61 protein-coding genes and 1 pseudogene (2 of these 62 cut by a window edge) are annotated in these 57671 nt (G+C 40.8%); 43 read left to right on the forward strand and 19 right to left on the reverse strand.

Translation table 11 applies throughout. The features are described from left to right. The 3 genes from M2369_RS16440 to M2369_RS16450 form a co-directional block, all read left to right on the forward strand. Window positions 1-195: the end of a hypothetical protein gene (locus M2369_RS16440; RefSeq protein ID WP_024720260.1), read on the forward strand. It extends 375 nt beyond the left edge of the window; 195 of the gene's 570 nt are visible here — the last part of the coding sequence; the start codon falls outside the window, past its left edge; the stop codon is at window positions 193-195. 31 nt (window positions 196-226) lie between these two features. Further along, entirely contained in the window at window positions 227-1501 is a 1275-nt protein-coding gene (locus tag M2369_RS16445) for a hypothetical protein (protein ID WP_041506588.1), read from the forward strand. Window positions 1502-1869: 368 nt separating this feature from the next. Continuing rightward, complete coding sequence (locus M2369_RS16450) at window positions 1870-2151, forward strand: hypothetical protein (RefSeq protein ID WP_017366847.1); 282 nt, start codon at window positions 1870-1872, stop codon at window positions 2149-2151. A 56-nt stretch (window positions 2152-2207) separates the two neighbouring features. Here M2369_RS16450 and M2369_RS16455 read toward each other — a convergent pair whose 3' ends face one another. Beyond that, entirely contained in the window at window positions 2208-3716 is a 1509-nt protein-coding gene (locus M2369_RS16455) for a helix-turn-helix domain-containing protein (RefSeq protein ID WP_259255039.1), read from the reverse strand. Between the two features lie 700 nt (window positions 3717-4416). Here M2369_RS16455 and M2369_RS16460 point away from each other — a divergent pair. From M2369_RS16460 to M2369_RS16475, 4 genes are all read left to right on the forward strand, one after another. Continuing rightward, on the forward strand, window positions 4417-10569 hold the full coding sequence (locus M2369_RS16460; RefSeq protein ID WP_259255040.1) for a SpaA isopeptide-forming pilin-related protein: 6153 nt from the start codon (window positions 4417-4419) through the stop codon (window positions 10567-10569). A gap of 21 nt (window positions 10570-10590) precedes the next feature. Beyond that, a complete protein-coding gene (locus M2369_RS16465) occupies window positions 10591-11193 on the forward strand; it encodes a class D sortase (RefSeq protein ID WP_041506702.1) in 603 nt (200 codons plus the stop codon). Continuing rightward, on the forward strand, window positions 11186-11512 hold the full coding sequence (locus M2369_RS16470) for a hypothetical protein (protein ID WP_024720266.1): 327 nt from the start codon (window positions 11186-11188) through the stop codon (window positions 11510-11512). Before M2369_RS16465 ends, M2369_RS16470 begins: the two co-directional genes overlap by 8 nt. Before the next feature lie 315 nt (window positions 11513-11827). After that, window positions 11828-12640 (forward strand): leucine-rich repeat domain-containing protein, encoded by an 813-nt coding sequence (locus M2369_RS16475; protein WP_047946535.1) that lies wholly within the window; start codon window positions 11828-11830, stop codon window positions 12638-12640. 40 nt (window positions 12641-12680) lie between these two features. Here the strand turns inward: M2369_RS16475 and M2369_RS16480 are convergent, their stop codons facing one another. The 3 genes from M2369_RS16480 to M2369_RS16490 form a co-directional block, all read right to left on the reverse strand. Further along, complete coding sequence (locus M2369_RS16480; protein WP_041506583.1) at window positions 12681-12995, reverse strand: DMT family transporter; 315 nt, start codon at window positions 12993-12995, stop codon at window positions 12681-12683. Beyond that, on the reverse strand, window positions 12996-13340 hold the full coding sequence (locus M2369_RS16485) for a DMT family transporter (protein WP_003217798.1): 345 nt from the start codon (window positions 13338-13340) through the stop codon (window positions 12996-12998). An 80-nt stretch (window positions 13341-13420) separates the two neighbouring features. Next, window positions 13421-13999 (reverse strand): TetR/AcrR family transcriptional regulator, encoded by a 579-nt coding sequence (locus M2369_RS16490; protein ID WP_039167986.1) that lies wholly within the window; start codon window positions 13997-13999, stop codon window positions 13421-13423. 174 nt (window positions 14000-14173) lie between these two features. Between M2369_RS16490 and M2369_RS16495 the strand changes: the two genes are divergently transcribed. The 7 genes from M2369_RS16495 (at window position 14174) to M2369_RS16525 (ending at window position 21601) form a co-directional block, all read left to right on the forward strand. After that, window positions 14174-14722 (forward strand): VanZ family protein, encoded by a 549-nt coding sequence (locus M2369_RS16495; protein WP_041506582.1) that lies wholly within the window; start codon window positions 14174-14176, stop codon window positions 14720-14722. Continuing rightward, window positions 14719-15183, forward strand: a complete 465-nt coding sequence (locus M2369_RS16500) for a DUF6884 domain-containing protein (RefSeq protein WP_024720270.1) — start codon at window positions 14719-14721, stop codon at window positions 15181-15183. Before M2369_RS16495 ends, M2369_RS16500 begins: the two co-directional genes overlap by 4 nt. Before the next feature lie 150 nt (window positions 15184-15333). Further along, window positions 15334-15963, forward strand: coding sequence for a rhamnogalacturonan acetylesterase (locus M2369_RS16505; RefSeq protein ID WP_039167979.1), 630 nt, complete (start codon window positions 15334-15336; stop codon window positions 15961-15963). Window positions 15964-16114: 151 nt separating this feature from the next. After that, complete coding sequence (locus tag M2369_RS16510; RefSeq protein ID WP_125590540.1) at window positions 16115-17155, forward strand: NAD(P)/FAD-dependent oxidoreductase; 1041 nt, start codon at window positions 16115-16117, stop codon at window positions 17153-17155. Between the two features lie 75 nt (window positions 17156-17230). Further along, complete coding sequence (locus M2369_RS16515; protein WP_178929590.1) at window positions 17231-18835, forward strand: helix-turn-helix domain-containing protein; 1605 nt, start codon at window positions 17231-17233, stop codon at window positions 18833-18835. 111 nt (window positions 18836-18946) lie between these two features. Continuing rightward, window positions 18947-19873 (forward strand): ABC transporter substrate-binding protein, encoded by a 927-nt coding sequence (locus tag M2369_RS16520; RefSeq protein ID WP_259255060.1) that lies wholly within the window; start codon window positions 18947-18949, stop codon window positions 19871-19873. Window positions 19874-19885: 12 nt separating this feature from the next. Further along, entirely contained in the window at window positions 19886-21601 is a 1716-nt protein-coding gene (locus M2369_RS16525; RefSeq protein WP_041090731.1) for an ABC transporter ATP-binding protein, read from the forward strand. Between the two features lie 55 nt (window positions 21602-21656). Here the strand turns inward: M2369_RS16525 and M2369_RS16530 are convergent, their stop codons facing one another. Next, window positions 21657-21983, reverse strand: coding sequence for a YnfA family protein (locus tag M2369_RS16530; RefSeq protein ID WP_017358827.1), 327 nt, complete (start codon window positions 21981-21983; stop codon window positions 21657-21659). A gap of 354 nt (window positions 21984-22337) precedes the next feature. Here M2369_RS16530 and M2369_RS16535 point away from each other — a divergent pair, with 354 nt between their 5' ends. The 6 genes from M2369_RS16535 (at window position 22338) to M2369_RS16560 (ending at window position 26191) form a co-directional block, all read left to right on the forward strand. Further along, complete coding sequence (locus M2369_RS16535; RefSeq protein WP_017358828.1) at window positions 22338-22904, forward strand: RNA polymerase sigma factor; 567 nt, start codon at window positions 22338-22340, stop codon at window positions 22902-22904. After that, entirely contained in the window at window positions 22901-23659 is a 759-nt protein-coding gene (locus M2369_RS16540; protein ID WP_041506580.1) for an anti-sigma factor, read from the forward strand. The genes M2369_RS16535 and M2369_RS16540 overlap by 4 nt, the downstream gene beginning before the upstream one ends. A 99-nt stretch (window positions 23660-23758) precedes the next feature. Next, window positions 23759-24256, forward strand: a complete 498-nt coding sequence (locus M2369_RS16545) for a hypothetical protein (protein WP_041506579.1) — start codon at window positions 23759-23761, stop codon at window positions 24254-24256. Window positions 24257-24345: 89 nt separating this feature from the next. Next, window positions 24346-25353 carry a zinc-binding alcohol dehydrogenase family protein gene (locus M2369_RS16550; RefSeq protein WP_024720279.1) on the forward strand — a complete coding sequence of 336 codons (1008 nt, stop codon included), beginning with the start codon at window positions 24346-24348 and terminating at the stop codon, window positions 25351-25353. Window positions 25354-25366: 13 nt separating this feature from the next. Beyond that, window positions 25367-25894 (forward strand): YfiT family bacillithiol transferase, encoded by a 528-nt coding sequence (locus tag M2369_RS16555; protein ID WP_041506578.1) that lies wholly within the window; start codon window positions 25367-25369, stop codon window positions 25892-25894. Between the two features lie 12 nt (window positions 25895-25906). Then, window positions 25907-26191, forward strand: a complete 285-nt coding sequence (locus M2369_RS16560; protein ID WP_041506577.1) for a hypothetical protein — start codon at window positions 25907-25909, stop codon at window positions 26189-26191. 17 nt (window positions 26192-26208) lie between these two features. Here M2369_RS16560 and M2369_RS16565 read toward each other — a convergent pair whose 3' ends face one another. Then, window positions 26209-26688, reverse strand: a complete 480-nt coding sequence (locus M2369_RS16565; protein ID WP_008341672.1) for a MarR family transcriptional regulator — start codon at window positions 26686-26688, stop codon at window positions 26209-26211. 168 nt (window positions 26689-26856) lie between these two features. Here M2369_RS16565 and mprF point away from each other — a divergent pair, with 168 nt between their 5' ends. The 3 genes from mprF to M2369_RS16580 all read left to right on the forward strand — a co-directional run bounded on the left by mprF (window position 26857) and on the right by M2369_RS16580 (window position 30875). Beyond that, window positions 26857-29427, forward strand: coding sequence for a bifunctional lysylphosphatidylglycerol flippase/synthetase MprF (gene mprF / locus M2369_RS16570; RefSeq protein WP_017366868.1), 2571 nt, complete (start codon window positions 26857-26859; stop codon window positions 29425-29427). A gap of 93 nt (window positions 29428-29520) precedes the next feature. After that, window positions 29521-30069: a thioredoxin family protein gene (locus tag M2369_RS16575; RefSeq protein WP_008341670.1), complete on the forward strand. Its 549-nt coding sequence runs from the start codon at window positions 29521-29523 to the stop codon at window positions 30067-30069. Window positions 30070-30407: 338 nt separating this feature from the next. After that, window positions 30408-30875, forward strand: coding sequence for a thiol-disulfide oxidoreductase DCC family protein (locus M2369_RS16580; protein ID WP_007496690.1), 468 nt, complete (start codon window positions 30408-30410; stop codon window positions 30873-30875). Between the two features lie 35 nt (window positions 30876-30910). On the opposite strand, the gene M2369_RS16585 is transcribed toward M2369_RS16580, so the two are convergent. Continuing rightward, window positions 30911-32167, reverse strand: coding sequence for a transcriptional regulator (locus M2369_RS16585; RefSeq protein WP_008341668.1), 1257 nt, complete (start codon window positions 32165-32167; stop codon window positions 30911-30913). A 270-nt stretch (window positions 32168-32437) separates the two neighbouring features. Here M2369_RS16585 and M2369_RS16590 point away from each other — a divergent pair, with 270 nt between their 5' ends. Then, window positions 32438-33025 carry a nitroreductase family protein gene (locus M2369_RS16590; protein WP_024720283.1) on the forward strand — a complete coding sequence of 196 codons (588 nt, stop codon included), beginning with the start codon at window positions 32438-32440 and terminating at the stop codon, window positions 33023-33025. Window positions 33026-33060: 35 nt separating this feature from the next. Here M2369_RS16590 and M2369_RS16595 read toward each other — a convergent pair whose 3' ends face one another. The 3 genes from M2369_RS16595 to M2369_RS16605 all read right to left on the reverse strand — a co-directional run bounded on the left by M2369_RS16595 (window position 33061) and on the right by M2369_RS16605 (window position 34337). After that, complete coding sequence (locus M2369_RS16595) at window positions 33061-33216, reverse strand: YfhD family protein (RefSeq protein WP_008341997.1); 156 nt, start codon at window positions 33214-33216, stop codon at window positions 33061-33063. Window positions 33217-33277: 61 nt separating this feature from the next. Further along, on the reverse strand, window positions 33278-33388 hold the full coding sequence (locus M2369_RS16600; protein WP_017358836.1) for a YfhE family protein: 111 nt from the start codon (window positions 33386-33388) through the stop codon (window positions 33278-33280). Window positions 33389-33440: 52 nt separating this feature from the next. Continuing rightward, on the reverse strand, window positions 33441-34337 hold the full coding sequence (locus M2369_RS16605) for a TIGR01777 family oxidoreductase (RefSeq protein WP_259255064.1): 897 nt from the start codon (window positions 34335-34337) through the stop codon (window positions 33441-33443). Between the two features lie 95 nt (window positions 34338-34432). Between M2369_RS16605 and recX the strand changes: the two genes are divergently transcribed. Both recX and M2369_RS16615 read left to right on the forward strand, forming a co-directional pair. Next, complete coding sequence (recX, locus tag M2369_RS16610) at window positions 34433-35224, forward strand: recombination regulator RecX (RefSeq protein ID WP_017358838.1); 792 nt, start codon at window positions 34433-34435, stop codon at window positions 35222-35224. 3 nt (window positions 35225-35227) lie between these two features. Further along, complete coding sequence (locus M2369_RS16615; RefSeq protein WP_041090747.1) at window positions 35228-35542, forward strand: YfhH family protein; 315 nt, start codon at window positions 35228-35230, stop codon at window positions 35540-35542. Window positions 35543-35768: 226 nt separating this feature from the next. On the opposite strand, the gene M2369_RS16620 is transcribed toward M2369_RS16615, so the two are convergent. Then, window positions 35769-35942 (reverse strand): YpzG family protein, encoded by a 174-nt coding sequence (locus tag M2369_RS16620; protein WP_003217811.1) that lies wholly within the window; start codon window positions 35940-35942, stop codon window positions 35769-35771. Between the two features lie 25 nt (window positions 35943-35967). Further along, window positions 35968-36117: a small, acid-soluble spore protein K gene (locus M2369_RS16625; protein ID WP_003217849.1), complete on the reverse strand. Its 150-nt coding sequence runs from the start codon at window positions 36115-36117 to the stop codon at window positions 35968-35970. 116 nt (window positions 36118-36233) lie between these two features. On the opposite strand from M2369_RS16625, the gene M2369_RS16630 reads away from it, so the two are divergent. The 4 genes from M2369_RS16630 to M2369_RS16645 all read left to right on the forward strand — a co-directional run bounded on the left by M2369_RS16630 (window position 36234) and on the right by M2369_RS16645 (window position 41008). After that, window positions 36234-36506, forward strand: a complete 273-nt coding sequence (locus M2369_RS16630) for a YfhJ family protein (protein ID WP_017366871.1) — start codon at window positions 36234-36236, stop codon at window positions 36504-36506. Window positions 36507-36807: 301 nt separating this feature from the next. Continuing rightward, window positions 36808-37791: a glycosyltransferase family 2 protein gene (locus M2369_RS16635; RefSeq protein ID WP_008341983.1), complete on the forward strand. Its 984-nt coding sequence runs from the start codon at window positions 36808-36810 to the stop codon at window positions 37789-37791. An 87-nt stretch (window positions 37792-37878) separates the two neighbouring features. Beyond that, the gene (locus tag M2369_RS16640; protein WP_259255071.1) at window positions 37879-40473 is read left to right on the forward strand and encodes a YfhO family protein; all 2595 of its coding nucleotides are present in this window, start codon (window positions 37879-37881) and stop codon (window positions 40471-40473) included. A gap of 61 nt (window positions 40474-40534) precedes the next feature. Continuing rightward, the gene (locus tag M2369_RS16645; protein ID WP_039167943.1) at window positions 40535-41008 is read left to right on the forward strand and encodes a DinB family protein; all 474 of its coding nucleotides are present in this window, start codon (window positions 40535-40537) and stop codon (window positions 41006-41008) included. A gap of 2 nt (window positions 41009-41010) precedes the next feature. Here the strand turns inward: M2369_RS16645 and M2369_RS16650 are convergent, their stop codons facing one another. The 3 genes from M2369_RS16650 to M2369_RS16660 form a co-directional block, all read right to left on the reverse strand. Next, a complete protein-coding gene (locus M2369_RS16650) occupies window positions 41011-41433 on the reverse strand; it encodes a regulatory YrvL family protein (protein WP_144680181.1) in 423 nt (140 codons plus the stop codon). A 67-nt stretch (window positions 41434-41500) separates the two neighbouring features. Then, window positions 41501-42664, reverse strand: coding sequence for an oxalate decarboxylase family bicupin (locus M2369_RS16655; RefSeq protein WP_048002115.1), 1164 nt, complete (start codon window positions 42662-42664; stop codon window positions 41501-41503). 94 nt (window positions 42665-42758) lie between these two features. Next, on the reverse strand, window positions 42759-42923 hold the full coding sequence (locus M2369_RS16660) for a YvrJ family protein (protein WP_073415715.1): 165 nt from the start codon (window positions 42921-42923) through the stop codon (window positions 42759-42761). A 166-nt stretch (window positions 42924-43089) separates the two neighbouring features. Between M2369_RS16660 and M2369_RS16665 the strand changes: the two genes are divergently transcribed. Next, on the forward strand, window positions 43090-43692 hold the full coding sequence (locus tag M2369_RS16665) for a sigma-70 family RNA polymerase sigma factor (protein WP_096881153.1): 603 nt from the start codon (window positions 43090-43092) through the stop codon (window positions 43690-43692). Next, window positions 43640-43861 (forward strand): sigma-O factor regulator RsoA, encoded by a 222-nt coding sequence (gene rsoA / locus M2369_RS16670; RefSeq protein WP_096881154.1) that lies wholly within the window; start codon window positions 43640-43642, stop codon window positions 43859-43861. Before M2369_RS16665 ends, rsoA begins: the two co-directional genes overlap by 53 nt. Window positions 43862-43878: 17 nt before the next feature. Here rsoA and M2369_RS16675 read toward each other — a convergent pair whose 3' ends face one another. Next, a complete protein-coding gene (locus tag M2369_RS16675; RefSeq protein WP_039167934.1) occupies window positions 43879-44859 on the reverse strand; it encodes a metal-dependent hydrolase in 981 nt (326 codons plus the stop codon). Between the two features lie 191 nt (window positions 44860-45050). Between M2369_RS16675 and mutY the strand changes: the two genes are divergently transcribed. Continuing rightward, complete coding sequence (gene mutY / locus M2369_RS16680; RefSeq protein ID WP_039167932.1) at window positions 45051-46151, forward strand: A/G-specific adenine glycosylase; 1101 nt, start codon at window positions 45051-45053, stop codon at window positions 46149-46151. Here the strand turns inward: mutY and M2369_RS16685 are convergent. Continuing rightward, window positions 46138-46362, reverse strand: a complete 225-nt coding sequence (locus M2369_RS16685) for a hypothetical protein (protein ID WP_008341962.1) — start codon at window positions 46360-46362, stop codon at window positions 46138-46140. The genes mutY and M2369_RS16685 overlap by 14 nt on opposite strands. An 81-nt stretch (window positions 46363-46443) precedes the next feature. Between M2369_RS16685 and fabL the strand changes: the two genes are divergently transcribed. From fabL to M2369_RS16735, 10 genes and pseudogenes are all read left to right on the forward strand, one after another. Further along, complete coding sequence (gene fabL / locus M2369_RS16690) at window positions 46444-47196, forward strand: enoyl-[acyl-carrier-protein] reductase FabL (RefSeq protein WP_007496726.1); 753 nt, start codon at window positions 46444-46446, stop codon at window positions 47194-47196. Window positions 47197-47271: 75 nt separating this feature from the next. Next, a pseudogene (locus M2369_RS16695) lies at window positions 47272-47421 on the forward strand (gamma-type small acid-soluble spore protein); the annotation flags it as partial. A gap of 174 nt (window positions 47422-47595) precedes the next feature. Then, the gene (locus M2369_RS16700; protein WP_041506562.1) at window positions 47596-47856 is read left to right on the forward strand and encodes a YgaB family protein; all 261 of its coding nucleotides are present in this window, start codon (window positions 47596-47598) and stop codon (window positions 47854-47856) included. Between the two features lie 147 nt (window positions 47857-48003). Continuing rightward, the gene (ntdP, locus tag M2369_RS16705; RefSeq protein WP_008341956.1) at window positions 48004-48534 is read left to right on the forward strand and encodes a nucleoside tri-diphosphate phosphatase; all 531 of its coding nucleotides are present in this window, start codon (window positions 48004-48006) and stop codon (window positions 48532-48534) included. 95 nt (window positions 48535-48629) lie between these two features. Beyond that, complete coding sequence (locus tag M2369_RS16710) at window positions 48630-50372, forward strand: ABC transporter ATP-binding protein (protein WP_008341950.1); 1743 nt, start codon at window positions 48630-48632, stop codon at window positions 50370-50372. Window positions 50373-50484: 112 nt separating this feature from the next. Next, window positions 50485-51507 (forward strand): ABC transporter ATP-binding protein, encoded by a 1023-nt coding sequence (locus M2369_RS16715; RefSeq protein WP_041506561.1) that lies wholly within the window; start codon window positions 50485-50487, stop codon window positions 51505-51507. Further along, window positions 51476-52453 carry an ABC transporter ATP-binding protein gene (locus tag M2369_RS16720; protein ID WP_084231714.1) on the forward strand — a complete coding sequence of 326 codons (978 nt, stop codon included), beginning with the start codon at window positions 51476-51478 and terminating at the stop codon, window positions 52451-52453. The genes M2369_RS16715 and M2369_RS16720 overlap by 32 nt, the downstream gene beginning before the upstream one ends. Next, window positions 52428-54014 carry an ABC transporter substrate-binding protein gene (locus M2369_RS16725; protein ID WP_017358851.1) on the forward strand — a complete coding sequence of 529 codons (1587 nt, stop codon included), beginning with the start codon at window positions 52428-52430 and terminating at the stop codon, window positions 54012-54014. The genes M2369_RS16720 and M2369_RS16725 overlap by 26 nt, the downstream gene beginning before the upstream one ends. 61 nt (window positions 54015-54075) lie before the next feature. Next, window positions 54076-55077 (forward strand): ABC transporter permease, encoded by a 1002-nt coding sequence (locus M2369_RS16730; RefSeq protein WP_007496737.1) that lies wholly within the window; start codon window positions 54076-54078, stop codon window positions 55075-55077. Window positions 55078-55095: 18 nt separating this feature from the next. Continuing rightward, on the forward strand, window positions 55096-55992 hold the full coding sequence (locus M2369_RS16735; protein ID WP_008341942.1) for an ABC transporter permease: 897 nt from the start codon (window positions 55096-55098) through the stop codon (window positions 55990-55992). A gap of 29 nt (window positions 55993-56021) precedes the next feature. Here the strand turns inward: M2369_RS16735 and M2369_RS16740 are convergent, their stop codons facing one another. Next, window positions 56022-57095 carry an FUSC family protein gene (locus tag M2369_RS16740; protein WP_025206980.1) on the reverse strand — a complete coding sequence of 358 codons (1074 nt, stop codon included), beginning with the start codon at window positions 57093-57095 and terminating at the stop codon, window positions 56022-56024. A 247-nt stretch (window positions 57096-57342) separates the two neighbouring features. Then, a protein-coding gene (locus M2369_RS16745) for a glutamate-1-semialdehyde 2,1-aminomutase (RefSeq protein WP_041506559.1) crosses the window boundary here: on the reverse strand, window positions 57343-57671 show its end. The gene runs 967 nt beyond the window's last position; 329 of the gene's 1296 nt are visible here — the last part of the coding sequence; the start codon falls outside the window, past its right edge; the stop codon is at window positions 57343-57345.

The following is a 57671-nucleotide window of genomic DNA, read 5'->3' on the forward strand; positions in this document are numbered from 1 at the left end:
CTATTTTTCTTAGTGGCTATGTTTCTAGTTATTATGAATGTAAGCATGCTTTTTCGCTTTAGAAAAATTGATCGATCTACTGAGGAACACGAATTAAAAGGGTATACAAAGGAATCAAATATGATGGGTTTGGTTTTAGGCCTTTTATCAGCTATCATCCTATTCGGCTTTATCATTATTTTCGTCCTTCCATAAGATAATCACTTAACAGATTGAGGTGAAACAAATGAATGAAACTCTACAGCATCTAATAGATGATACAAGAAAGAAGTTCGGCTTAGATGATTATCGTTTAAAAAACTACGAGTATTACCGAAATGTGAATATGTTTAATGAAACAATTTATAAATTGTGTATGGAATGGTTTCCTCCACATGAAACGGAACCTGTGGACGAAGATTTAAACCCGGATGGCACAGCCGTGATAGAAGTGAATTTGAATACAGGAAAGGTTGAGAGTGCTGTTTTTGTCATGGGTAAAACATATGCAAAGGAGGGTGTGTGCTTTGATAGCGCCCAGAATGACGCCATCAAATGGATTGAACAAGAAACAGGGTTGATATATGGAGAGCACTTTCACTTGCATAAGGAGGAAAAAGGGGAGCTTATTTTTGAAGAAAAAATTGCTGGTGTACCAGTGACCCCTTCGGGCATGATTGATGTGAAATGGGATGAACATGGACAACTCATTTACTTTGTTCGTCACGGCCCATTTGTCTCAATAAAAAAGCACAGGGCTGAAAAATATACGCTGCTCATTGAGAAGATTGAAAGCTTAGCCCTTCAGCAAGTGCAACGAATCGAATGGCCTTCCTTTGATCAGAATAAAATTCGTCCAATTTATGCGTTAGAAGAAGTGTATGTAAAGAATGATGGAACCGGAATCCTCCCGTTTGAAGGTACGATACAGGAACATCAATGTCTCAATATCAACCAAATCATCAAATGGGATGAACCAATAACTGAACCTTTTGTAAGAAAGGAATTAAATATTCAAGAAGACATCTCAGATGATCAAGCCTTTTCAATTGAACCCTCACCAGATACAATGCCAATAACAGAGGAAGAAAAAGATAAGTGTTTGAAAGCAGTTCAAAACTTGTTGAGTCAGGAATATCCTAACGACACCGGAAAATGGGTTTGCATTTCTCTTCATCGTGATCATTACATTCATGCAACAGTAAAAGCAAATAGACAAGAGAGAAGCTTGCTTACAGATAAAATCTTGATATTCATTGATGCCCTTACATTTGAAGCCGTTAATTACATAGATAGAAAAGAAATGTTTAAGGAGTGTGGCATGTTGGATGAACTCCAACCCCCTGGTAAAATCACCATGACAAAACAAGAAGCCTTCGAAAAATTAAAAAATCGGTTAGAGCTGACCCCCATCTATGTATATGATTTTACAGAAAAGCAGTATGTCTTATGTGGAAAACTAGATTGTCATGATGGAGTGGATGCAGTGAGCGGGGAAGTCATTCCTTTACAGGATATTTGAATTGGCACTTTACGCTATTGAAAGAACAGTCAGTGCTGTTCTTTTTTTGTCCCATCTCCCTCTTTTTTGCAGAAAAATGGAATTTTGTAGCAGGAAGTTGTCGTTTCATCACGAAAGAAAACAGGTAAGAATATGATCATAGGTCCATTGTTTGAATTCGTGGTGGAGTCAATGAGATGACATAGGAAACGTTATACATATTGAACATTCGTGACAGTACAGTCGATCTACAGTTCATGTCTAAAAAGTGAGTGATCATGTCTCAAGCCGTATGCGAAAATACGTGTACCGAGATCATATGATGAGTTGGTTCCGTTTGTTTTTAGGTGAGTTTGAAGCCAAGTTAGAAGAAAGTGAGGATATCTACCTTGAGTACATTGGAAGTGTTTCGTCAGTTTTTGGTTGACCATTATCCTGCGTTACAAGATGAGCTTTGGCTGAAAGATGTTGATACCCTTCGAATCTCTCCTATTCTTCATCCTTTTCTGAAAAGCAAGCTGCCAGATGGGATTGAAAAATTCACTTGTGTCCTATTCACGCAGCAAACAGATCAAACCACTGCCCCGCTCAAAGTATACCTTCTATTAGATGAATATGGGCAATCGCTTTACGCCATTGATTTGATGAATGAACAAATCGTGCTTCATTAATACAGAACCAAAAAGCTGCTTGAGAATGTCTCAGCAGCTTTTTTTTATGATGAACATTAGTTTGTCATATCAACCAATCTTCGGTGTAGGTTGTCCAATTCTTTTTTTGTTGGAAAAGAGCTGATCAGCAGCGTAGATCGACTGAATTGAAGAGGAAGCTCAGTATCGGTCACAATCATATCAACCCCAAGTTGATCCATCGTGACATCATTTAACGAATTTTCTGGACTTGTGAAAATGTGAATGAGAGGAGGCACGCTTAATTTAATTAAATCAGCAATAAACAAACTATGATAATAACCTAATGTTGAAGTAACAAAAATGTTCAGCACGTTTCTCCGTTCCATCTCCAAATGAACAAGCCCTCTCCAAGAAGATGTAATGATACGAATCAATTCCCGTTCATTTTTCACAAAAGAAGCAAGGATATCGTCTGTTTTTAACTCTTGGATGATATGACTAATCCTCGAATAGAAGTAGGGAAACTGTTTTTTCACCTCTGATAAATAGCTCGATTTCTTTTTGAAAAGGAATCCATCTCTCACGGTAATTTCATTGGAATACACATAATATTGGAGAAGAACGAGTGTCATCACCTTACGATTTGCTATTTCTTGATGAAAAATCGACTCCAACTGGGTGATAAATGAATGAATGGCATCATAGAGGCGTGGTGTATGCGACTGAAAGAACGTCAATTTTTCTTCGACAGTTTCAATTGATTTAAAGTGTCCAATAGCTGGTTCGATCAATAGCAAAAAGACAAATTCATGATGATCCAGCGTCACATCAAATACGTCTTTGGCCATTCGGCAGATGTGCTCTTCCCATCTTCTAATTTGATCATAGATTCCTTTAGCTGTAGAGGTTTGTTTTTCTTCAGTCATTGAGTATGTATATTTACGGCTGATTGTAAAACCTTTTCGCATTCGGTGAATGGAAACGCCGAGCCACAGGCAGTATTTATCTATCGCCACATCTGGCACATTGACTTCAAGCACCTGAAATAGCTCCTGTAATAAATCAACTGCGTCTTGCTTTGGAATATCATCGAATGGCCAAAGCCGGCTTCCATACACTTCAAACAAAAATTCAACAAAGAATTGACGAATTTCCTTCTCATTCCCATGAAACTGCATACTATCTGGACGTAACTCAATGTCATAGGATGTAAGGATCGAGTTGATTTTATGAATCGTGTTATACAGTGTGGATCTACTGATATTAAGTGTGTCCATCCATTCATAGAAAGATCTGTTTTCTTCGAAAAAAATGCCGTCAATCAATCGGATTTCAATCGTATCTTTTAAAATTTCTTTAATATAGTAGTCCACTCGAATTGTCTCGGTATAACAAATGGAAATGCCTTGTCTTGGCTTTATGTGGATTAACGGCTCTCCATTTTCTGTTTGGAACGATTTCATTTGTTCTAAATCGCTTTGAATCGCACGAACCGAGCCGATATTTTCATTCGATATCTCTTGAAGGCTCCACCACTTATTTTTGGATACAAGCAATTTTAAAATGTTTATCCATCTCTTTGATTTATTATCAATGAGCTCCATCAAACAACTAACTCCTTCCTTTGACTTGCCTCTATATATTATGAAGTTCAGATGAAGAACATTTGAGCTCAAAATAGGCATGAAATGATTGTAATGTTTTGCCTAAATCGTTTTGTCTTCACTTTTGACGATAAAAGAGAAAAAAATTAGACGAAAACAAATGTTATTCGCTGATTCTCCATATTTTTCTTTTAAAAGGTGATAAGTATGCCATGAATCCTATAAAAATGGATCATTTTGTTTATTTTTTTGCTGCTTAAACGGTAAATGTAAGAATAAAAAGCATCGGCTTTTTGATTACCATATGGAAGGGAGTAGAAGGAATGCGATCTATATGATGCTGAACTATCTCACCATACATACCATATGAGTCATGCTTGTTTTATATGAACGTTCTATATGTGAATACATGCTTATATATGCATGTACTAATCATTTGTTGTTCGTTCCAATATAAATAGAAAAATTCACATGTCTTCTTTTCATGTTCCCTCTCACTATTCCCCATTGCTATAGACCCCTATCCAGCTACTATATCTACTACTCATGATGACCTTTCAAACTCATGATTCATCAACTCATTTTATTCATTGGGTCTTAAGGTGAAATTTTTAGAAAAATTTGATCAGAAGCGGAGTGATTGATCAGACAGTATACAAATGATTTTTTAATCGTTGTTGAAAAATAATTGTAGAAAAGGGTGGATGTATTGAAAAGAATATTGTCGGTGGCACTGATGACCATGTTAGTCATACAGTCTATTATATTAGGAATCTTGCCTTTAGCAGGGGCACAAGCTAAAGACATTCAAGAGAATATTTATGGGAATATTGAGTTTGCTGATAGCGAAGGAAACAAGTTATCAAGCATAGAAGATCAGCAAGTTAGAAAGGCCATTGTGCATTGGTCTATTAAAGGAATTGATCTCAAAAAGCAATATCCTTATATTCTCTCTCTTCCTTCAGTCATTCAGGTAGAGAAGGAGCAGAAAGAACTCATTACTGTCGATGACATACCTGTTGGTGAGTATACCGTTTCGAAACAAAATGAAGTGACGGTCACATTCAATGAGGATATTGAGCTTGATCCGAATTTAGAAGGATCTATAGATATTGACGTCACCAGTATAGCTGAGAAAAAAGAGAAAACAAAGCAAAACGAGCGTGAAGAAAATCTTTCAAAAGATAATTCAACCTCATCGGAGAAAGACAAAGCTGCTAACAATCAAGAAACTGTTCAAAAGACACAAAGTGATGAAGATGAGTTACTAAAAAACAAAGTGAACGTGTCTAATCGTGTAGGATTGCAAGGTGTCTCAAAACAAATGACGATCCAAGAAAATCTTCTCACTGATGCGCAATTGATATTTGAAGATCAAGAAGGAAATTCAGTAGAAAGGCCTGATATCAACTCACTGATTTCCATTAACTATAAGTGGGCCATCCCGAATGGTCATAACTATAATGGCGGCGATGAATTCCATTTCAAGGTTCCAGAGGAATTAGTCATTTATGAAAAAATCGATCGTCTCGAGATGAAATTTAATCAATCGACCATCGGTTATTTTTCTGTAGATGAAAGCGGAAGTGCCTCCATCGAGTTCACAGATTTTATTAAACAATATTCAAATATCCAAGGAACACTTCAAGTATGGACACAATTAGATAAAAAAACAGTGATCACTGAAGAAAAAGAAGTGGTGATTACCCCGATTGAAGGCAAAGATACGATATCGATCCCGATTCAATACATTCCAAATGGTCCAAATGTCTCTAAAAAGGGAGAACCCAATCGATCTTACAATGCTGAAACTATTCAATGGACAGTCGATTTTAATATGGACTTAGATGATGTGAAACAAGCGAAACTGTTAGATCCGATTCAAGAAGGTCAAGCGTTAAAAAAAGATTCAATCAAGCTTTATCGTGTAGATACAAAGCTAAATGGTGAAACATCGCTTGGACAGCTGCTTGACGAAAACCACTACACGATCGGCCAAACAGCAGATGGTCAAGATTTCACGATTGAATTTAAAGATGACGTGCATCTCGCTTACCGTTTAATGTATGAAACGGACATTACGAATCAAGATCAGTCTGCGTTTCGTAATAAAGCGTCCCTTGTTTCTGCTGATAAAGTGATTAGTTCAGCAGAAGGAACAGTGAATGTGACAAGAGGCAGTCCTTTAAATAAAAAAGCCGCCCACTACGATCCAGTCACACAAACGATTACTTGGGAAATTCGGTATAACTATAACGAAAAAAAGCTGGCTCAAAAGGATGCTTTGATAGAAGACTTCTTTAACGGTACACAGGCGCTAATATCTGACTCAATTCAAGTCAAAGAAGTCACAATTGATCAGAACGGCAACGAAGCAGGAACAAAAGCATTTGAAAATTACGTGGTTCAACCTCAAAAAAAGGATGAACAAAACGGGTTTACCTTGCAATTCAATCAAGAAATTCAATCGGCTTATCTCATCACATATCAAACAAAAGCAACTGATCGAATTTTCGAAGCTGAAGAGATTATCAATACTGTGACAGCTGGCAAAGAGAGCAAACAAGCGAAGCAAAGAATTGATCAGCAAATCCTAACGAAAAACCACGGAACACCGAATTACAAGAACAAGACCATTCCATGGCATATCACCTTTAACAAAGATCAACAAACCATGAACAACGTGATATTAAAAGATACGTTCACAAACGAAGGATTGACGCTGCAAAAAGATAGTTTAAAAGTGACGACAGGTAATACAGTGCTTGAAGAAGGCACAGATTATCAAATCGTTGAACATGCAAATGGATTTGATATTCAATTTACGAAAGAAATCAAGACAGAACATACCATCACATATACAACGTCTTTTGATTATGAGAAAAGAGCAGATAAAGATCAAAAGAACCTGCGTAACCATGTAAAACTTGAATGGATAAATGAAGATGGCAAGGATTTGACGAAGGAAAATCAATCTGTCTTTACGCCTGACACATACACGCAGTCAAATGGATTCAAGAACGGAACATATGATGCAAAGAAAAAAGAGATCACATGGAATATTGGTGTGAACTATAATTTGAAACATCTAGAAGAGGCAAAAATCGAGGATTTCATTCAAGGAAATCAGCGTTTGCTTAAAGATTCAATTATCGTCTACTCGCTTGATTTACAAGGCGGGGAAAATGGTGCGGAAGAAAAAGAAGTATTAGCGAAAGAACATTATGACATCAAATTCCTTGAAAATGAAAAGGGAGAATCAGGCTTCGAAGTCATTTTCAAACATGCCATTGACTCCCCATACAAAATCACGTATCAAACAAGTGTTGAAGAAATGGATTTAGTACAGAAAACCTACGAAAATAAAGCGACCCTTTATGATGGAAAGACGAAAGAATCAGATGTGAATGCTGTGGTGTCCATTCCAAATGGAGGGAAATACACGAGCAAATCAGGAAATCAACAAGGGAAAGTCATTGATTGGAAACTGAATATCAACTTTGGTCAATCAACAGTCCAAGATGCGACGATTATAGACCATCCGAGCAGTAACCAAGCCATAATAGAAAACTCATTTCATCTGTATTCGACAACAATAGATGAAAAGGGGCAAGTGACCAAAAAGGAAGAACTGGAAAAAGGGAAGGATTATGAACTAGACCTTGAATTCGATCCAGATTCTTTTCAAATCAAATTTAAAGAAGAAATCACGAGACCCTATATTTTAGAATACCAATCTCTCATTTTAGATAAGGTGGGAAGTACACTTCAAAACGAAGTAACGTTTAGAGGTGAAAATGTAAAAGAAATCAAAAAGGAATCCGAAGCCTCAATTGTGGTCAAACGTACCGCTGGCATGGGAGATGGCACAGGAGCGATTGGCGCTTTAACCATTCATAAGGTAGATGCGAGTAGTGGAAAAGCGCTAAAAGGAGCAAGCTTTTCTCTGACAGATGCTGCGAGCGGTATCGTCATTGGAACAAAGACAACAGATGAAGAAGGAGCTCTTCGATTTGATCGTCTTCTGTATGGTGACTATATCGTGACAGAAGAGAAAGCACCTGATGGTTATTTGAAAACGAAGGAACCGATCAATGTCACGATTGATCAGCCTTACGAATCAGGAGATCAAACGAAAACAGGAAATAGCATGACGGTGCAAAACCAAGAAATCCGTCAGCATGTCAAGCTCACGAAAAAAGATAAAGAAACGGGTGCGGCATTAGAAAATGCAGAATTTGAACTGAAAAATGAATCTGGAGATACCGTCCAAACCGATTTGAAAACGGATGAAAAAGGAGAAATCCTTTTCAAACATCTTGAGCCAGGTTCCTATTATTTTGTTGAGACAAACGCACCAAAAGGCTATCAATTAAATCAGCAAAAATGGCCGTTCATCATTAAAGAAAATCAAACAGAAACAACGGTTGTCACCGCAGTAAATGACATCATCAAAGGCTCTGCAGAATTGAGCAAAATAGGTGAAGGCGGAGAGAGACTAGAAGGTGCACAGTTCAAGCTCTTAGATCAAGATGGGCATGAGCTAAATGATGCGCTTGTCACAGGAGAAGATGGCAAGATCACGATCAACGAACTAAGACCGGGTACGTATCAGCTCATCGAAACGAAAGCACCCGATGGTTATGTATTAGATGAAACACCGATCACATTTGAAGTACCACTCGATCCAAAAGAACCAGTCATCATTTCACAAAAGAACCTCTATGAAACAAGTGCATTAGAAGTGTTGAAAGAAGGAGAAGATGGCAAGAAGCTTCAAGGTGTTCGCTTTGAAATCACGGATCAAAATGACAAAGTGGTACGTAAAGATTTGACAACAGATGAAGATGGAAAGCTTTTGGTCGACAACCTCAAACCGGGCAAATATCAGCTTGTGGAGACAGAGAGTATTGATGGTTACCAAAAGAAAAATAAACCTTATCCGTTTACCATCGAAATCGCACAAAAAAAACCGGCAGAGATCAAAGTGATCAATGATCTCAAAACTGGAGCTGTCCAGCTCACGAAGCTTGGTGAAAAGAATGAAGCGCTTGAAGGAGCAGAATTTAAGCTTGTAGATGCAAATGGAAAAGAGATAAAAACAGGTCTCGTCACAGATGAGAACGGGAAGATCATCGTCAACGATCTGAAACCTGGAACCTATCAGTTTGTTGAAACGAAGGCGCCATTCGGTCATGAGCTTGACGAAATACCTGTCACTTTTGCTATGCCATTTAACCCTGAGAAGCTGGTCAGTGTGACAAAAGAAAATAGCCGCACAACTGGCGGAGTGCTGTTACACAAAAAAGGTGAAGATGGGAAATCATTAGAAGGGGTTGTCTTTGATCTATCTGATGCCAAAGGAAAGATAGTGGCAGGAGGAGAAGGGATTACAACCAATCAGGATGGAAAGGTTACCTTCACAGGTCTAAAACCTGGAACCTATCAATTTGTTGAAAGAAAGAGTCTTGAAGGCTATGAATTGAGTACGAAACCACTTGTCTTTGAAGTTGAATTAGGTCAAAAAGAATTGATTCAAGTGGAGGCCATCAATCAGCTCAAGAAAGGTTCTGTAGAACTCACAAAAATAGGGGAAGAACAAGAAAGATTGAAAGGCGCAGAATTTACCCTGTTCAATGACGATGGTAAAGAATTGATGTCAGGTTTAACAACAAATGAAAAAGGCATCATCACTGTCAACGATTTGAAACCAGGCGCTTACCAATTGGTTGAAACGAAGGCTCCTTTTGGACATCAACTTGATGCAGAACCAGTAGACTTCAAGATTGATTTCAATCCAAATCAACTGGTGAAAGTGACAAAAGAAAATATCCGGACGACAAGTGCTGTGAAGCTTGAGAAAAAAGGGGAGGATGGTCAATTGCTCGCTGGCGTGACCTTTGACCTGATTGATGCGCACGGTCAGCGTGTGAAGAAAGACTTAAAGACAGACAAAAACGGTCAACTGACAGTCGATCAACTGAAGCCAGGAACCTACCAATTTGTCGAAACAGCAAGCATTGCCGGCTATGAATTGGATCAGAAACCTGTCTCATTTACGATTCGATTAGGGCAAGACAAACCAGCAAAAGTAGAAATGATCAACAAACTGACGCCGGGAGCAGTGGAACTGACCAAAGTAGATGCTGAAGGACACACGCTGAAAAACGCAGAGTTTGCTCTTCAGAGTAAAGACGGGAAAACGTTGAAGAAATCACTTGTAACGGATCAAAAAGGAAAGCTTCACATCAACGATCTAAAACCGGGAGAATATCAATTCGTTGAAACGAAAGCGCCTCACGGCTATGAATTAGATGATCAGCCGATCCGGTTTACGATTGAGAAAAATCAGCAGAAGCCTCTTCAATTAACAGCGAAGAATCACTTGATTTTAGGAAGTCTGCGTATCATAAAGGTAGACCAGCAGACAGATAGAACCTTAAAAGGTGCAGCCTTTGACATTCGTACAAAAGCTGGGAAAACGATAAAATCTGTGACAACAGGAAAAGACGGAGAAGCCATTGTTAAAGGGCTTAAACCTGGTGATTATACACTCACAGAGACGAAAGCTCCAAATGGTTATGTAGCGTTAAAAAAACCACTCGCTTTTACAATTCAAATGGGCGAAGTGGAGATCAAGACATTGATTGTAAAAAATGCTCCAATGAAGAATGAAGGGGACCACACGAATCCTCCAGCCTCAGATCAAGGGGATCAACATCCGCCTCATGACTCAAACGGTGAATTGCCAAAGACTGGAGAAGAATGGCTACGTTATTTGATGTATGCAGGGATTTTACTAGTAGTGTCTGGAACTGTTCTTCTTGTAGTCAGAAGAAGAACCATTCAGTAAAAGGAAGGAACGAGTGTATTGATGAAAAAAAGAACCTTATTAGGCAGCTTTTTGGTGGTCGCGGGACTAATGCTCATCTCCGTTCCTTTTCTATATGAGTGGCGAACTTCTCAGGAGACAGCAGCCATGGAACAGGCATTGAAAATGATTGAAGAAAATGACAGTGATGCCCTTTCTTCTATTCCACATTTAACAGTGTCAGAAGAAGACCTGCGAGATACGATGGAGCTTGAGATCCCGTCAATTGATTTAAACGAAAAAGTGCTTCCTGTTACAACAAAAGAAAATTTAGGGATTGCACTGACTCAAATCAAATCTCATCAAATGCCAGGTGAAGGAAATTTCACGATTGCAGGCCATAGAGGGTATAGAGGCGACCGGCTTTTCCGGCAGCTGCCAGAGGTGCCTAAAGGAGAAAAAGTCGTCTTACATCATCAAGCAGAAACATACGAATACAAAATTGTCAGCTCAGCTACGATTGAACCGACGGATGTTGATGTACTAAAGGATCGCGGGAAAAATGAACTGACATTGATCACTTGTACCCTTGATGGCCAGAAACGATTTGTCTTAAAAGGAATACGAATCAATGCTTCAAAGGATAAGCAACCGTCGGATGTATAACACCAACATAATAGATGATGGGTATGCTGGAAAAGCAGCGTTCACGACCGACATGTTACACCAACTGTTAGTAGAGCATTATCCCACTTTAAAAAACGAACGTTGGGATGTGGATATAGATACAATTCGGACTTCGCCTATTCTTCATCCTTTATTAAGAAGAAAGATTCCGATAGGTATTGAAAAATTCACATGTGTTTTGTTCACGCAGCAGACAGAGTCCTTTGGAGAGCCTTTGATTGTGTACTTTTTATTGGATGAAAAAGGCGAATCGATTTACGCAATGGATCTCTTGCTAGAGCAGCATGATCCACATTAAACAAGAAATAAAAAAGGAAGGTCTTTGATTAACGGGTGCAGTTTTAAGGTGGGAAAATTGTATTAGTCATATAATGAGGACTCTAATTCGTATATGAATTGGAGTTCTTTTATTTGTTTATATGAAAGAGTACGAGCTATCGTCAAGACCTGTGCAGAATATATGGAGTATAGTGAAAGCGAAGTCGTTGATATGTTGTTGCTCCATATTTTAGATGATAAAGATTTTATAAATCGGAAAGAACAATGTTTTGACTCCAAACTTCTGATAAAATTCATTTAGATATCCATCATTCGTAGGTGTGGAGGTAAAAGAATGCTCAAAGAAGACCCTGATTATATTTTTCGTCATGATGCCCAACCAGAAGTTGTTCATGATTTAGCCGATGTGGATGAAAATGCTACCGAGTTGTTAATCACAGGAAAAACAAAAAATATTGAAAGGTTGAACTCTTTTTCTAACCTCACGACATTGTGGATTTACAAAGTGAGCCAAAAGGAATTCAATACGATCTTGAGCTTAGTTAATCCCAAAATGCTCTATATGCGTGAACTGAGAGTAGAAGATTTATCAATCATCAGTTCTCTTCAAGATGTTGAGGTATTGGCACTTGAATGGAATACGAAGGCACAAAGTTTATGGGATCTATCAAAAAACACTTTTTTAAAATCTTTATCCATAACAGATTTTTCAAAGTTGAATGACATAGCCCCTTTGCAAAAAAACACTGGTTTAGAATGGTTGCAATTGTCAGGCGGGATTTGGAATACATTAAATTTAAATACTCTTCAACCTTTAAGATACCTTAAGAATTTAAAATATCTGTGCTTATCAAATATAAAAGTGAAGGACGAGTCTTTAGAACCAATATCGGCATTAGAGGGACTCAAGGAGCTTGACATTTCAAACCAATTCCCGACAGAAGAATACGCTAGATTATCCGTAACCCTTCCAAATACGAAGTGTGATCGTTTTGCACCATACATCTTTTTATCAAGTCCTATTGTAGATAAAGATGTAATGGTAATTGGAAAGCGGAAACCGAAATTAAATTCAAAAGTCGATGGGACAAAGTTGCAAAAATACGAAGAACAATTTAAAGCGTACCAAGAAAAGTATAAAAATTAACTTAAAAAGCAATGGATAATCTATTCCATTGCTTTTTCTATTACGCAAACAACTTCAGCCCAACGACGCCAATCACAATCAGCAGCAAGCTGAGGATACGAATCATGTTTTTCGGCTCTTTAAATAGAATCATATTAAACAAGACAGAACCCGCTGTTCCAAGTCCAATCCAAACCGTATAGGCAACGGACACTTGAACGGAAGAGAACGAGGCGTACAAAAACAAAAAGGATAAGGCAAATCCGCCGACAAATAAAATGCCTGTCGTGAGTTGCTTTTTCTTACTGAACATATTGAGACCAATGGTTCCACCAATTTCGCAGGCAGAGGCTAACATTACAAAAAACCAGCCCATTTATACCGCTTCTCCTTTCTGCTCATGTGCATCTCCATCAGACACTTTCAATCCAATAATTCCGAGAATTAAAATGCCCATAAATAAAAGCTTTTCTAATGAAAACGAACCGCCGAACAGCGCATAATCCATCAAAGACGTACCAATCGTTCCAACTCCGGCAAACACGGCGTACACAGTCCCAGTCGGCAGCTTCTCGCAAGCTTTCATTAAAAAATAAAAATCAACCGGGATCAGGCAGATAATGATCGCCCACTCCCACACAGCATCAGCTCTATTTAAACCAAACACCCAAAGTAATTCAAATAAACATGTGAGTGCAACATACATCCAGCTTTTTTTCATCGTATTTCCTCCTAAAACTGAAAACTGACGATTCGTCATTTTGAAGCCAAAAAAGAGCGTACAGCAAGTGCTGTACTAAGTTAAGGTGTCTCTATGCCGAGTGCGTAAAGAAGGAATTGCTTGACCTCTTGCTTTTGAATCAGAACCTCTTCTGTATCTGTTTCTGTAAATAAGTACATTTGCTCAGCAGACGATTCAAGTAAACCGATAATGAATTTCGCAGCATATTGACAGTTCAAGTTCGCACGTACTCTTTTGTCCCGCTTAGCTTTTTCTAAAAAAGCAGCGACCCATTTGTAAATCGGCTCATAAATATCTTCCCATTCCTTTAGATGCTCGGTGGCAGCTAAGCCTGAGTAGGTCAGGGCAAGGACATCACGGTATTGTCTTGTAAAAGAGAAAATAAATTCAACTAGCGCATCTGCTTGATCGAGGACATCTGCATGCTGAGTTAATTCCTTTTCGATCGCAGGCACCATCTGTGCGATCAGATGTTCAGCGATGGCAGGCATGACAGACAGCTTTGAAGGAAAATATAAATAAAAAGTTCCTTGCGCTACTCCTGCTGTTTTCACAATATCCGATATGGTCGTCTTTTCAATTCCTTTTTCTTTAAACGCGTCAATGGCAGCAAGCATAATTTTTTCTCGTTTTGACACAGGATCACCGACCTTAAAATGACTGAATGTCAGTCAGTTTAGCGGAAAAATGACGATTTGTCAATATGGGTTTCTCGTCATTGAATAGGAGAATAAGTGATGAATAGATGCGGGCAGGCCTGAATAAGCTGTAAATATGGTCAAGCATGATGTGAGAAAGGGGCAGCTCTCTGTATGACATTCAGTGCGATGTTTTCCATGACTTATTTTCTCTTGCTCGTCCCGCTCTATTTACATATGAGATACAGACAGGCGAAAAAACAAAAACGATTTATCTATTTACGAACTGAAATCGTTCTTGCCTGTCTGTTTATGTATACAAATGTTTTATTATATTTGACGGTCTTTCCTAATCGTTTTTCCGCACCAAAGGATCAGGTGAGTGTCAACCTCATGCCTTTGCAGTCCATTTATCAAAATCTCCATGCCTATCATCATGGCTATCCCAATCTTGTTTTTTTAAATTTGGCAGGGAACATTTTGTTATTTGTGCCACTTGGTTTTTTTCTTTATCAAGCATTCCGAACCTTGCGCTTGCAAAAGGCAATTCTTGCTGGCTTTTTCTTGTCAACAATAATTGAAGTGCTTCAATGGATATTCTCGCAATCTGGTATGATTACAAGAAGCAGCGATATTGATGATATTCTCTTAAATACACTTGGCACAGCGCTAGGTTGTATGTTGTATCGGATGTATCAACGAAGGAAGGAGAAAATCAAGTGAAGCGAGTTTGTATCATTCCATGTGGGGCGAAGAAAATGTGGGACGTCCATCCAGAGGCAGGGAGCCAGCCGGCGAACCTCGTTTATTTAAGTCCGCTGCATCAGCGTACGAAAAGCTATGCCCGAACGTTCTTTTCAGACTACCTAATCATTTCAGCGAAGCATGGATTCTTAAAGGCAGATGATATTATTCATGAAAATTATGATGTGGCTTTTGGTACACCGCATACTGATCAGATAACAAGAGAAGCACTAAGTCAGCAATTTCATGAAAAACATCTCACTGCATATGATGAATTAGTGATACTAGGTGGAAAGAAATATCGAAAGGTAATCGATCCGTTATTACTTCCTCATCAGACAGCGATTTATCCGCTGGCTCCATATAAAGGAATTGGCTATATGCTTCAGGCGTTAAAGCAAGCCGTTGAGACAAAAGTAGAACTTCCGCCGCATATTTAACGTATTCACATCTACCGGTAAGCAGGGTTTTGATCATTCAAAAGAGAATGAATGAAGTAGCGATGCTGATTGTTTCATATCTTTTCAGCAGCCACTTGGATGTCCGCATCGCTTATTAGAGTGGCTATATGAAAAAGGGGGCGTATGAACATGACAACCATCTATTTAGCTGGTGATTCAACCGTTTCATCTTATCCAGATCGTCCTGTTCAAGGAGGATGGGGAGAGTTTTTACATCGCTACACAGCGCAGGGTGTGAGCGTCGACAACCGCGCAATCGGTGGAAGAAGCTCAAAAACATTCATTGAAGAAGGACGGCTTGATAAAATATTGGCTGACATTCAGCCTGGGGACTGGCTGTTTACACAAATGGGGCACAATGATGCTTCAACGGAGAAGCCCGAACGGCATACAGATCCTTTCACAACGTATAAAAGCTATTTGTCTCAATATATTCACGGAGCAAGAGCGAAAGGAGCTACACCGCTTTTATTAACGCCAGTCGGCCGCTTTCATGAAAAAGACGGAGAATATATCAATGATTTCCCTGATTACTGTGCCGCTATGAAAGAACTAGCTGATGAAGAAGAAGTCCTTCTTGTAGATTTAAATACGGCAAGCCTTCAGTTTTATCAAATTTCCGGCATAGAGAAAACGACTTCTTACTTTATGCTGTCAACAGGCATAGAGGATCGCACGCACTTTACAAAAGAAGGAGCAGATGCGATTGCAAGACTTGTTTCGCTGGAATTAAAGGACCTTGGATTAACGATTGTGTGAGATGACAGGACGAGAAAGCGCTCGTCCTGTTCTTTTTTTATAGAAAGCTATTGATTCCCTTCGCTAGAGTAGACTACAATAGATACATATGATAATGAGAATCAATATCACTTATAAATAGATCATTCAATGAAAAAACGGAGGGACTCAAATGACAGATCAGCTTGAATTGTTTGACGTCACCATTATTGGCGGCGGTCCAGCAGGAATGTACACTGCCTTTTATAGTGGGATGCGGGATTTAAAGACGAAGGTACTGGAGTATAACGAAAGCCTTGGCGGGAAAATCCTCCTATATCCTGAAAAAGTCATTTGGGATGTAGGCGGTTTGCCGCCAACAAGAGGTGAACAGCTGATTCAGCAGCTAGAAACGCAGGCGAAAACATTTGAACCAGAGATTGCGTTGAATCAAAAAATCACGCAATTCGAGCGGGATGAGAATGGTTATATCCTGCTGACGGCTGAAAATGGTGATCGTCATTTGACAAAGACCCTCATCTTAGCCATGGGTCACGGAATACCAGTTCAGCGAAAACTTGAAATCGAGCATGCAGACCGTTATGAAGTAACAAATCTTTATTACACCGTACAGGAGCTAAAGACGTTTGCAGGGAAGCGGGTGGTCATCTCTGGAGGCGGAGATTCAGCTGTTGATTGGGCAAATGCCCTCGTTCCAATTGCTGAAAGTGTGACCGTTGTGCATCGTCGTGATATGTTTGGTGGACATGAAAAAAACGTCGCCAACATGAAAGCATCTAGTGCTCGCATTCTCACACCGCATGAACTCACAGAGCTTCATGGTCAAGGTGACAAAATTGAAGCCGTCACCATTCAGCACTTAGAAACAGGCGACATCGAACGAATCGAAACCGATGCTGTCATCGTCAACCATGGCATGAAAGGTGATTTAAGTGTTCTATCAGAATGGGGACTCAAGCAAGGTGAGTGGGGACTCATCGAGGTCAATGAAAAGATGGAAACCAATTTACCTGGTGTCTATGCAGTTGGCGACTTATGCACACATAAAAGTAAAGTGCGTTTAATTGCCGGTACGTTTGTTGATGGAGTCAATGCACTCAATAGCGCAAAGCTATACATCGAACCAGAAGCAGAAAAAGTAGCGTACGTGTCTTCACATAATGAACGCTTTAAAGAGAAAAACAAAGAATTACAAACGGCTGGAGCGCGATAATCACCATTCAGTCAGACATTGAAGTGCTAAAATGGTTTATTTTAGCACTTTTTTATATGGAAGGAGAAAGAGGAAATGACCGCCTATACTCATACAATTCTTCGCATGAAAGAAAGCAGTAAACGATCTCTTTCTGTGAAACAAACGGACTCATGGCAAACATCTTCACTGATGTTCTTGACTACGGACGGTGCGGTAAGACTTGACATGGAAGGAATTCGATATGAGCTAAACGCCAAAGACAGTGTGTTGATCCGCTCAGGAATAGATGTTATGGTTCAATCTTTATCCAGCGAGCAAGTAGTGATCTATACTGTCACATTTGACCAATTCACTCTGGCACAAGATGCACAAAATGAATTGGTCTATAAGGTGAATCACGATAATCTCCCTGATAACGGGGAAGTGGTGAAAGGCTCTGCCGTCCTTTTTTCTTACATCAAACAAATACAGACGAGCCAAATCATACAAGAACAGGCGAAATGGCTGGAAGAAATCATGTTCATTTTCCGCAAACAATCCAAGCCATACAACGAAAAAGTGCATTATTCGATTAACATGATCTTGCAGTATATGGCTGAGCATTATGATCAAAAACTAACAAGAAAAGACTTAGCTCATAAGATGGGGTTTCATGAGAGTTACTTTTCTACCTTTTTCAAACAAAGTATGGGGATGAGTGTGACAGAATACATTGCACAAATTCGAATAGACGAAGCCAAAAAACGTCTTCTGCAAACAGACGATCAAATTCAAATCATAGCACGGCAAGTCGGGTATGCAGACAGTTTATATTTCAGCAGGAAGTTCCGTCAAAAAACAGGGAGAACGCCCAGTCAGTTTCGAATGAACCGAAGACCAGAGCGTATTGCTGCTTTTCAATTTGTCGGGTCATTGGTTGCAATAGGCATTGAGCCTGTTTGTATTGACGAAGAAACCTATCTCCATTCAGATATATTGAAAGAACAACTGGCCGGTTCGCTCGTCATAAATGAACATACGCCTGATGACGTCTTTAAATCACTTCAATTAGATGTCATCATCGTCCCTAACTATTATTATTCAAAACCTGCATTGATCAAGCGGTTGGAGCAAATCGCACCAGTTCTTGTTCTGCCATACGCCGGTCATCATGCTGTACCAGAGGTACTGTCTATAGGACGCCTTTTAGGAAGAGAAAATGAGGCAAACGATTGGGTGAAGCGATTTGAACAGCATAGTCAACAGGCAAGAAACACCCTGTCTTCCTTTAGAGAAAAAGGCGAGACCGTTGCAATCTATGAAATGAGAGGACATGACAAAGTGTATATGTGGTCCTATGAGGCAAGAGGGGCCTTCTATCTTTACGAAACGCTTGGCTTAAAACCTCCAAAAGCCATTTTAGAAGAAGTTCTTCTTCCTAATCAACATACAGTCATTCCTTTAGAGAGACTTGGAGAATACGAGGCGGATCATATGTTTTTTATTGTCTCTGACCAATATGGGTGGTATAAGCAAATGGACAAGCGAATGGAAGAAAGTGATGTTCTTCGTCAATTATCGGCTGTGAAAAATGGTACCTTTTATCCAGTAAAACTGGAGGAGTTTCGATTTGATGAAGGAGAGCGTGCACTTCTTTTGATGGACCGGTTTGTCTCTCTATTGACACAGCCAGCCTATCCAACAATTGTCCATATGTAAGTTGCGAGAATCCTCCATAGACCACTACGGGTGAGGTTGATAGAATACATGAGACTAGTAATTGATAACTATTCTCATTTGTAGTGGCGAAAATGAAGGAGGAATATGGAGATGAAAAAGACGTATTGGATATGTGCTGTCATTCTTCTAATGATATTGACGGCTTGTGGCAATAAAGAACAAGCCAAAACAGCAGAATCAAAGCAAGAAACGAAAACGGTTGAAACAGTGAAAGGAAAGATAGAGATTCCAGCTGAACCTAAACGAATTTTCGTAGATGGATATTTAGGGAGTGTGATTGCACTTGACGTTCAGCCTGTGGGATCGACCACGCAGGATTTAAAGAACGTACACTTAAAGGACAAGATAAAAGGAATAGTGGACATCAGTGACGAGCGTTCAGCTGAAAAAGCACTTAGCTTAAAGCCTGATCTGATTATTACAGCAGTACAGGATGAAAAAGTCTATGATGTGTACAAAAAAATAGCGCCTACCATCGTGTATCCTTACGGTTCTTTCAAAGATGCACATGAAGAATTGACGACGCTGGCAAAAATTTTAAATAAAGAAGAGGAAGGAAAAGCATTCCTCACCGCCTTCGATCAACGAATCGAGGCTGCTAGGAAAAAAGTGAAGTCTGCTTTAAAAGAGAATGAAACGGTCTCGATCATGGGTGCTTTTAAAAATGATGTCTATGTATATGGTAACGGAATTTATCGAGGCGGGCAGGCATTATATCAGCAATTACAGGTAAACCCACCAAAACAGGTCAGAGATACAATTTTAAAAAGTAAGACAGGGTATGAAGTCATTTCGTATGAAACCCTTCCTGAATATGCAGGAGATTACATTTTCATTGATGAAAGCAACGGCGGAACATTTGATAAAAACAATTCTATTTGGAAGAGTCTAGAATCTGTCAAAAAAGAGCAGACCTATCAAATGGATACAGAGTTCTTCTGGCCTTACGATCCGATTGCAGTAGCAAATCAAGCGGAAGAGTTTGCTGATATATTGACAGAAATGTCTGATCGGTAGGAGGTCTGTCAATTGTTAAAGCGTTTCTTCTCATACTACAAACCATATATGGGGCTGTTTATATTAGATTTTTCCTGTGCGGTACTGGCAGCCTTACTCGAATTATCCTTTCCCCTTGCCATCAGTAAAGTGATGGACGATTTGCTGCCAAATGGTGATTGGGATGCCATTTGGTTTTGGGGCATTCTGCTCCTCGTTTTATACGTGATCAGTTCTACGATGCATTATGTCGTGACCTATTTTGGGCACAAATTAGGCATTAATATAGAAACGGATATGAGGAATCAGCTATTTTCTCATGTACAAAGAATGTCCTTTCGCTTCTTTGACAAAAAGAAAACGGGAAAACTCGTGTCCCGTATGACAAATGATTTAATGGATATTGGTGAAATTGCGCATCATGGCCCGGAGGATTTATTTATCGCGATCATGACACTCACGGGTGCCTTTGGCTTGATGCTGTCGATTAATTGGCAGCTGGCAGTTCTCACATTTATTGTCGTTCCATTCTTGATCGGATTATCCGTCTACTTTACGAAAAAAATGTCTGCTGCTTTTGATAAAATGTTCTCGAGTATTGGTCAATTCCATTCACGTGTGGAAAACAATATTAGTGGCATACGGGTTGTGAAAGCATTCGGAAATGAATCACATGAAATGGACCGATTTATTGAACATAACGAGCAATTTAGAAAGACAAAGCTAACCACATATCAAATGATGGCTGTGCATACCGCTGTCAGTCATTTTCTTATTAAGAGTGTGACAGTGTTTGGCCTTGTATGCGGCGCATGGTTTGTGCTGCAAAAAAATATGACGTATGGGGAATTTGTGTCATTTGTACTATTAACAGGCATCTTCTTAGGACCCATTCAACAAATCAATGCAGTCATTGAAATGTATCCAAAAGGTGCAGCGGGCTTTAAACGATTTGCATCACTCATCGATCAATCGCCAGATGAAAAGGATGCGGATGATGCCATTGAAGTTGATCAGTTAAAAGGGGATATCGTTTTTGAGCACGTGTCTTTTCAATATGAATCAGACAAACCGGTTCTTCATGACATCAATCTTGAGGTGAAACAAGGAGAGACCATTGCGGTCGTAGGTCCCTCTGGTGCTGGGAAATCGACGCTTTGCAGTTTGCTGCCACGTTTTTACGAATGGCAGGAGGGTACCATTACAATTGATGGCATAGAGACAAGAAAGATGACACTGCCTTCGCTGCGGAGACAAATTGGTGTCGTCCAGCAAGATATTTATTTATTCCATGGGACCATTCGAGAAAACATTTTATACGGAAAACTCGATGCATCTGATGAAGAAGTGTGGCAGGCAGTGGAGAAAGCCCAACTGAAGGATCTTGTAAATAGCTTGCCAAATGGGCTTGATACGATCATCGGTGAACGCGGAATGATGTTATCTGGCGGACAAAAACAGCGTATCTCCATTGCACGTATTTTCCTTAAAAATCCGCCAATTTTTATTTTAGATGAAGCCACATCTTCTCTGGATACGGAGACAGAATCCTTTATTCAGGGCTCACTTGAAGAACTATCTGAAGGACGAACCACGTTTATTATTGCGCATCGCCTAGCGACCATCCAGCATGCTGACCGGATTGTGGTTTTAACAAAAGAGGGCATCAAGGAGCAAGGCAGGCATGAAGACCTGCTGGAAATGGACGGGATGTACCGGCGTTTGTATGAAACACAATTTAGAATGTAAAAGAGGAAAAGCCGGCATATTGCCGGCTTTTTAGCGTGTGATCATCATCCGACCATTAACTGCGGGGGGCAAATAACATCACACTGACACCAGCTAAACAGATCAAAGCACCCATCCAGTCATAGAAATCAGGGGTTTTGCGATCGACCCACCAGCCCCAAAACACAGCGAGAACGACAAAAACACCGCCATAGGCCGCATAAACCCGCCCAAAGGTCGGGAACTGCTGGAATGTAGGGATGACGCCGTAAGCGACCAAGATGAGGCTACCTGCGATTCCGTAGCTGACGGGTTTTGCTTCACGCAGCCACAGCCAGACAAGATAACCGCCACCTATTTCAGCCAGACCAGCTAATAAAAAAAGAACAATCGTTACAATCATTTTCGGACACTCCAGTTCTCCTGTTTCGTTCTATTATGACATGATGAAAGGGTGCGTTCTACCTGATGTAAATTGAGAGACTAATGAGAGTTTGCTAAAATCAACTGAACAGTGAATGAAACACATGGATTCTTGACTTTTCTTGAGGCGAGTGATCCAAATGGTCAATCCATCCGTTGAGTAAGTACATTCTCATGAGGAACACATTTCCTTTTTCAGCGCTCTTTTTTTCTCCTTGAAAAAAGAGTAAAGTACAAAGGAGGCTTATCTCAGCAATTTGAGAGATGAGCCATACGTGAAGATTTCATGATGAATGCATAATGCTCTTTCTCATGAAAAAGGAAGGAGATGACCATGGACACACTGAAGGATTTTGAGCTGTATCACAAGATCAAACATGATCGACATAAGCCCTCGCTTGAATTATTGTACGATCGCTATGAACGTGTGTTATATTCGTTTATTTATAAAATGACTGGAAACCGTGAGCTGGCGGAGGAAGTGCTTCAAGAAGTCTTTATCAAGCTCTGGCGCGGCATAGGAGAATACAATACAGATAAAGGGAAATTTTCCTCATGGTTATTTATGATGTCACGAAACACGGCAATCGATCTATTAAGGAAACACCGAAATGAAACAGCTCTTGAAGATGAGCATATTGAATACTTGGCAGATCATCAAGAAGATGTGTCAAAAGAAGTAGAATGGAACGAAGAAAAACAAATCATACGTGAAGCAGTATCAACATTGTCGAAAGAACAGCAAACCATCATCGAAGATGTCTATTTTAAAGGAATGACACAAAAGAGCATTGCGGAAAAACTAGGCATCCCTATTGGAACGGTGAAGGGAAGAGTTCGATTGTCATTGAAGCATTTACGAACGAAACTGTCTCGCGGAGGAAAGGAGGAAGAGGCATGACTCAGTGTAAACATCAAGTCATTGATTACTTTAACGGGCATTTACAAGGAGAAGAAAAGACGCAATTTGAAGAACACATCAAACATTGCTCGGATTGCAAAGAAGAGCTTGAAGAACTGACATCGCTCATGTCTGATATTCCGTTTCTAGCAGAGGACGAAACGCCTCCGGCAGGGATGAAAGACCGCATTTTATCAAGAGTATTTGAAGAAGAGATACGAGAGACAACAATCGCTGCAAAATCGAACCCGCCTCAAGATCTCAAAATAGTTCGTGATGCAAATGAGATGAAACCGCCAATGAAGAAGAAAAATCAATGGCTTTTGCCTCTCGTTGCCGCACTACTTCTCATTTCTGCAGCTGGGAACGTGTATTTCTTAACAAATGGAACAGATCAAGCAGAACAACCTGTCAAAGTTGTTGCGACAAAATCACTGGCATCTGCTGAATCGGCAAAAACAACGGGTGCTTTTTCAGTGATTGAGCATCACGGCAAAAAAGAGCTTGTAGTGAGTGCTGACGGATTAAAAGGCCAGCTTGATTCATCAGCTGTTTATCAAGTATGGCTCATTAAAGGAGATCAGCCCGTTCCGGCCGGTGCCTTTAAAACAGATAGCAAAGGGGAGGGCACCGTCACCTATGCATTATCTGAAAAAGAAGCAAACGAATCATGGGATACTGTGGCTGTCACCCTTGAACCAAAAAAGGATAACAAGCTTCCGCAAGGCCCTGTCGTACTGAGTGCTGCATTTTAAGCTTGATTCATGAAGGATGCCTTTTTCAGGGCATCCTTTTTTGATAGGCAGAAGGAACCTTATGACAAATGAGACGTACTACATATAGAGGTGAGACACATGCAGCGATACATAGAAAAACAACTATTTCTCTTATCAGGTAGACACGCATTTACCGCATTTTATTTTTTGGTGATCCCATTCATTATAAAAGACCTTTTTAAATCAACTCCTTTACTTATGGTCATGATCGCTCTTTTTATCATTCATCATCTAGTGACAAGTATCGTATGGTTTTATAAATCAAGAAACATTCGAAAGCGTCAATCAGGTGACCTAACCAAACAGGGACATCTCGTTGTCCAGATCATGCAGAGGCTCGAACAGCTCATGATGCTCGGTTTTGTGATGGTATTGATCAGTGGATGGATGCAGGGAGACATTGTGACGCTATTATTCACAATTTTTCTGTTCATCGTCGTTTTCTTGCAGCACATTCAGTTTTATTATGTTCAGTACTTTTTTAAATCGAGCGGCTGGTTCACCTATGTCCTCTCTTTACAAAAGGCTCGTCCTTCTTACATCGTGAGGGAACGAAGGGCTTTGAAGAAATCCTAAATGTGCAATCGCTTGCTGACTGATCCATCAGCATCAGAAATGTATGATAAAATGTGGAAAAGAAGCATGGAGAAAGGGAGTGCGAGCGAGTGAAAGCAGTTGGATTATTTGAGTATTTGCCAATTGAGCATGAACAAAGCTTGATCGATCAGGAGGTGGCAAAGCCCAAAGCAGCTGGCAGGGATATTTTGGTGAAGGTAGAGGCTGTGTCGGTGAATCCAGTGGATACAAAGGTGAGGTCACCGAAGAATCAGAAGGAAGAAGAACTGAAAATTCTTGGCTACGATGCAAGCGGTACGGTGGTGGAAGTGGGCGAAGCGTGTACGTTGTTTCAGCCGGGTGACCACGTCTATTACGCAGGAGATATCACGCGACAAGGCTCAAATAGTGAATACCAGCTTGTGGATGAGAGAATTGTGGCGAAAAAGCCTGCAAATCTCTCTTTTGCCGAAGCAGCTGCCATGCCTCTTACAACAATTACGGCATATGAAGCGCTATTTGACCGAATGCATATGAAGCGGAATGCAGAAGGCTCGACCTTGCTGATCATCGGTGGTGCAGGCGGAGTGGGCTCCATCGCCATTCAACTCGCCAAATTAGCAAAGGCGACTGTGATCGCCACTGCATCAAGACCTGAAACAAATGAATGGTGTCTCTCATTAGGGGCTGATCATATCATTGACCATCACCAGCCGCTCTTAGCGCAGCTTCAGGAAAAAGGGATTGGCGAAGTGGATTACATTTTATGCTTAAATGATACAGATGGCCATTTCAAAGGGATGGCAGAAGCGATTAAACCTCAAGGGACGATCTGTACCATTGTTGAAAATCAGCACCATTTAGACATTCAATTACTCAAAAATAAAAGTGCTGCATTTGTATGGGAATTCATGTTCACACGGCCGATGTACAAAACCTCGGATATGATGAAGCAGCACGAGCTTTTAAAAGAAGCGAGTACATTATTTGAAGAGAAGAAGTTAAAACATACATTAACAAAGGTGCTCAGCCCCATCAATGCCGCCAATTTGAAGCAGGCACATCAAACACTTGAGCAAGGGAAGATGATAGGTAAATTTGTTCTAGAAGGATTTTAAGGAGGGGCAGCAGATGACATCATTACAATATCCGATTGGCTTATATGAACCGGTGGACCAACAAACGAAAAAGCAGCTGGAGGCATGGATTGATGAGCTGGCACTCATTCCTCAAAAGTATGAAGAGGCAGTTGTCCCATTGACAAATGATCAGCTGGATACCCCATATCGGCCAGGAGGATGGACCGTTCGTCAGCTCATTCACCACGTAGCGGACAGCCATCTGAACGCCTACTTGCGATTTAAACTTGCGCTGACAGAAGAAACACCGCACATACGTCCATATGATCAGGAGGCATTTGCTTCACTTCCTGACAGCAAGGCGCCTATCAGTCTATCACTGCCGTTAATCAGCAGTCTGCATCGCAGGTGGGTCACATTACTTCGCGAGATGACAGAGGAAGATTTCAACGCTGCATATTACCATCCAGCCGATCAACAAACGGTGTCCTTATATGATGCAACAGGAATGTACGTCTGGCATTCACAGCATCATCTCGCCCATATCACGGAATTAATCAAAAGAAATCAGTGGAAGTAAAGGAGTCAACACATGTCTAGTAGAAGAATTGTCGGCGCTATGTTTATCTGCACGGCGGCATTGTTTTATATAGCAAAATTCGTTTTGTTTGAGATTCGTTATGGTGGAAATGTAGGCGGAGAAAGAACGATTGAGGAACTGGAAGATATACTCCCAGGCGGTACGTGGATCAGCATCATTTTTCTCATTATCGGTTTAGGTTATCTCTTGTGGGATGATCGGGAAGTCATTCGTCAATATCTTTTCACCCCAGATAAACAAGGAAAAGAAGAATTAAAAAAGACGGACCTCAAGTGACCGTCTTTTTTCCTTTTTTAGCCACGTTCAGGACGAAGTGCTTTTTCTAAAATAGCTAGACCTTCATTGACTTTTTCTTTTTCTTCATCATTGAGCCGTTGCAGGGAATTTTTAATTTTTTCATGCCCTTTTTGATAAATACTTCTGAAAATATTTTTCGCTTCCTCTGTCAATTCTACGACAATGATTCGACGGTCACGCTCAGAATGCTTTCGTTCCACAAAGTTCGATTGTTCTAACCGATCAAGCAGCCCTGTCATATTGGACAAAGAAGCCCCCATTTTTTCAGCAATTTCGGACACCTTAAGAGAGCCATGGTTATTGAGTAGCATGAGCACCTTCATTTGAGGCATACTCATATCCAGCTTCATCCATTCAGAAACATCTCCAAGTCCTGCAGCAGTGAGCACTTTCATATACAGCACCCATGTCTTTTTTTCCTCAGGAGATAGGATTTCCTCTTTTAGTACGGTGGTGTCATGAATATTATATTCCACGCTTGTTCACTTCCTTTAAGCGGCTCTTTTCTTTATATTACTGATTTTTACTTCTAATTGAAAGTATCATGAAGCTTTTGAATGTTAAACTGCATGAATTAAGTGGTATTTGTTGTATAATAATGGTCAGTTGAAATTAATGAAGCAACTTAGAAAGTTGGGAAAAACATGTGGAACAAAAAAACGGGTATGACGATCTTAAAAATGCTCTTTCCGATCGTGATCATCCTTGTCTTAATTTTTGTCGCCAAGCAGGAGCTGAGCGGCCTTTCCATTAAAAAAACGTTTTATATTATTGACAGCTTGAATCGAATGGACTTGTTTATTCTTGTCTTTCTTGGACTTGTCGCTGTTTTATCCATGTCCTTATATGATTTTATTTTAAGAAAAAGCCTTAATATGCCCATCAGCGGCTGGAAAACGATCCGTATTTCTTGGATCGCCAACTCCTTTAATAGTGTACTTGGTTTCGGTGGTTTATCAGGAGCAGGGCTTAGAACGCTTCTATACAAGGAATACATAACAGATACGAAAAAACTGCTGAAAGGCATTGCCCTTTTAACATCCTCTGTTCTGCTGGGCTTATCTATTTTCAGTGATTTGATTTTAGTTAGGGTCCTGCCTGTTGAAAGTATTATTAGTCAGGAGCCGTGGTTATGGGCATTTGTCATTATTTTTGCTTGTATTGTGCCCATTTACATCATCATGGCGTCCATTCGAAAAAGCTCGATTGAGAGCGGTGAAAACGGACTAAAGCACCCGATCTATGCTTATATTGGTGCATCGTTTTTAGAGTGGCTGGCAGCTGGTCTTGTCATGTACATGGCTGTTGTCTCTATGGGGATGAACGTTGATGTCCGTATTGTATTAGGCGTCTTTGCGATTGCGTCAATCGGCGGTTTAATCAGTATGGTTCCGGGCGGATTTGGTTCGTTTGATCTGATCTTTTTACTCAGTATGCAATACATTGGGTTTGATAAAGAGATGGTGCTGACAGCGCTTGTATTGTACCGCTTCGTTTACTCCATTTTCCCGTTTATTCTTGGACTTTGTCTAGCGGCATACGATTTAACTGGAACAACACTCAGGCGTCTTGAGGGCAATCCGAGAATGGCGCCTGCTATTGAAACAACAAACGTCTTAATTGTGTTGCACCGAGCTCTGCTCATCCGTTTATTGTACGGATCTTTGTCCATTTTAACGTTTGGAAGCGGTTTGCTCATTATGGCTTCCGTTGTGCTTCCTGTTGATCGTTTAGGTGTGATTACAACCATTCCACGCTTTTTGTTATCAGGATTTAATGGTCTTTCTTTAATGTTCGGGATCATTTTAATGATTTTGTCCATTGAAGTGTATAAAAGAACGAAACGGTCTTATCTATTGACAATGATTGCCCTAGCAGGCGGCTTTGTGTTTACTTTACTAAAAGGGTTTAACCTGAGTTTGATCTTTATATTGCCGGTCATCATGGTGGTATTTTTCTCGCTTCGAAATCAATTTGTGAAGCAGCAGGCGCCTTATTCTTTGAATCAGTTTGTGGCCGCCGCCGCCGGATATTTACTCGTGTTGTTTAACTATAATGTCATTGGGAACTTCATTTGGATGAAAATTGGTCATTTCCTAAGCAAGGACTATTTGGTTCATAATGAACGCCATATCACGATGACCAGTATGATTGCTTTAATTGGCGTCCCTCTTTTCTTTTTCATTAGCAAATTGATTTTTAATAAAAAAGCAGTTCCAATCGGCGAAGAAGCCGATGAAGAAAAATTAAAAACTTTTCTCGAAGAAAAGGGAGGAAATGCTCTTAGTCATCTAGGTTTTTTGGGAGACAAAAAACTGTTTTTCTCAAGTGATGGAGAGGCAATGCTTCAGTTTGGCCGGATTGGCCGTTGCGTAATTGTGCTTGGAGATCCTTCTGGGCGTAAAGCCTCTTATCCGCTTGTACTGGAAGAATTTTTGGAGCAGACAGAAAAAGCAGGCTATCGTGTCGCTTTTTATCAAGTAGAACGTGAAGGAATGGCGCTTTATCATGACCTAGGTTTTCACTTCTTTAAGCTTGGGGAAGAAGCCATGGTCGATTTAGAAACGTTCTCTTTGTCAGGAAAGAAAAAATCAAACTTACGGGCTGTCGCAAATAAATTTGAACGAGAAGGCTATACGTTTGAAATGCTGGAGCCGCCCTTTTCAGAGGAATTGATCTCAACCTTAAAACAAATCTCTGACAGCTGGCTGGGCAAGAAAAAAGAAAAAGGATTTTCATTAGGCTATTTCCATGAAGACTACCTTCAAAAAGCACCGATTGCGATTTTAAAGGATGAACAAGGGCAGATCATATCTTTTGTGTCCTTAATGCCGATGTATCAAAAAGGAGAGATATCCATCGACCTCATGCGTCATATGCATGATGCACCGAACGGGATGATGGATGCACTTTTTATCCACCTGTTTCAATGGGCGAAAGAAAAAGGCTACACATCCTTTAACATGGGAATGGCGCCATTATCGAATGTAGGCACGTTCCACCAGTCCTTTCTGACAGAACGTTTGGCGAGTGTCATCTTCAATAACGTCAGATATATGTATAGTTTCAGCGGCTTACGGTCGTTTAAACAGAAATATAAACCAGAATGGCGCGGAAAATATTTAGCGTATAAAAAGAATACATCACTGCCTGTCACAATGGTGCTCGTCACTAAGCTGATAGGAATGGACCCAAATCGAAAACGGCGTCCATAAGTCCAAAGAACCTTTACCTTTCACTAGGTGAAGGTTTTTTTAGACAAAAGAATAGCAAAAGTGGTAAAGTTGAAGGGTAAGGGGGATGTTCACATGACACTAAATGAATGGTTTACAAAGGGATTAGCTGAACGTACATATGTACACAACATGGAGAAAAACCGTGAAAACTTACTCACGGTGTACAACCAGTACGCAATTCATCAAAAGGAAAAAGAGCTGCTTCAAAAACTTCAAAAGAAAAAGCTCAGAGCGCTTGTGATCACAGCAGATTGGTGCGGAGATGCGATGGTCAATGTACCTATTTTCATGCGTATTGCAAATGAAGCACTGATTGATGCGCGCTATTTCATTCGGGACGAGCACCTAGACCTGATGGATCAGTATTTAACGAACGGGACCGCAAGATCGATTCCGATTATCGTCATCATTGATCAGGACGGGAAAGAAGTGGGGAAATGGGGACCTCGCTCAGCAGAAGCTCAGCGCTTTGTCGACGAGAAAAAGCCGGATAAAGATGCACCCGATTTTGAGGAAGCATTTAAAGTGTTTGCGAAAGAAGCCGCACATCACTATACGACAGATCGTTACTTATGGAAAGATATTGAGAAAGAAATAGTAGAAGTTTTGGCAAAAATATAAACCAAAAGACTACTTCGCCGCAATGGGAAGTAGTCTTTTTTTATCTTGTTTTTGCGTTTTACCTACAAAACACCGCATAAAGATGTAGAAAAACCGCAGAATTCTATCAAATACCGCAGAAAACCGCAAAGCATCACGATTTTCCCAACCACTTTTAGTTGAAAAACCTCATATATGCCATGAAATCAGCTATTTTGCCCTTATCTAAAGGCTCATATAACGCACGTCGGATGGCTTTTTCCCAATACAAGAGGCCCAGCAACTATAGTAATCTAGTTGTAATCTCCTTTGAACGAACTAAAAAAAATAAATGAAGGAAAAGGGCTGGCGATCAATTTATGAAAAAAATCATCTATCTCGATCAAGAAAAAAAGAAGCTCGCTGAATCAAAGAAAAGAGAACAGCGTTCCATCAAATCACTCAGACTGCTTGTGTTTTATGACGGACAAAGTCCTTCATGTGCAAAAGCGATTGACCTGTTGAAATCACTCGATTGGAAAAACCGAATTCACTTTGAATCATTTAGACACTCACAGCTGCTGAGACTGAATAAAATTAGTGAAGAGAAGGCAGAGAAACGAATCGTGTCTATTTCCTTAGCGAAAAATCAAAAAAACTCAGGGATTTATACGTGGCTGAGAATGGCTTGTCACATCCCTGCATTATGGGGAACGGTCCCATTTATTGTACTCAGCATTTGGCTTGGCTTTGGGCAGCATGCTTACGATTATTTTGCGAGAAAACGGTACATTCATTCTGTCGAACAAGTCACCCGTCCCGATACAGATCAACAAAAGACCATCTAATCATAGAAAAAGCATGACCTTCGATCGGCAGAAGGTCATGCTTTTTTGTAATACGGGATATATGATGCTAAGTGATCAAGCAGCTTCGTTGTGTAAGACATATATGCACGCTTATCAAGCTCAGAAGCCGCATAGGAAAGCAAGGTTCTAAGAGCAAACAAGTACTCATTGTGGAGCTGATTGTGTTCAAAGTAAGGAATCGCTGCTTCTACTAAATAAGTTTTCAAATCATGAGGATTCTCTTCAATCATCAATTTATAGATTTTAATCATATATAAACAGTTTGGTTGAATACGAGGCTGTTTGAGCAGCTCGTGTATATATGGAAGCGCCTTTTTGCGATCATATTCCGCATACAATGTCGCGATTTCATAAAGCGTTTCACAGTAACGATCTTCTATCTGTTCTTGATTAAAATAATTGAGTGAATCTAGTAAATAAGGCACAGCGGATGAGAAATCGCCTTGGCGTTTTAAGAGAACCCCGTAATAAAAATAAGCTGTCATCTTAATATAAGCATCAGGGTGAAGCGATGTGTGTAAAATCACTTCTTTTAAATACCTTTTAGCTGTTTGAAAGGCCTTTAATTCCAGTGAGATGACCCCATGAATGAGTGTACAATGAATGACCCGCTTGAAATTATTTTTTTGTCTATACAAATCCATTGCTTGATGTGTGGCCTCAAGCGCATCACCGAGATGCCCCATGGCTCCAAGTGCTTTTGCATAGTGATAATACAGGTCGCTCTGTTCAACAGAAGCGTAAGAAAAGCAGCTTTCAAGTCTTTTCAATCCTTCTTCAAGCTGACCGATTTTAATCTGGTGGATGCCATCTAGATATTCAAACGTTTCTTTTTCTGTGTCAATAAAGGTTTTTTCAAACTTCTTAAGCACGCGGTGCGTTTTTAAGGCAAGCTGCTGTTTTTCTGTTAATAAATAAAATTGAAATAAGGACAAATGATACTGAATCCCTAAATCTAGCGAAAAGAACTGTTCCTCGTGATGAATGATCATTTCTGCATTTTGCTCTGCTTGATCGAGCGCATAGAAATACATGTTCATCTGAAACTCATCGAGTAATGACAACAGATGACGCGCCTTTTGCGACAGCGTTTCTTGACTAATTCCAAGCCGTTCAAGCAAAAGATTGATCGTATCTTGATTGGCCTCTTTTGAGCCATTTTCAATTTTACTTAAATGAGAGACAGAACAAATTCCTTCTGCCAACTCCGATTGGGTCATATTTTGTTTATAACGATAGAGCTTGATGATTTGCCCAATATTGATTTTCATTCCATCCAGAAGCCTCCCTTCCAATCATGGGTTGAAAGCTTTTTGAAAAAATAGCCGTATGAGACAAAGTGGAAATACCTGAAATCATTTCATCATCTTGGCTTTTTTCTCAAAATTTGTTTAAAACGTAATATGATTGTAACATTACTTGAAAAAGGCAAACAACTTTTTAGCAGAGAGGTGAGGTCTTATTTGCAAACAGCACATGATCATGTTTATAATGTGAATGAGAATCAATTTCAATTAAGGTTGATTGAAAGGATGACATATATGCCAGAAACAAAACAACAAACAGAAGCGTTAACGGTTCGAGACGCTGTCAGATATAGACGATCGATTCGAAAATTCAAAGAAACGCCGGTGAGCATTGAACAGCTTCAGCCATTATTAGAGGACGCAGTCTATGCACCCAATCATAAAATCACGGAACCTTGGCGTTTTTTATATGCAGTGACGGATGAAGCAAAAGAGGTATTTGTTGAGCGGTTTATTGCTTTCTTTAAACGCAACAATCCAGACGCAAAAGAAGAAAAGATCAATCAGTACAGAGATTATTTTTCTAAAGTACCAGCACTTTTACTTGTTGTTCTAAAAGAAGACGAAAATCCAGTTGTGAGAAATGATGATTTTGCCGCTGTGAGTGCGCTCATTCAAAACTTCCAGCTGCTGGCTTGGGATCAAGGAATCGGTATGGTATGGAAGAGCGGCCGTATCTTATACGACAAAGGGTTTCAACAGGATATGGGATTAAAGGAAAACGAACGCTTTGCCGCGATTCTTCACATCGGTTATCCAGAAGAGGTACCTGAGGAAAAGTCACGTCAGAAGGCATCAAGCCTGCTAACTGAAATCAAATAAAAACAGACCTTTTGATAGGGTCTGTTTTTTTTTACTTATTGTTTTTTGGCACGCTGATCGGCTGCTTTCATACGTGCCATCGCTTTTACGTCATTCGGATCTGCAAGTTCTTTGGAAAATTCAACATATTCGCCATCCGTCTCTTGTGCCGCAAGCTGGTGGTTGGATTTTTTGTGTTGGTCTTTTTTCAAAGCTTTTCCCTCCTTTACAAGATCACTTTAGTTATGTGCTTGTAAAAGAGGAATATCCGTTTTATTTGTTTCTTTTTTCTGCTGCTCTTTCCGCTTTTTTGAATTCCTGCTGATACAGAACTTCCTGGGTTTTCTTCAGTTTTGAAGTCGGCTGGTGTTCTTTTTTCTTCATCAAAATCGCCCCCTCATCTCATTTTTAATAGGATGGGTGTTTTTGACAAAATTTATTCCTCTGAATGCAAAATCGCTTCTTTTAGCTCAGGGTGTAAAAATTCATAAGAAGACAGCAGTGCCTTTTTCGGCAGAGCACGTTGGCCTTCTAATACAAGCAATGACATGTCGCCAAGTGCGGTTTTGATGACAAAGGACGGCACCTTCAGCCAGTGAGGGCGATGAAGGGTAGATGCAATAGTTTGCCCCAGCTGCTTCATTTGAACAGGATTTGGAGATGTGACATTGAGTGGACCTGATATGTGTTCATGCTCAATGGCATACGCAATGAGATGTGCTACATCCTCCACGTGAACCCAAGATACCCATTGCGAGCCAGAGCCAATCGTTCCACCGGCAAACAGCTTGTATGGCAAGGTCATAAGAGGAAGTGTGCCTTTTTCTCCTAGCACTACCCCAAAGCGTGTATAAACTGTGCGAATACCGAGCGCCTCAATTTTTTGCCCTTCAGCTTCCCAAAGTTTTGACGTATGACTTAAAAAGTCTGTATCGGCTAGAGGGGCCTCCTCCGTAAAATCCTCTGTCTTAGAAGTGCCGTAGATACCGACAGCACTTGCTTGAATGAGTACAGATGGTTTCGATTCCTGCGCTTCTATAATGCGTCTCACTTCTTGTGTGGATTGAATACGGCTGGAGAGAATGCCTTTTTTTGCTTTGTCCGTCCAGCGTGTGAAAATGGATTTTCCAGCAAGGTTAATCCATACATCAATCGCAGGCAATTCATGTTCAGGCTTAGCACCTTCTGTCAGCCACTGCACGTAATGTAAATGATTTTGTTCGGATTCCTTTGGATTTCTTGTTAAAATATATAGATGATGTCCTTCAGCTGCGAGCACCTTTGTGACATGCTGCCCGATAAACCCGGTTCCTCCGGTAATGGCGATATTCAATTGACATCTTCTCCTCTCATATACATACTTATATCTTTCACGATTTTGAATCAGAAGAAACATCCTGACTGTTTGAAAAAAGGAGTGATCACAGGATGCCCTATATTACGAAAATCTCTGCTCAGAAAAACAATACAGAACGCGTGAACATCTTTCTTGATGAAAAGTACGCTTTTAGCGTTGATCTAGATGTGCTCGTCCAGCATGATTTGAAAAAGGGAAAAGAGCTGGACGAAGCCGATATCATAGAGATTCAATTCGGTGATGCAGTAAAAAAAGGATTTCAGCAGGCCGTCGATTATTTATCGTATCGGATGAGATCAGTGAAAGAAGTCACCGATTATTTGACGAAAAAAGACATACCAGCACCTGCTATTAGTGAAATTATACACAAATTAAAACATTATAAGTATGTAAATGATCTTGAATTTGCAGAAGCGTATGTAAGCACCCACCGAAAAACGAATAGCAAAGGCCCGTCAGTGCTAAAAAAAGAGTTAAAGCTGAAAGGCATAGACGATGACACCATCGAACAAGCACTATCGCAATATCCGAATGATTTGCAGCTAGAGGAAGCAGTGAAACAAGTGCTAAAGCTGGTTAAGAAAGAGAAAAACCGGTCCGCAAAAGAAATTGAACAGCGTATCAAATTGCAGCTTCAGCGAAAAGGATTTTCATTTGATATCATTGATAAAGCCCTTCAAGAAGCCTATGATGGACAAGAAGAGGAAAAGGAAGAAGAAGCCCTTCACTATATGCTTGAGAAGGCAAAACGCAAGGTAGGTTATGACGGATCATTTGAGAAGAAAATGAAAGTGAAGCAATTCCTTTACCGAAAAGGATTTGATCTTGATACAATTGATCACGTTTTAGACAAAGGGGAATGACAGATGGAAAAACGCTATAGTGAAATGACAGAATACGAATTAAAGCAGGAGATTGCCGCTCTTTCTGAAAAAGCAAGAAAGGCTGAGCAGCTAGGCATTGTGAATGAATATGCCGTGTTGGAGCGGAAAATTGACATGGCGAAAGCCTATTTATTAGATCCAGCTGCTTTTCAGACCAAAACGACTTATCACATCAAAGATACAGACGAGCAGTTTTATGTGGAGTATTTAAATGGTGTTTTTGCTTGGGGCTACAGAGTATCAGCGCCAAATAAAGAAGATGCCCTGCCGATTTCAATGCTTACGCAAAAGGACTGATCCCTAGAGATCAGTCCTTCAGCGTGTAGACAAACCCTCGCATTCTTTGTCAGTCCTGCGTGCTGGTGCTCACGAATGTCAAATTCGCTCCGCGCCAGTACTCGTCCTTCCTAGACTGCAAAGGTTTTCTATCACGCTGAAAAGAAGACAAAGGGCTAAAATCAAGTTCATTTTAGCCCTTTGTCAACAATCTGAAGGACTGATCCCTAGAGATCAGTCCTTTTCTTTACTTCGAACGTTGTTTACGGACGTTGTTCTGAAGTACGATGTCGTGCTGCGTTTGCTGCGTTTCTCCGTTGACCTGAGAGGCAGAATGTTTAGCATTCGCCCATGGTTGAGGGTAAGCGGTTGTTCTTAATTGAACAAAGTCTTCCATATACGATTTCCCATTTGAACTCATATCTCAAGCACTCCCTTTGGAAAAATTAGCGTTTCCCTGATGCCCTCATACGTTCCTGTGGACGTGTATTCGTCTCACCGTTCGGCCTTTTAGACGCATAAGCATCTGTGGCCCCTGGTTCGCCTTCAAACTTGTGATTCACTTGATTTGGAAAGCCCTTTGCTTTATTACGCATACTGATTCCCTCCAAACAATACAAATCATTTGCGTCTTTTGAAGACGTAAGGGTAGTATATGAAAAAAGAGATTTTTTTAAAAAGGCACTTTCTGCTAGATGAAGGAGGAACCAGTATGGAACAATATTTTGAGCGATTAACCGAACAACTAATGGAAAAAAACAATATGCTCACATATGAAGAAGCACGTACATGGGTAGAGCTCCTTTGGAGTGATTTTGAAACAACTTATGCAAAGGCTGGCCGCAAGTATAAAGGACAAGAAACGACTGAACGGATTGTCCGAGAATGGATCGAAAGCTACGGCGCTCAGCTGCATTTATTTCAAAATAAACAATCGAAGGCAAATGAGCATCTGCAACAAAACGACAAAGGGCTGCTGCATTAAAAGGGTTGCCCTTTTCACTTCCACTCATCTTTTTCAATAAACAGGAAAATATATAATTGACCAAACAATTTTATGAAACAATACCCAGTCTGTGATCAAAATTACAGGCTTTTTACAATGGATAAACTTAAAATTACATTAAATTCATGTTGGTGAAAATCACTGGAAATAAAACTCTGATATAATGTAACGATTAAGGATACATGAAATTTATGGATAATAAAAAAGGGTTTCGTTTTCTGACAAAAAAGGAATAATGAACATAACAGACTATGTGAAAAAAGTGAAGAGAAGGTGCGATATGGAACGGGAACTGCTCTCTGTTATAATTCCTTCTTACAATGAAGGTGAAAACATCAGACGAATCTTTGAGGCACTCGAGGAAGAGTTTCGCGATTTTCATTATGACTTTGAAATCATCTTTGTGAATGATGGAAGCAAAGACAATACACTTCAATACATGAGAGAGCTCTCTCACAAAAGTGCAAAAGTCAAATACATTTCCTTTTCTCGTAACTTTGGGAAAGAAGCTGCAATTTTAGCAGGTCTTGAGCATGCAAAAGGGGAAGCTGCGATCATTATGGATGCCGACCTGCAGCACCCAACGTATTTGATTCAGGATTTTGTTAGAGGCTACGAAGAAGGTTATCATCAAGTCATTGCCAAACGAAACCGTAAAGGGGACAGCAAGCTTCGTTCTTACCTATCATCGATGTATTATAAAGTGATGAACAAGGTGGTCGAAGTGGACTTGCGTGATGGTGTAGGAGATTTCCGCTTAATTTCCCGTCAAGCGATCGACGCATTGCTTCAGCTGAAAGAGGGAAATCGTTTTTCAAAAGGCCTTTTTTGCTGGATTGGCTTTGAAGAAAAGGTCATCTATTATGAAAATGTGGAAAGACAGCATGGTGATACAAAATGGTCACTAAAGAAATTATTTAACTACGGGATTGATGGTGTCATTTCCTTTAACAACCGCCCGCTGCGTATTTGTTTTTATACGGGTATTTTGATCTTATTTCTCTCTTTGATTTACATCGTGGCGACCTTTATTCAAATCGTCAGAACGGGCATCATGGTACCGGGTTATTTCACTTTAATCTCAGCTGTGCTTTTCCTCGGTGGTGTCCAGCTCTTGAGTCTAGGTGTGATCGGAGAATACATTGGCCGGATTTACTATGAAACGAAAAAGAGGCCGCATTACTTAATTCAAGAATCAAATGTCATGGAACAAGAGACAAGCTCAAAAGAACAAGACCGAGTGTTAACGCAGTTATTTAAATAACGTGGAGTCAAATAACCGGCAAGCACGAATCGCTTGCTGGGTTGTTTTGTTTCAATGAACAGTGGATCTTTTGGAGAAAGGATTTAGATGATGAAACGTAGATGGATACTCATTGGAATGTGCCTCATTCTTGCTTTATTAGGACACTCCTTTTTCTTATATGAATATACGCAAGGCCGATATATGACGGGAGATGGGGATGGCATTTCGCAAATGCTCCCGTTTAAAAAGCTGCTGTATGACGAATACGTCAAAGGAAACTTCTTTTATTCCTATCAATTTGGTCTAGGCGGCGGTACATATACGCAATTAGGTTATTATTTTACAACGTCGATGGTCTTTATGGTCACAGTCGCTGTTGTCTGGCTGTTAAATGTGCTTCACCTTGTACAGTCAACAGACATTCACTTTTGGGCAAATGCTGTTATTTGGCTGAGTGTGATCAAGCTGACAGTCATTCTGTTCATCGCATATCGTGTGCTTCTTTCGATTGTGCAACATAGGCTGGGGGCGCTGACAGGTGCCGGTATTTACGGACTGTCTATTGTGTACTTTCGGCATCAAACGTTTTGGGAGTTTTTCACCGACAGCATGATGTGGCTTCCGCTGCTTGTGCTCGGGGTTGAACGGATTTTTAAAACAGGCAAGCCGGCATGGTTTATTGCGGCTTGCAGTCTCATGCTGATCAACAATTTTTACTTTGCTTACATTCACTTTATCTTTTTAGCCATTTATCTCGTCTTCAGATATATGATTAAGCTTCAAAGCGAGGAGCGAGGCTGGAAGGTGTTCTGGACACTTGCGATCTCTACGTTGTTATCGTTTGGGATCAGTGCTGCCTTTTTTATCCCGTCTGTTTACGGCTTTCTTAATAATGTAAGACCGCCGTATGAACAGGCGATTCCTTGGTTCGAGCTGCATGATCATCTGCTGTTTACAAGCAGGGTGTACTTATTGCCGGTCATCTTTCTGATTTGTCTGTTTCTCGTTCCGCTATACCGGAACAGATGGTTTTTCATGTTCACATCGATCAGTGTTCTGCTGATCATTTTTCACTACAGTCCAAAGATGGCGAGCGTGTTTAATGGTTTTTCTGCACCGCAGTACAGATTTGAATACATTCTTGCTTTTACAGTCGGAGCAGTCGTAGCCATCACCATCAAGCATTTCTCGCAAATGGAGTGGAAGTGGAAAAAACGTGCGGTTTTAGGCGCTTGGATTGTATTCCTTCTCGCAGTCGCCCTTTCAGAACGAGCAAAGGGAAATATGGATGTTGTTGTATTTACCGGAATAGGACTGCTTGTGATCAGCTTGTTCTTCCTCTCGATACATGCGGGGAAACGTCTGCACCTTCGTCTCTTTTCAGCTGTGCTCATCGTTGTGAGCTTACTGACAGCAGGCGTGTATCAGCAGGGCTACTTATTTGAAAGAAGCAATATTAAGAGCGTATCAGATACGTATCTGAATAGTGAGGCGTATGCTGGACATGAGCAAATGAAGCTCATTCAGCAGATTGAAAGCCGCTCAAAAGAAGATCCGCTTGCCCGGATTGATTGGATGAACGGCGTGCGCAACAACACCCCGTTATTTGAAGGCTTTCAAGGCATGAGTGCGTATTCAAGTATATTGAATCAGCATCTGCTCCATTTCTACTGGAATGATCTTCAAATTGATATGGGACGGGAAAGTGTCAGCCGGTATGCAACAATGGGGGACAGGGCGAATTTATACAGTCTGACCTACGGGAAGTATTATATGAGAGACAAATCGATGTCTTTCTCACCGCCGGTTTATTTTAAGCCAATATTGGAAAGCGAACATTATGAAGTGTATGAAAATACACGCCCGCTCCCATTTGCAAGAACAACGAGTACCGTCTATTCAGAAAAGTCACTAGAGCATGCGTCAGCACTTGATAAAGAACATGCGATGTTGCAAGGTGTGATCTTAAACAAAAAAGGAAATGCTGAAATCGACCAATCGGCTGATCGAATAAAGGATACAAACATTCATACTGAACAAGCGGTATACGAAAATGGCGTGCTTGATGTATACGGGAAAACGGGCGGGCTGAATATCACCCTTCCAGATGATATCGCTCGCGTGGGGGATGTGTATGTGAGCTTTTATGTGAAGCGGACCGACCGTAACGAAGGGTTTCAGTTATCTGTGGATGACTACGTCACATCACGCAAAAGCAATACGTCTATCTACAAAACAGGCGTTAATGACGTGACGATTCGCGTCCCTGCGGAAAAAATCCTTTCCATACAAGTTCCAAAAGGGACGTATGAGCTGAGTCAATTAAAGCTGTATCATGAGCCTTACCGCACCCTTGCGCGGGCATATGAAAAAGAAAAACAGGATGATGGCAGCCAGCAGGTGAAGCTTAAAAATAACCGCTTTACGATTTCTTATGAGAACAAGCGCGGCGATGATTATATGATTCTGCCTGTTCCATTTGAAAAAGGCTGGGAGCTCACGGTGAACGGCCATCAAACCGAGATTGAACAAGCCAATTATGCGTTTATCGGTTTTCCAATAGAAAAAGGCAAAAACGAGATCGTGCTAACCTACTATCCGCCTTATATCAGAATTCTCGTATTGATTTCACTCGTCAGTTTGGTCGTTGCGATTTTATATGCACGGAGAAAACACAAGAAACACCACTTTACATCATAAGTGGTGTTTTTTCTCATCATTGATACAATCTACATAAAAGCATGTGAATGGGGGAGACCATTTGACGTTAAACAAAGAGTCCACTATTGCTCATTTTGAACACTCCATTGAATGGGTACAGTCACTAACGGAATTAACAGACAAAGAATGGCGCAGAGCGATCGCTGATGGAAAATGGAGCACCGCTGAAATCATCGCCCATTTCGTTCCATGGGATGAATTTATTTTAAAGGCTCGACTAAAGGAATTTTGGAACGATCGGCCATTACCTCAAGCTCCTGATGTGCACAAAATGAATCAGCAGTCAGCTGAAAGAGCGAGAAAGGAAAAGAAAAGCGAGACGATCGTTCGATTTATTGCTGTCAGAACAGAATTACTTCAAGAAATGAAGAAAATTGAACCATCTCGCTGGAATGAACCTTTTTTTATTGGTCAAACCAAGCTGACGTTATTAAGTTATTTCCAAGGACTGATCGAACACGATACCCATCATATGAAGCAAATCAAAGAAGCACTCTCGTCAGAAAGAGAGTAGAGTCATGAAGCTTCTTTCTCAAATGGAAACGTCGCATAATCAAACAAAAAATGAAATAGCCAAAGACTTAGCGCAAAGAGAATTTCTTCAGAAGTAGTCAGCAAAATGCCGTCAACCAATTCGTCTGATACATAGACAGCACCCCAAATAAACAAAAGGTGAAATAAAACGGCATAGAAAACGATGGATCGTTTTTTGGACCGACACTTACGAACAAACCGCATGAGCACGTGTTCCAGATGTTCAAAAGAGATCCCAAGTACAACATAGATGCCCATAAACAGAATCAACGATAAAATCGATTGATAAAAAGCACCGGTCAAATGAAAGAACAGCACACAAAACAACAAAAATATGTAACAGACAGCTGATAGCGCCATGAGCCATTTCAGCCCTTGCCATAAAGCGTGAACAGATTGTTGCATGGGTAAACAACACTCCTTTACATGAAGATACCTGCAAAAAGGACAGCCTTTTTGCAGGAAGGTGGAATTAATCCTCTTTTTTAGGTGCAGCGATGACAGGGTGTTTTTCTGTATCAAGCAATTTCAAGAATTCTTCGCCTTGATCTAAATGATCCAAAACAAGCTGTTTCGGTGTGACCGCAAGCCACTGATTGAGTGAAATGTCTGCATAATGATCGCTCTTAAAGATTTCTAAGAAATAGAGCGGTTCGTCGCCTGTATTTTCTACATAATGCCCCATCGCAAATGGCACATAGCCAACGTCTCCCGCCTGATAGTTGAAGGTTCTCGCATGTCCATCAGAAGCAAATACCGTCATTCGAGCTTTTCCAGAAATGAAATATTGCCATTCATCCGTATTTGGGTGCCAGTGCAGCTCACGGATGGCACCTGGATCAACTTTCACAAGAGCAGAGGCAATCGTTTTAGAAGCTTTGAAATTGGTAGAATCCGCAATCCACACTTGTCCGCCGCTTGACGTAATCGGCTCTTGCTTTAACAGCTCATATTTAAAGGAGTTCGGGACTTCTCCTTGCTCTGTTTGCACCTTGTCACATTCAAGGGAACCAGGAATTCCTTTTTGGAAAATATACTTCTCTTTCTCTGGCAGCTTCTCAAATTGCTCCTTTGTCATTCCAAAGTTTTGGAGAACGACTTCCTCTGGGGTATGAGCAAGCCAATCAGTCACTTGGAACGTACTATTTTCAGAGAAGGAACCATCATCAAACACAAGCAAGAATTCAGCTCCTGGTTCAAGTGCTTGAATAGAGTGCGGCAAGCCAGAAGGGAAGTACCATAAATCTCCCTCAGTCACATCCTCTGTAAAATTCCGCCCCTCTGCATCAACCGATGTAATTCGGGCTTCCCCATAAATCATGTACGCCCATTCCGCTTCTTTATGCCAGTGCAGCTCGCGAATTGCACCAGGTTTTAGCCGCATGTTCACAGAGGCAAGACTTTTAGAGATTGGCAGTTCACGTACCGTGACTTCTCTTGCGTAACCGCCTTTTTCTAAACGGTTGTGCGTATCAGAAAAAGAATATTTCATGTTGGGAACCGTTCCATGATCGGTTTCTGGTGGCGTGAGCATATCTGGGTTTTGTCTGTCTCGCTCGAGATTACGTGGAATTTTGACCGTTGCTCCTTTTTCTCCTCGAATCGGCTGCGGTACACCATTTTGCTTTTCACTCATGATAAAATCCCCTTTCAACATCGTATTGTGTGAGGTGACAAAAGGCCTTTCATTTCGCCCTCGTTTTCATAAGGTGAAACGAATCAAGAAGATGTCAATCTGATTCATCATTTTTTTGAACAGCGACCAATCGTTGGATGAGTTTGCTTAATTCATCAAACTTTCGTTCAAAACGTGTCAGCAAATAAATCGTCAAAATGGCAGGAAAGCCAGCCTGACCGAGCTGCTTCAGCCATTCCTCCGAAAAAAAGGTCTCCATTTGTCTCACCTCCCAGCGGATGCTCGTCTTCTCTATAGGTGGTATGAAAGAAGAAATAGGAAATCAAAAGGGGAGAAAATGAACCATTAGACCCGTTTCACAAAGTTTACTTTTTTTAACTTTTGTCCACTTAATGCAAGTAGAGAGAACAAAGGGGAGGATGCACATGGATTATCGGCTGTTATTGAAAGCAAAATGGAAGGAAATCGTTGATCACCCGCTCATTCAGCAGTTTTTAAGCAATCCTAAAAACCAGCAGCTGCTCCGGCAAGTCATGGAAGAGCCAAACGAGGAAAATGCGAAAAAACTAGATTCCGAGTTCAAGCAGTTTTATCAAAAAATCCGCATCATCAAGTATATTTCCACAATGATCCGCATCTTTTCAGTCGACTTTGACAAACGAGTGAAAAAAAAGCAGCAACGTTTTCCGCTCATACTCGATCATCCTGATACGCAAGAAGTGAAAGACCCTGTTCAAACAGATACGTATGAAGCGGTGCTCTTCAACCAGCAAGACTTAGGGGAGCACCTGCAAGACCCAAGATTGTACAAGGCCTATCAGCAGCTCACAGACAAACAAAAAATGGTTTTAACCCAAATCTATGTCGATGGTCAAACGATGAAGGAAATAGCCGACCGGCTAGGCGAAACGAGACAAAACATCTCAAACATCCACAAAAAAGCACTCAACAAACTAAAAGAAGAAACAGGAGGAGATGTCCGTGCAAGAAGACAAAATGACCAATGGAGAAATGGAAAAACTCATTGAAACCTTCACACCCATGATCAAAAAGAAACTACAAAACACGGCATATCAAGAAAGAGAAGACCTCGAACAAGAACTCTACATCAAACTCATCGAAAAAATAGACCGGCTGATTTACCAAGAAGGACCTGGCTTTTGGGAGTTTATTGTGGAATATATGACGAAGATGTAAGCACAAAAAAGACTCGCTCACACAGAGCCGAGTCTTAATTTTTTTTGCAGTTTTTCTTCACTGAAAATCCAACCGGTATAGGAATTTTTGATTTGGTGGTCCATGTCGATATGGCAGATTGCAACAAAAGGATAGTGACCTTTGCTGCGGTAGCGCAAATCAATAAACCGTACCTCATAATGATCCTTGTATTTATCTACTTCCCACCGGTAGACAGGGGAGAAGGAGAGAAAGGCTGAAATGTTTTCATCCTGTTTGGCAATTTTCATAATCTCAGTATCAGGGACCGGCACACGGTTAAAGGTGTCTAAAATGATGATCTCACCATTCATACTGCGTCCAACATGGAAAGAGGATTTACATTTCACAGCAATACGCCATTGTCTAAACTTCATTGTAGGCGAAATGATTATTTCCTCAATCTCATCGAATCGTTCACGAAGCTGACGTTTAATCTGAAGCTGCATGATGACCCTGACGATATAGTAACAGAAAATCACGGCATACAGCGTAATGAACGTATAGCCGGGATGCCCGCCAATCGCCCATACGACAATGGCGACAAGATGTGTAAAAAAGATAAACGGATCAAACGTGTTAATGATCCCAAGCGCTACCCATTTCTTTGAAAATGGACGAATGGCCTGCGTGCCGTAAGCATTGAAAATATCGACAAACACATGAAGCACAACGGCTAATAGTGTCCATAGCCAGAGGTGAAGTAAATTCGCCCCCGGCACAAATGGGAAAATCACAGCCGGAATTAGCAATGACCAAAACAGTACAGCCGGAATGGAATGAGTAAATCCCCGGTGATTTCTTATATAAACTGCATTATTTTTTAGTTTTAGCACAGTATCAATGTCTGGTGCTTGGGAGCCGGCGATGGTCGCGATCATCACGGCGTGTGCCATGTGTGGATCTGCGCTGACGGCTGGATCTAAAAGCGCAAGTCCCCCAAGAGAAATGCCCATTACTACATGAGTACCAGTGTCCAATTGATTACCTCCTAGTTATCATGCTTAGGAACAATCATAAAAAGTATACGTCTCTCATCAAGACTATGTGCAAAATCACTTTTGCTTTATCCCGATTTAATGTAACATGTTAACGTATCTACAAACAGTATACAACAAATAAGGTTCTTTTCAGAACGTTAGCTCTCGGTTCGATAAGAAGGAGTATAGAGATGAAAGACATTCAAGAAAAGCTGGACCGCAAAGATATTGCGGGCTTTCAGCATGATTTAATCGATTGGTATGAAAAAGAACAACGAACACTTCCATGGCGTGAAAATCAAGATCCATATCGCGTCTGGGTATCAGAAGTGATGCTCCAGCAAACAAGAGTGGATACGGTCATTCCGTACTTCAATCGGTTTATGGAGCAATTCCCGACGGTGAAGGATCTTGCTTTAGCTGATGAAGAAAAGGTCATGAAAGCATGGGAAGGTCTTGGCTACTACTCACGAGTGCGTAATTTACAGGCAGCTGTGAAAGAAGTCTATGAATCCTACGGGGGCGTTGTCCCTGATACGAAAGAACAATTTTCAAAACTGAAAGGTGTAGGCCCGTATACGAGCGGCGCAGTGCTGAGTATCGCCTATAACAAGCCATACCCTGCGGTAGACGGCAACGTGATGAGGGTCATTTCCCGTATCTTGTCCATATGGGATGATATTGCAAAACCAAAAACGAGAAACATTTTCGAATTTGCGGTTGATCAGCTCATTTCCCGGGAAAAGCCGTCAGAATTCAATCAAGGGCTAATGGAGCTAGGTGCGCTTATTTGCACCCCAACCTCTCCTGCATGCCTCATTTGTCCTGTAAACATGCATTGCTCGGCACTTGAGGAAGGCGTTCAGCATGAGCTGCCGGTGAAAAGTAAAAAGAAAAAGCCGACTGCGAAATCAATGGCAGCGGTGGTGTTATTTGATGATGCAGGCCACCTCTATATTCATAAGCGTCCAAGTACAGGTCTGCTTGCGAATTTATGGGAGTTCCCAAACATGGAAACAATGAAGGGAAGAAAAACGGAAAAAGAGCAGCTGATTGATTTCTTAAAAGAGGAAGCGGGTGTACAAGCAGAACTTGGTGATTTAGAAGGCACCATTCAACATGTATTTACCCACCTCATCTGGAATATTTCTGTTTTCTTTGGACGTGTGACCTCTGTATCTGATGACACGATGCTGAAAAAAGTCACAACAGAAGAATTTGAGGCATATGCTTTGCCAGTCTCACATCAAAAAATATGGAAGATGGCACTTGAACAGCCTAGTCATATTTAACCGTTGTACCATGGGTATAATCGGCTTCATTTCGGTGCAGACCCCCGCGGTTTTCAATTTCAGAAATGATTTCTCGATACTTAGATTGCCCTTCTTCGTTTAAATAAGGTAAAATTTGTTGGAAAGCATGATGAAAAAAAGCAAGCTCAGTATCTTTCCATTGATCCTTTGACATCATGCCAAGCTGGCTTAAATCGCGTCCGACATACATGAATGTAACCTCCTAATAGGAACTTTCCTATTAGTGTGAAGCGAATGGACGAAAACTATTCAAATCAGGAGATGAACCATAATGAACAAGCGTAAATGTGCACTAATTACAGGCAGCAGTAGAGGTGTCGGGAAAGAAGTAGCCCTTCGCCTGGCTGAAAAAGGATATGACATTGTCATTAACTATGCAAGAAGCAAAAAAGCAGCACTTGAAACAGCTGAAGAAATTGAAGCGATGGGTGTTAAAACATTAGTTGTCAAAGCCAACGTTGGTCAGCCAGAGAAAATCAAAGACATGTTCCAGCAAATTGACGAAACGTTTGGCCGTTTAGACGTATTTGTGAACAATGCGGCATCTGGCGTTCAGCGCCCAATCATGGATCTTGAAGAAAATCATTGGGACTGGACCATGAATATCAATGCGAAAGCCTTGTTATTCTGCGGACAAGAAGCAGCCAAATTAATGGAGAAAAACGGCGGCGGACATATCGTCAGCATTAGCTCACTAGGCTCTATCCGCTACCTTGAAAACTACACGGTGGTCGGTGTATCTAAAGCAGCACTAGAAGCTTTGACACGCTATCTATCCGTTGAGCTGTCACAAAAAAATATCGTCGTAAATGCCGTATCAGGCGGCGCCATCGATACAGATGCACTCAAGCACTTCCCAAATCGTGAAGAGCTATTAGAAGACGCTAAGAAAAATACACCAGCAGGCCGTATGGTGGAAATTAAAGACATGGTCGACAGTGTAGAATTCCTTGTATCAGGCAAAGCAGATATGATTAGAGGACAGACGATTATCGTCGATGGCGGACGTTCTTTGCTTGTTTAAAAAAATCATGAATAAGATGTACACCTTCTGCACAAATTAATGTGCGTGGAGGTGATAATGATGGATAAACAACAAAACAAAACAAACGCACAACAAGTGAAAAAACAAAACCAAGCTGCTGCACAAGGCGGTCAATATGGCACTGAATTTGCTAGCGAGACTGACGCACAGCACGTAAAAAAATACAACCAAAAAGCTGAGCAAAACAAACAACAAAACAGCTAATCACTGAAACAAAGGGAAGCACTTCATCTACGAATGAAGTGCTTTTCTTTTTGCCTCTCCCCACCATCCGACAAAACCTGTAAAACCTCTACATAAACAGTCAAAGGACTTCTTCCTTCTTTCAAGAAATGGTATAGATACAAAAAGTCGATACGAATGAAAGGGAGGAGTTAGATGTCTGATTTCGACCAGCTTGTCAAAGAACAAATGCAGCTTATGGATCAGCTGCTCGATGTACAAGGAGAACTTGATCTGTACTTAGAGACAGAAAAACGATTGCTGCAAGGTGAAAAAAAGGAAGAGCGGCATAAGCTTCATGATCAAATCAAACAGAAACGAGAAGAACTGCAAAAAGCCCAAACACTATTTACAAAACAGACTGAACAAGTCATCAATTCGTATAAACAAATGGAGAAGAGCTCAACCGTGATGTAAAAGAGTGTGCCGTTCAATTGGGTTGAATGGCTTTTTCATTTCATTTTTTAATGATGTAACGGTATAATATAATAGAGACATGTTTAGTTGGGAAATTAGGTCTTTGGACTGTTAGGTTTGTTTGTTATAGAAAGTAGGGGAGAAAATATGGGCTATCCCAAGGAAGGAGAAACCATCCAAATTCAAAGCTATAAACATAATGGCTTGATCCACAGGATTTGGAATGAAACCACCATTCTGAAAGCAACGGAATTGTGTATCATTGGTGCAAACGATCGAACAATGGTGACTGAATCCGATGGCCGAACATGGATGACAAGAGAACCGGCTATTTGCTATTTTCATGCAAAACAATGGTTTAATGTCATTGGGATGCTTCGAGATGATGGGGTGTATTATTACTGCAACATCAGCTCTCCTTTTGCGACAGATGAAGAGGCGATTAAGTATATTGATTACGACTTAGATGTCAAAGTCTTTCCGGACATGACGTATAATATTTTGGATGAGGATGAATATGCAGATCATAAGAGGCAGATGAATTATCCAAAAGAAATCGATAGTATCTTACGAGAGCATCTAAATACATTACTGCATTGGATTCACCAGCGGAAGGGACCGTTTGCTCCAGAATTTGTGGATATGTGGTATGAACGTTTTTTGCGTTATACAAAATAAGTAACAGCAGCTAAAACCTGTTTGGCTTTTCAAAGCCAACAGGTTTTTGATTGCGTACGGATAAGAGGCACTGATAGATTGGGAAGGAGATTTACATGGGGGTCATAAAACGTTACATGGCTTTTGTAACACCGTATAAAAAACAGATTGCATTGACAATGGTGATCGGAATGATTAAGTTCTCGATCCCCTTAACATTGCCTCTGCTTTTAAAGTATGTCATTGATGATGTGATTCAAGGCTCTGGATCGGCTGAAGAAAAAACATCCACTCTCTTTATTATTATGGGAATCATGCTTGTATTATTTTTAGTGATGAGACCGCCTGTTGAGTACTACAGACAATACTATGCGCAGTGGACAGGCAGTAAAGTATTATTTGATATTCGGGAAAAACTGTTCTCGCACATTCAAAAGCTAAGCCTTCGCTATTACGCCAACACGAGAACAGGGGAAATTATTTCAAGGGTCATCAACGATGTGGAGCAAACAAAGGAATTTGTCATCACAGGGCTTATGAACATTTGGCTTGATTTGATGACCGTCCTGATTGTGATAGCCATTATGTGTACACTGGATCTTAAACTCACCATTGTGTCTGTCATTATTTTTCCGCTGTATGCGTTAGCAGTGAAGTATTTTTACGGACGGCTTCGCAAGCTGACAAAAGAGCGGTCGCAGGCACTGGCTGAGGTACAAGGGCACCTGCATGAGCGAGTACAAGGAATGCCTGTCATTCGCAGCTTTGCGATTGAAGAATACGAACAAGAGAATTTTCACGATGAAAATAAAAATTTCTTAAACAAAGCGATCAATCATACGAATTGGAATGCCAAAACATTCGCTGTCGTCAATACGATCACAGACATTGCGCCGCTGCTCATCATTGCTTTTGCTGGTTATACCGTCATTAACGGGTCGCTTTCAATTGGGACAATGATTGCCTTTGTCGGCTACATTGATCGGATGTACAACCCGATTCGCCGTCTCATTAACTCATCGACGACTTTAACTCAGTCAGTAGCATCAATGGATCGTATTTTTGAGTTTATTGATGAACCGTATGAAGTAACAGACAAGCCGAATGCAAAAGAAGCCAATCACTTAAAAGGAGAGGTAGAATTTAAAGATGTGTCGTTCCGTTACGAACATACACAGGAAGAGATTTTACACAATATCTCCTTGAAAGTAGAAAAAGGTCAAACCGTTGCGCTTGTAGGAATGAGCGGCGGAGGGAAGTCGACACTCGTCAGCTTAATTCCAAGATTTTATGATGTCACAAGCGGATCACTCGAAATTGACGGCATTGATATTAAAGAGTACAAGGCAAGAAGCCTGCGGAATCAAGTCGGGATGGTGCTCCAAGATACATTCTTATTCAGTGACACCATTAAAGAAAATATCGCTGTGGGAGACCCAGAAGCATCCTTTGAGAAAATTGTGTCGGCGGCCAAAGCGGCTAATGCCCATGAGTTCATCATGTCTCTTCCTGAAGGATATGACACAAAGGTAGGAGAACGTGGCGTAAAGCTATCAGGCGGTCAAAAACAACGAATTTCAATTGCGAGGGTATTTCTTAAAAATCCACCGCTGCTTATTTTAGACGAAGCGACGTCTGCACTTGATTTAGAAAGTGAACATTACATTCAAGAAGCGATGCAAAAGCTGGCAAAAGATCGCACAACTTTTATTGTTGCGCACCGTTTATCAACGATTACACATGCGGACCTCATTGTGGTCATGGAACAAGGAGAGATTGTGGAAAAAGGAACACATGAGGAATTAATGAACCGAGACAGCCACTATCGCCATCTATTTACCATTCAAACATTAAATTAGTAGAAGCCTATCCGATTCTAGCGGATAGGCTTTTTTATGCTTGTCAAAAACATGACATATTTCCCAGCTTGTCTCAATACAATTTTAAAAAGTATGACGGGGTGGTGAAGATGTGAAAGAACAAAAAGTATTGCTAGATGTCAAACAGCTGTCTATTGCTTTTCAGCAAAAAAAGCAGAGAGTGCCGATCGTTCATGACATCTCATTCTCTATTCAAAAAGGAGAAACCTTAGGTATTGTGGGCGAATCTGGCTGCGGGAAAAGCATCACATCGATGTCTTTAATGGGGCTGAATCACCAAACAGAAACAACAGGTCACATACAATTTGAAGGTCAAAACCTGCTGTCACTGTCGGAGAAACAATGGCGAGAGGTCAGAGGGAATGACATCTCAATGATTTTCCAGGAACCCATGACTTCTCTCAATCCACTCATGACCATCGGCAAGCAAATGACAGAAGCCCTTTTCACACATCAGACTATCAGCCAAAAAGAAGCAAAAGTAAAGGCGGTAGATTTGCTTCAAACGGTAGGCCTGAAACAAGCAGCGTCATTACTCAAAAAATATCCACATGAACTATCGGGCGGCATGCGTCAGCGTGTAATGATTGCGATGGCGATGCTATGTCACCCAAAGCTCATGATTGCAGATGAACCAACGACTGCACTTGATGTCACCATCCAAGCACAAATTCTTCGTTTGCTCAAAAAGTTAAATGAAGAGATGGACACCGCTATATTATTTATTACTCATGATTTAGGCGTCGTGCGGCAAATATGCCAGCGTGTCATGATTATGTATGCCGGTCGAATCGTAGAAGAAGGAACCGTTGACCGTATTTTCCAAAAACCTCTCCATCCCTACACGAAAGGTCTTTTCGCCTCTGTTCCATCATTTAAAGAGAAAAAAGAAAAACTCATGTCTATTGCGGGTCATGTACCTAAGCCAGGAGCTATTCGGTCCGGCTGTCAATTTGCACCACGCTGTCCATATCAAATGACGCAATGTCTTGAACAAGACCCATCTTTACAATCCATTTCACACAATCACCGCGTCGCATGTTTTCTAATGGAAGGAGGAGAAGACACTGAATCACCCACTGTTGCAAGTGAATCAACTGACGAAGCGTTATGACACATCGGCATTTTTTTCTAAACACAAACAGACGACTTTGGCTTTAAATCAAGTGTCCTTTCACGTGAAAGAAGGAGAGACGCTCGGCATTGTGGGCGAATCTGGCTGCGGGAAATCAACCCTTGGCAAAAGCTTAATGAGATTAATCGAACCGACTTCTGGCTCAATCCAAATGAAAGGAAAAGAAGTGACGCTTCTGAAAGAACGAGACATGCGTTCCTTCAGAAAAGACATTCAAATGATTTTCCAAGATCCATACGCTTCCTTAAATCCACGAATGAAAATCAAAGACATTTTAGAAGAACCGCTCATTGTTCATAAACATGGAACAAAAGCAGAAAGACAAAAGCGGGTAAAAGAGATGCTGCACATTGTTGGGTTTGACCCATCCTATGGAGACCGTTATGCGCACCAATTCAGCGGCGGTCAGAGGCAGCGTATTGGAATTGCTAGGGCGCTCATTACTCATCCAAGTCTTGTGATTGCCGATGAGCCAGTTTCCGCTTTAGATGTATCGGTTCAAGCACAAATATTGAATTTAATGCTCGAATTGCAAAAGACGCTTTCTCTGACGTACTTGTTTATTTCTCACGATCTAGGCGTTGTCAAGTATATGAGCGACCGAATTGCAGTGATGTACGCTGGCCGTATTGTAGAAATGGGTCCTGCGGAGGACGTATTTCACAATCCGCTTCATCCTTATACATCGCTTCTTCTGAAATCCATTCCACATATGGATCACGTGCTGGAAACGCAGGATGTGTCAGCGGAAGAATCCACCCTGGTGTCAGAAGATGGCTGTCCTTTCTATAAAAGATGTCCAAAAAGGTGGGCGCAATGCTTGCAAGCTGTTCCGCCTTTGTATGAGGAGGAAACAGGTCATGCAGCTGCGTGCTATTTATATCAAAAGGAGGAACACAATGAAGAAGACATGGTTATTCAGTAGTTTCATTTTTGTGCTGGCACTTGCGTTATTTTTAGGTGGCTGTTCATCTTCATCAACATCAGAAGAAAAAGCCACAAAAGACACTCTCGTATTCGGCAGAGGAGGAGACTCTACGTCACTTGATCCGATTACAACAACAGAAGGCGAAACCTTCAAGGTCACAGAGAATATGTTTGAAAAGCTTTTGAATTACGGTGAAAAAGACACGACCATCCATCCGGGCCTCGCAACAGAATGGGATGTTGCGAAGGACGGAAAATCGTACACGTTCTACTTAAGAGAAGGTGTGAAATTTCACGATGGCACAGACTTTAATGCAGAAGCAGTGAAATTCAACTTTGACCGCTGGATGAATGGAGATGCCGAAAAATTTCCTTACTACGGCATGTTTGGCGGCTATAAAAAAGATAAAGGGCATGTCATTAAAGACATCATCGTCAAAGGAGAGCATGAAATTGAATTTCAACTCAAACGCCCGCAAGCAACATTTCTGAAAAACATCGCCATGTCACCATTTGGTATCGCTAGTCCTGCAGCAGTTGAAAAAAGCGGTGATTCATTTAGAGAAAACCCAGTGGGCACAGGACCATTTAAGTTTAAAGAATGGAAGCAGAACGACCGTATTGTCTTAGAAAAGAACGAAGATTACTGGCAAAAAGATAAACCAAAACTGAAACAAATCATCTTCCGCTCTATTCCTGAAAACTCTGCTCGTTTAAATGCGCTTAAAACAGGCGAAATCGACTTGATGGATGGCGTCAATCCGTCCGATTTAGATGGCATTAAAACAGACAAAGCGCTCCAGCTGATTGAAAGACCATCCATGAACGTAGGTTATATCGGGCTGACAGTGACTAGAAAGCCGCTTGATAACAAGTTGGTTCGTCAGGCGCTCAATTATGCAGTTGATAAAGAATCAATCATAGAGTCGTTTTATGGAGGGCTTGCTGAACCAGCAAAAAATCCACTTCCTCCGTCATTAGAAGGCTACAATGACGAGATTGAGCCATATCCATATGATCCGGAAAAAGCAAAAGAACTATTGAAAGAGGCAGGCTTCCCTGACGGTTTTCGCATCAAGCTTTGGGCAATGCCTGTGCCGCGTCCATATATGCCAGACGGGATGAAGGTAGCTGAAGTCATTCAGTCAAACTTTGAAAAAGTTGGTGTCAAAGCCGAAATCGTCACATATGATTGGGCGACTTATTTAGATAAAGCAAGTAAAGGCGAAGCAGATGTGTTCTTATTAGGATGGACAGGGGACAATGGCGATCCTGATAATTTCATCTACACATTATTAGATAAAGACAGTATTGGCGGTAACAACTATACATTCTTCCAAAACGATAAAATGCATGACATCCTCATTGAAGCGCAGACCGATACGGATCAAAAGAAGCGAAATGAATTATATCAAGAAGCTCAAGAAATCATTCATGATGAAGCGCCTTGGATCCCATTAGTCCATTCAATTCCAATGCTTGCCGCATCTAAAGATTTAAAAGGCTACCAGCCGCATCCGACTGGTTCCGAAGCATTGACTGACGTATATTTCGAATAAGCAAATAAGGGAGATCGTTCGATCTCCCTTATCCAAACAATGAAAAGGCGGTGAAAGCTGTTTGTTTGCTTATTGTATGAAGCGAGCAGGAATGCTCATTCCAGTACTGATCGGAATGACCTTAGTTGTATTTTCTATTATTCGGTTTATCCCTGGAAATCCGGCGCAGGTCATCTTAGGACAGCGGGCAACGAAAGAAGCAGTAGAGCAATTGACGATTCAGCTTGGTTTAGACCAGCCGTGGTACGTACAATATGGTCACTACATGCTGGGGCTTTTAAAAGGCGATCTAGGGACTTCCATACGAACAGGAGCGGCTATTGCCCAGGAAATGAAGCCTTACTTATTCGCTACATTAGAATTGACTTTCTTCGCTATGTTGCTGGCGATTATTGTCGGTGTGAATGCCGGAATCATTAGTGCATGGTTTAAACATTCTTTCTTTGATTATGTGGCCATGTTTATTGCGCTCATTGGGGTGTCCATGCCGATTTTCTGGTTAGGCTTAATGGGACAGTGGCTATTCTCGATTGAATTAGGTATTTTGCCGACTACAGGACGAGAAAACGTCAGAAATCCGGTAGAGTCGATCACCTATATTCATACGCTGGACACGCTTTTGCAAGGGCGATTTGATCAATTCTTTGACAGCATCAAGCATTTAATTTTACCAAGTACCGCTCTCGCAACGATTCCTGCTGCGATTATTGCAAGGATTACGAGGGCAAGTATGTTGGAAGTCCTTCATTCAGATTTTATTCGAACAGCAAAAGCAAAAGGGGTACGTTCATTTTTCATCATTTATCAGCATGGGCTGAAAAATGCGCTCATTCCGATTTTAACGATTATTGGTCTTCAAACAGGTCTCTTGCTAGGCGGAGCCATTTTAACAGAAACGATCTTTGCTTGGCCGGGAATTGGGCGGTATATTTACGATGCAATTAGCTATCGTGATTATCCTGTTATTCAAACTGGCATTCTTGTTGTTGCGCTCATATTTGTGCTGATCAATTTCATTGTTGATATCTTGTATGCAGTCATTGATCCGAGGATTAAATACTAGAGAAGGGAGAGTGACGACATGGAAGCGCAAAAAGAGCTTCAAGCACCTGAACAAAAGGAAGAACGCTCTCAATCACTGATTCTTGAATCGATGAAACTGTTCTTTCAGCACAAGCTGGCGGTCATTGGCACTGTGATTGTCTTTTTATTTCTTATCCTAGCAATCTTTGCACCGCTCATTGCTCCTTATGGAATCAACGAGCAGTCACTAGGCGAACGATTTAGTGCCCCTTCAGCTGCGCATTGGTTTGGTACGGATGATTTCGGGAGAGACATATTTTCTAGAGTCGTGCATGGAGCTCGGATTTCATTATGGGTGGGTTTCTTCTCCGTTCTTGGGTCGGTTATTTTAGGGACATTGCTTGGATTGATGGCAGGTTACGGCGGTAGATTACTGGATGCTGTCATCTCAAGACTATTTGATATTTTACTCGCTTTTCCTAGCATTCTATTAGCGATTGCGATCGTTTCCATCTTAGGACCTTCCTTACAAAATGCCCTTATTGCCATAGCAATTATTAACGTCCCCACATTTGGCCGGCTCGTTCGTTCAAAGGTGCTGAGCATTAAGCAAGAAGAATATGTTTTAGCAGCAAAGGCAGTCGGGATGTCACACCGCCGCATCGTTCTTCGTCACATTCTGCCAAATAGTATGGTGCCGGTCATCGTTCAAGCGACGCTTGCGATTGGTACTGCCATTATTGAAGCGGCGGCTTTAGGATTTTTAGGGTTAGGTGCACAAGCGCCAAGTCCAGAGTGGGGGAAAATGCTTGCAGATGCGAGACCTTATCTCGTACAAGCGCCATGGACTTTATTTTTCCCGGGGATTGCGATCATGCTGACGGTTCTTGGTTTTAACTTGATGGGAGATGGATTAAGAGACACCCTTGATCCTAAAATGAAGAAAATAAAATAAGACCGATTCTAAGAATCGGTCTTTTCTATTTAAGCTTCTTTTTCTTCTGTCTCAATCTCACTATCTTTTGGGTGATATGTTTGGAAGCTTGTAATCAAAGTATCTAGATGCTCCAATTCATCACGGTATTCAATAATACTCGACATCACATTCAGCATATTGTAATCCAGCAAGTCGTTTTCTTGATTTTGCTGGTGCTGAATAAATGATTTCGTTAATGCTTCAAGACGAAGAGAGCATTCATTTTGGAAGTCATCGTCCTGCGGTTTCATTTTTCCAACAAATTTCATTAAGGTACGTTCATGCCAATAAAGTAAATAATCAATCTCATCTGTTAAGCTCTCTCTGAAATGCTCTGGCATCAAATGAATTTCATTTTCTAACTTATGAAGCTTTTTCAGCAAGTACAGTGCTCGATTAGACGTCATGATTGCCTGTCTGAATAAAACAAGCTTTCTAGATTTGACATAGGTCGTTTTCTTTAAATAGCTTCGTTCTTCTTTGTATAACAAGTAAATGTGATCTAATTTGATCATACGTTCTTTTATTTGATCGATGTCATCCTTTAAAGTGGAATGATCAGTTGACTGTCTGGAGCTTAGACGGATCCATTTTAAAATCTCCTCCGTATTTTCCATAATGTGATGAACAAGCTTTGTTTCATACTTTGGCGGCAGGAAAATCAAATTCACTAAAAATGAAGAAAGTACGCCTAACACCACAGTTGCTGTTCGAATTAAGGCAAAGGAAAGGAAATGATCCCCTGCACTTTCTAAAATCGCGATGACGGTTACGAGTGCAATCGGAATCGTGTGTTCAATCTTCAGCTTTAAATTAATCGCAATGACCATGACGGCAGTTAAGCCGATGATGACTGGTCCTGTGCCAAAAAGCAGACCGAACGTAATGGCAAGTGCTGCTCCAATAATATTGGCTTGCACTTGATCAACAATCGTTAAAAATGATCGATAAATAGATGGCTGGATAGCAAATACAGCTGCAATTCCCGCGAAGACGGGTGTCGGCAACCCAAGCCATGTTGCCAGGTAAAGCGCGAGTACAATGGCAATACCAGTTTTTAAAATACGGGCTCCAAGTTTCATTGGTTTTGTCCCTGCATTCCTTTCTTTTCGATAATAGATGACCACTTGTCATATATCATAAATATTTTGATGAAACAACTAAGTAATATACAGCGGTCTTCCGAAATATTCAAGTGATTTTTGAAAGTTCATGAAAACATCAAAAGAAGGTATTGAGAAAAAATGTAACAGATTCACTCGCTTTTGACAATCAAGAGCTGGTAAATAAAAAAACAGACGCATGAATTTACGTCTGTTTTTCTCTTCATTATGATTGTTTTAGCTGTTCAAACGCATGATCTACTGCTTTGAGCGTTTCAGAAATATCATTTTCAGTATGTGCAATGGTTAAGAACCAAGCTTCATATTTAGAAGGAGCGAGGTTAATACCTTGTGCGAGCATGAATTTAAAGAAACGGGCGAACATTTCACCATCCGTATTTTCAGCCTGCTCGTAGTTCACAATCGTTTCCTTTGTAAAATAAATGGTGAGAGCACCTTTTAAGCGATTCACTGTAATATCTACTTGATGTTTTTTTGCGTGGGCTAAAATTCCCTCTTCTAACATGGCCCCAAGCTGATCAAGACGTTCGTAGA

The sequence above is a fragment of the Bacillus sp. JUb11 genome (assembly GCF_024807925.1).
In the GTDB taxonomy this organism is placed as follows: domain Bacteria; phylum Bacillota; class Bacilli; order Bacillales; family Bacillaceae; genus Bacillus; species Bacillus altitudinis.

Excerpts from the sequence above, each read along its gene's own strand:
- M2369_RS16655 (WP_048002115.1), bottom strand. The coding sequence starts at position 42,664 with ATGAGTGAAAAGCAAAATGGTGTACCGCAGCCGATTCGAGGAGAAAAA.
- M2369_RS16725 (WP_017358851.1), top strand. The coding sequence starts at position 52,428 with ATGAAGAAGACATGGTTATTCAGTAGTTTCATTTTTGTGCTGGCACTT.
- M2369_RS16535 (WP_017358828.1), top strand. The coding sequence starts at position 22,338 with ATGGACACACTGAAGGATTTTGAGCTGTATCACAAGATCAAACATGAT.
- M2369_RS16465 (WP_041506702.1), top strand. The coding sequence starts at position 10,591 with ATGAAAAAAAGAACCTTATTAGGCAGCTTTTTGGTGGTCGCGGGACTA.
- mutY (WP_039167932.1), top strand. The coding sequence starts at position 45,051 with ATGAAAGACATTCAAGAAAAGCTGGACCGCAAAGATATTGCGGGCTTT.
- M2369_RS16665 (WP_096881153.1), top strand. The coding sequence starts at position 43,090 with ATGGATTATCGGCTGTTATTGAAAGCAAAATGGAAGGAAATCGTTGAT.
- recX (WP_017358838.1), top strand. The coding sequence starts at position 34,433 with ATGCCCTATATTACGAAAATCTCTGCTCAGAAAAACAATACAGAACGC.
- M2369_RS16455 (WP_259255039.1), bottom strand. The coding sequence starts at position 3,716 with ATGGAGCTCATTGATAATAAATCAAAGAGATGGATAAACATTTTAAAA.
- M2369_RS16485 (WP_003217798.1), bottom strand. The coding sequence starts at position 13,340 with ATGAAAAAAAGCTGGATGTATGTTGCACTCACATGTTTATTTGAATTA.
- M2369_RS16510 (WP_125590540.1), top strand. The coding sequence starts at position 16,115 with ATGACAGATCAGCTTGAATTGTTTGACGTCACCATTATTGGCGGCGGT.
- M2369_RS16580 (WP_007496690.1), top strand. The coding sequence starts at position 30,408 with ATGAAAAAAATCATCTATCTCGATCAAGAAAAAAAGAAGCTCGCTGAA.
- M2369_RS16710 (WP_008341950.1), top strand. The coding sequence starts at position 48,630 with ATGGGGGTCATAAAACGTTACATGGCTTTTGTAACACCGTATAAAAAA.
- M2369_RS16515 (WP_178929590.1), top strand. The coding sequence starts at position 17,231 with ATGACCGCCTATACTCATACAATTCTTCGCATGAAAGAAAGCAGTAAA.
- M2369_RS16480 (WP_041506583.1), bottom strand. The coding sequence starts at position 12,995 with ATGGGCTGGTTTTTTGTAATGTTAGCCTCTGCCTGCGAAATTGGTGGA.
- M2369_RS16560 (WP_041506577.1), top strand. The coding sequence starts at position 25,907 with ATGTCTAGTAGAAGAATTGTCGGCGCTATGTTTATCTGCACGGCGGCA.
- M2369_RS16700 (WP_041506562.1), top strand. The coding sequence starts at position 47,596 with ATGTCTGATTTCGACCAGCTTGTCAAAGAACAAATGCAGCTTATGGAT.
- M2369_RS16615 (WP_041090747.1), top strand. The coding sequence starts at position 35,228 with ATGGAAAAACGCTATAGTGAAATGACAGAATACGAATTAAAGCAGGAG.
- M2369_RS16520 (WP_259255060.1), top strand. The coding sequence starts at position 18,947 with ATGAAAAAGACGTATTGGATATGTGCTGTCATTCTTCTAATGATATTG.
- M2369_RS16740 (WP_025206980.1), bottom strand. The coding sequence starts at position 57,095 with ATGAAACTTGGAGCCCGTATTTTAAAAACTGGTATTGCCATTGTACTC.
- M2369_RS16650 (WP_144680181.1), bottom strand. The coding sequence starts at position 41,433 with ATGCAACAATCTGTTCACGCTTTATGGCAAGGGCTGAAATGGCTCATG.
- M2369_RS16640 (WP_259255071.1), top strand. The coding sequence starts at position 37,879 with ATGATGAAACGTAGATGGATACTCATTGGAATGTGCCTCATTCTTGCT.
- fabL (WP_007496726.1), top strand. The coding sequence starts at position 46,444 with ATGAACAAGCGTAAATGTGCACTAATTACAGGCAGCAGTAGAGGTGTC.
- mprF (WP_017366868.1), top strand. The coding sequence starts at position 26,857 with ATGTGGAACAAAAAAACGGGTATGACGATCTTAAAAATGCTCTTTCCG.
- M2369_RS16585 (WP_008341668.1), bottom strand. The coding sequence starts at position 32,167 with ATGAAAATCAATATTGGGCAAATCATCAAGCTCTATCGTTATAAACAA.
- ntdP (WP_008341956.1), top strand. The coding sequence starts at position 48,004 with ATGGGCTATCCCAAGGAAGGAGAAACCATCCAAATTCAAAGCTATAAA.
- M2369_RS16685 (WP_008341962.1), bottom strand. The coding sequence starts at position 46,362 with ATGTATGTCGGACGCGATTTAAGCCAGCTTGGCATGATGTCAAAGGAT.
- M2369_RS16735 (WP_008341942.1), top strand. The coding sequence starts at position 55,096 with ATGGAAGCGCAAAAAGAGCTTCAAGCACCTGAACAAAAGGAAGAACGC.
- M2369_RS16635 (WP_008341983.1), top strand. The coding sequence starts at position 36,808 with ATGGAACGGGAACTGCTCTCTGTTATAATTCCTTCTTACAATGAAGGT.
- M2369_RS16625 (WP_003217849.1), bottom strand. The coding sequence starts at position 36,117 with ATGCGTAATAAAGCAAAGGGCTTTCCAAATCAAGTGAATCACAAGTTT.
- M2369_RS16445 (WP_041506588.1), top strand. The coding sequence starts at position 227 with ATGAATGAAACTCTACAGCATCTAATAGATGATACAAGAAAGAAGTTC.
- M2369_RS16470 (WP_024720266.1), top strand. The coding sequence starts at position 11,186 with ATGTATAACACCAACATAATAGATGATGGGTATGCTGGAAAAGCAGCG.
- M2369_RS16575 (WP_008341670.1), top strand. The coding sequence starts at position 29,521 with ATGACACTAAATGAATGGTTTACAAAGGGATTAGCTGAACGTACATAT.
- M2369_RS16620 (WP_003217811.1), bottom strand. The coding sequence starts at position 35,942 with ATGAGTTCAAATGGGAAATCGTATATGGAAGACTTTGTTCAATTAAGA.
- M2369_RS16540 (WP_041506580.1), top strand. The coding sequence starts at position 22,901 with ATGACTCAGTGTAAACATCAAGTCATTGATTACTTTAACGGGCATTTA.
- rsoA (WP_096881154.1), top strand. The coding sequence starts at position 43,640 with ATGTCCGTGCAAGAAGACAAAATGACCAATGGAGAAATGGAAAAACTC.
- M2369_RS16590 (WP_024720283.1), top strand. The coding sequence starts at position 32,438 with ATGCCAGAAACAAAACAACAAACAGAAGCGTTAACGGTTCGAGACGCT.
- M2369_RS16495 (WP_041506582.1), top strand. The coding sequence starts at position 14,174 with ATGACATTCAGTGCGATGTTTTCCATGACTTATTTTCTCTTGCTCGTC.
- M2369_RS16545 (WP_041506579.1), top strand. The coding sequence starts at position 23,759 with ATGCAGCGATACATAGAAAAACAACTATTTCTCTTATCAGGTAGACAC.
- M2369_RS16555 (WP_041506578.1), top strand. The coding sequence starts at position 25,367 with ATGACATCATTACAATATCCGATTGGCTTATATGAACCGGTGGACCAA.
- M2369_RS16505 (WP_039167979.1), top strand. The coding sequence starts at position 15,334 with ATGACAACCATCTATTTAGCTGGTGATTCAACCGTTTCATCTTATCCA.
- M2369_RS16660 (WP_073415715.1), bottom strand. The coding sequence starts at position 42,923 with ATGGAGACCTTTTTTTCGGAGGAATGGCTGAAGCAGCTCGGTCAGGCT.
- M2369_RS16475 (WP_047946535.1), top strand. The coding sequence starts at position 11,828 with ATGCTCAAAGAAGACCCTGATTATATTTTTCGTCATGATGCCCAACCA.
- M2369_RS16630 (WP_017366871.1), top strand. The coding sequence starts at position 36,234 with ATGGAACAATATTTTGAGCGATTAACCGAACAACTAATGGAAAAAAAC.
- M2369_RS16600 (WP_017358836.1), bottom strand. The coding sequence starts at position 33,388 with ATGAAGAAAAAAGAACACCAGCCGACTTCAAAACTGAAGAAAACCCAG.
- M2369_RS16530 (WP_017358827.1), bottom strand. The coding sequence starts at position 21,983 with ATGATTGTAACGATTGTTCTTTTTTTATTAGCTGGTCTGGCTGAAATA.